Raw genomic sequence first — 45,532 nt, forward strand, 5'->3', positions numbered from 1 at the left:
AGTCAGACCGTCGAGCTATGCCAAAGGAAACGATCGAAACGCTGGTCTCTGAGCTGGTCCACGAAGAAGACTGGCGACGGATGCGGGCGACTGCAGCCTGTCTCTCTGGCGGGCCTCGCGCAGTTCAGGCACTTATTTCCGCGTTGCAGACCGGCTCGTCATCGTTGAAAGCCGAAGCAGCGGCCATGCTGGCACGTGTGAATGATCCTCAGGCCGGCGTGCCCTTGGTCGGGTTACTGTGCGATGAAGATGAGGCGGTTCGTAAGGCAGGCGCATCAGCCTTGGAACACATGGCGGGCGTGCTCGATGAGACGACCGCTTCAGCGCTGACTTCGTTGCTCTATGCCTCGAAGGACGAAGGAGTTCGTATCGCTGCTTCGGGGTTGTTGGGAGTCATCCCGAATGCAATCGCCCCGCTCTGCAAGATGTTGGCCCATCAGGACCCGGAAGCGCAGATCATGGCTGCAAAGATGTTGGAGCATCTGCTCGATCCCCGTTCGGCGGATGCGTTCATCAGTGCGATGGGGCAGCCTGCTGTTTGCGATATTGCTGTTCGGGCGCTGAAGAAGTTGAGCGCCATTCGTGAACGTATCGACGAGATGTTCGATGAGCTTCGCGCAATTGAAGAGTTGAGCGAACGGGAAGAGGCCCGCATGAGCACCGTGATCAATCTTCTGGCCATCGGGCGTCCCAGCGTGGAGATTTTGATCGAGTATCTGGAGGATGACGATTGGCTGGTTCGTGAAGCTGCCGCCGATTTGCTGGGGAAGATCGGCGATGTACGCGCGGTCGAGCCCTTGATGCGCCGGTTGCAAGTCGACAAGGATACGGGTGTGAAGGAATTGGCGATGAAATCACTGGGCTTGATCGGCGATGCCAGGCCTGCCGAACTCTATATCGAGGCTATTCCCATTCGACCGCTGCGGGTCTATGCCATGGAGGCCCTGGCCAAGGTGAAAGACGTAGAGGTGTTGCGGCCGCACAAAGAACTGTTCAATCGGTTGAGGACAGACCGAGACGGTCTGGTTGCCTACAATTCAGGGTTGATCGCCGACAAGCTGGAAGCGCTCGACGGGACACCTGTCGGGGGTCAGGCGGGACAGGATGACGATGAGTGAGGATGGGCAGGCTGAACGGATTGAACAATTGATCGGGGCCCTGCGGGACGACAATGATGCGCTCCGCGACCATGCGATTGCCAGCCTGAGTCAAGTAGGCGAAGGCGCGGTTGGGCCGCTGATCGGGCTGATGGCTGATGAAGATGTACTGATCCGGGAAGCGGCGACCAGTGCGATTGTGCGAATCGGTCCTTCCGTCGTCGATCCGTTGATTGAGGCGTTGAGGGATGATGAATGGGCGATTCGCGAGCAGGCTGCATCGGGATTGGGCAAGCTGAAGGACCCTCGGGGGGTTGATCCCCTTGTGAAGGCGCTCAAGGATAAGGATGGCGCAGTCCGAACGGCCGCCGTCTGGGCGCTTGAGCGAATCGGTGATGCGCGAGCGGTGCCTGGGTTGGTCGAGGCGCTGACTGATCATACGGTGCGTGAGGATGCGGCGCGTGTGCTGAAAAAAATCGGCGACGCGCGGGCCGTTGACGCCTTAATCGAAGGTCTACTGGGTAATAATTGGATGGTGCGGCGTCATGCCGCTGAAGCCTTGGGCAAGATCGGCGATGCCCGTGGAGTCTCCCCGTTGATCGAATCGCTCAAGGATGAAGATTGGCTGGTGCGTCGGAATGCTGCCGAGTCGCTTGCGCGGCTCGGGGCGAAGCAGGCGATCGACCCCCTGCTTTCACTGCTAGAAGATGAAAATACGATGGTGCAGGAAACAGTAGAAGGTGTACTCGCGAGTCTCGGTTGGCGCGCGAAATCGTAATCTTTCGTTCGACGTAAAGGATATAGATCATGGCAGATGAAGTTCCTCCGAAGCTGATTCAGATCGGTCCGAAAGGCGGAGTGAAGAAGGACGGATTCAATCTCGTGACGGAACGAGTCGTCGCGGTGAACCCTGAGGCTAAACAGCTCGAAGTCGAACTGTTGGCATACGACGGGAAGACGGTCGTGCTGGACGTCGACGATGGGGCGTTGGAGGAGCTGAAGCAGATCAAGGTGGGGGATGGTGCGACGATTCGTGTCGTCGAAGAAGGCGGGCGACGGGTCGCCAAGAGTTTTCGGATTCGCGCGAAGGATCCCAATGCGGCACGCGCCGACGCGATGCTTTTGGACCTGAAAGATACCCACTGGCTCAATCGAAAGTATGCGGCTGAAGTGCTGGGTGAGCTCAAAGACATTCGCGCTGTGCATCCATTGGTCGATGCCTTGACGGATGAAGTCGGCGATGTTCGGCAGCGGGCCTATGATTCGTTGATTAAGATCGGCGGGCCTGCTGTACCGTCGCTCGTGCCCCTGTTGGTTTCGGAGGAAGACGAGATCAGACAATCCGTAACCGAAATCATCCGCAAAATCGGAAAGCCGGCGGTTGAGCCGTTGGCCACAGCGCTCGCCGAGGCCGATGACCGTCTGAAGACTAGGGTGATGAAGGTGTTGGACCGGATGGGCTACAAACCGAAAGTCAATGATGGGGCCAAGTCCGTCGAAGTGCCGCGACTCACGTGAGGAGGGGATGGAGGCTGATGACCTTCTGTGCTCGCGCAACGCGCGGCCTCAGAAGGCCCTCGTTGGACGCGCGCAGTAGAAGATCAATCAGCCCCCATCCCAGCAAGCTTGGAGGGACATCGCTATCGCTCGACACCCGCATTAGCATTAGAGGATCGACCAGGTTACCCTTCACATCCCTTGCTGCGAAACGTTCTAAACATCCTGCTAATGCAATTGTTACTTCGGCTAGGAAGGAGTCTTGGTCGGCCTTCCAACCGAAATGTGTCGCAGACCAAAGGCTGCGACTCGGTCAGGTTCATAGACATTGCGTAAATCGAAGAAGATGGGTTGGCGCAGTGCCGTTTTCAGTCTCTCGAAGTCAAGCGTTCGGAACTGGTTCCATTCGGTCATGAGAATCAACGCATCTGCTCCCTCTGCCGCTTCATAGGCATCTTTGCAGGGGACAAGGCCCGGCACTGTTTGGCAGGCCTCCTCAAGTGCGGCGGGGTCGTACACTCGAAGCGTTGCGCCCTGTTTGATGAGTTCTTGCGCGATAGCCAGGGCCGGCGCATCCCGCAGGTCGTTGGTATTGGGTTTGAACGACAGCCCCAACATGGCGAAGGTCTTTCCTTTAAGTTCCCCGACCGTCTTCGTAATCTTTTCAACCATTCGGCCCCGCTGCTGTTCATTGACAAGGGCCGCAGCGCTGGCAATCTGCATGGGGTAGCCGACTCGCTCCCCTGTCTGGACGAGGGCTGCCAGATCTTTCGGGAAACAGGACCCACCGAACCCCGGTCCTGCATGGAGAAACTTCGATCCAATCCGGTTGTCGAGCCCCATGCCTTTCGCCACCATTTGCACGTTGGCGCCCACTCGCTCACAGACTGTCGCGATTTCGTTGATGAATGAAATCTTGGTGGCGAGGAAGGCGTTGGAGGCGTATTTGATCATTTCAGCAGTCGGGATGTCAGTCACGACGAACGGGGTCTCGATGAGGTAGAGCGGGCGATAGAGGTCTTTCATGATGGCAACCGCCTGCTCGCTATCAGCCCCGATGACGACCCGGTTCGGCCGCATGAAGTCTTCGATGGCGGATCCTTCCCGAAGAAATTCAGGGTTGGAGACGATGTCAAACCGAAATTTGCCGGACTGATTCGCATTGATCACTTCACGCAACTTTTCTCCGGTTCCGACGGGGACAGTCGACTTCGTGACAATGACCTTGTACCCGGTCATGGTTCTGGCGATACCTCGGCCGACTTCTTCTACGTAGGAGAGATCTGCTGACCCGTCTGGTTTCGGCGGAGTTCCGACCGCGATGAAGATGACGAGGGCTTTGTCAACGGCTTTGGCGACGTCCGTGGTAAAGCTGATCCGGTTCTCGCGAATACCTTTTGCGACAAGCTCCGTGATCCCTGGCTCATAGAAGGGGACATCACCCTTCTCAAGTCTGGCGATCCGTTTGGCGTCTGTGTCCATGCAGGTCACGTTGACACCGAACTCCGAAAAACAGGCTCCTGTGACCAATCCGACATAGCCGGTTCCAATCACGCTGATATGCATAGGCTCCGTCCTCCATGAACATGAACGATTTTTGTCGAGTATATCAATGGTATATGGGTCGATCAACAAAGTAATGGAAGGCACGATCAACGTGAGGAACCGCGCGTTGACAGGTGCAGAAGGGCTGAGTACTATTTGCTCCCTACGTCGGACGGATCCTATCGTATGACGACTCAGAGCAGACCTCTTCAGCGGCCGCTTGTAATGATGATGTGCCGGACCTTGCGTACGATCAGTCCGGACGCGACATTATTGGAGGCCGCTTGGCTCATGCGTGACGAAAAGGTCGGTGCCCTGCTCGTCCAAGAGGCAGGCCACTATAGTGGCCTCATCAGCGAATCAGACCTGGTCCGCAAGGGAATGGCCGAATCGCGTCCGGCGCACGAGACCCTGGTCCGTGCCGTGATGAGTCGCCCACTGTTGTCGATTGACAGTGCGAGCTCAGCCCATGAAGCGAGTGAGAAAATGGCGGAGCATGGGATCCGCCATCTGGCAGTTTCCGATGAAGGACAGATCGTCGGGATCGTCTCCGTCCGCGACCTGTTACGCTACTTCAAAAACTGGGGCGACGTGTGATCATGTGGGCTCGCAGGGCAGGGCCGTCTTGTTTCCCTACCCTATATGATGTTTCCGCATGAGTGTTGTCATCCGTTCGCCCCATGCCCCCCGATGGTTTCTTCTGATGACGGCGCTGGCCACCGGCGCGGTGGTCATGGCGTTGGAAATTGTGGGAAGCCGTCTTCTCGCTCCCGTCTTCGGAAACTCACTCTTTGTCTGGGGCGCGTTGATCGGAGTGATTCTTGCCGCCATGAGCGGCGGGTATGCTTTCGGCGGGTGGATTTCCGACCGGTACCCCGATGCACGAGCGTTAGCCGGTCTGTTGTTGTGCTCCGGGGCCTGGACCTTTCTGATTGCCTGGCTTGGCCAGCCGGTACTCTTTAAGGTGGCGGCTGCGGTTGAGGATCCTCGGTGGGGGCCCTGTATTGCCGCGGCGTTGCTCCTGGGACCACCGGCTTTTGGTCTGAGCGGCGTGCTGCCGGCTATGTTGCGACTCGCGGTGTTGGATTTTGAGTATCTCGGTCGGCACACCGGTCGGATGATCGCGCTCTCGACCATGGGGAGTTTGGCAGGAACATGGGGGACGGCGTTTTTCTTTCTGTCCTGGATCGGGAGCCAGGCGCTGATCGCCTGGCTCGGCGCCATTCAGGCCCTGCTTGGCCTCTGGTGGTTGATCAGGGGGATGACCGCACGGCCACTAGTGATCGGAACGCTGGCCCTCGGCGTCGCAGGGTTGGGGACTGGTGCCTGGTTCCCGATCCAAGTGTTGCCGGTGCCGGTGTATCAGGAGGACAGCCCATACCAGCAAGTACGGATTCGGGATGACGACCTGTTTCGCTATCTGATCTTGGACCGGACCTACCACGCAGTGATGTGGAAGGCAGATCCGATTGCCCTGTTTCTTCCCTATAGTCAATTGATGGTCGCGTCGTTGGCCTTGGTGCCCGAACCAAAACGAGGTTTGATCCTCGGGCACGGAGGCGGATCGCTGGCGAAATGGCTCGCGTCTCGATGGCCTGAACTTGAACTGGATGTGGTCGAGATCGATCCTGCGGTCGTCCGCATGGCCGAAGAATATTTTTCCTACCATCCCCCTCCCCAACACCATGTGCACGTTCGGGACGCCAGGGTATTTCTCAATTCCACGAAGCGGACGTATGAGCTCATTTGGGTCGATGCATTTGCCAGACAGATGATTCCGTTTCACCTGACCACGGTGGAGTTTTTCGCGGAATTACGCGCCCATCTTGCGCCGAACGGTGTTCTGGCACTTAATTTAGCCTCATCTGGCGAAGGTGGAGATCTGTTGCGGGCCGATGCGGTCATGCAGACGATGAGGCAGTCGTTTCCCAATATCGAATCCTTTGCAGTGAAGGGGCCATGGCAGTCCTCTCAGGCGAGATCGGCTAATCTGGTTTTTTTTGCCGGCGGGCCAATCGGCCAGGAGATGCCTTCAACCATCGTGGCCGATGTAAATCGGCTGGTTGAGAAACAGCTTCTTCCATTTGAAGCCGTTACCTTGCTGGGCACCCATCGTATGGAGCCTTGGAAGACAGGTGTCGTGTTGACCGACGACTATGCGCCGTTTGATCTCTTGATCGGGTCTACAGCTCAAGAAAGCCAGCCGGAGGCGGCTGGCGTAAAGTAAATGATTGAAATAATTCTGACTTGCCTATTGATGCGGGCATTTTTGTCGAAAGGGGAGTCTGGAAAAGAATTCGATCAAGGTCCTTGCTTCCGTTTTTGTCGTGGTGTTATTTATAGGGGGTCTTCTCCAAGTGAGAAATGTGGTAGGGAATGAAAGGGCGATCGATAGAGAAATAGTTTCGGCCACGTGGGATTGGCGGTAGGTTTTCACCGGTTCTAATTTCATCTCTTCTTTTTTAAGGAGGTAGGTCATGGGCAAGGCGATGTTGGGGGTCTTCTTCGGCCTCGTGATGGTCGTGGCTGGGGCATCTGCGGCGTTTGCGCTCCAGGCAGGTGGAGTCGAAGTCGGAGATTTGGAGACCGGCTCCGTCGTAGGTCAGTCGTTCAAAGAGTTGGATGTCGATGCCTCGCTGTTCTCGGTCGAGATTGGAGATATGAAGACGTGGTATCCACCGGTCACGATCATCGACTTCAAAGTCCGGCCTGGTCGTCCTGTCCTACTGAAGGTGACGAACAAAGCCACCGCTGAGCATGGATTTCAGATGACCGATGCCCCGAACGCTGGTTCACCGTTTGTGATGAAAGCCGAAGTGGTGTTGAAGCCGGGCGAAACCAAGTATATCGGTATTCCGACCAGCGACATGTTTTATGCCACTCAGGGGAATACGCTGATCTATCGCTGTCACCTGCACCCTGGGCATGTCGGTGGCAAGCTTCTCATGCTCAAGTAATTACGTCGAATGGTGTGAAGTAGAAAGGCCCTGCTTTTCAGAGAAAAGCAGGGCCTTCTTTGTTGAATCTCGATGAGAAATTAGTTGCGCACTCCGCTCCAGACTTTCGCCGCATCAATTTCCTTATCTGGATTGAGTGTCTTCGCTCTCTCCAGTAGGACTTCCGTCGTCTCTGGATACAGCGGATCAGAAATACAACAATTATCGACTGGACAGACGGCGGCGCACTGTGGTTCGTCGAAGTGTCCGACGCACTCAGTGCAACGGTCGTGTGCAATCACATAGATACTATCGCCGACTCCCTGACCATCGCCCACATGATTGCCCTTCGCTTCCGCATCGCTGCGAGTCTCGAAAATCGCCTCGTTCGGGCATTCTGGCAGGCAGGCTCCACAGGAGATACATTCATCGGTAATCAGCAACGCCATGACCCTCGCCTCCTTCTCACGACAATGAAACACACACGGTTGACAAGATCACCCCGTCACGACCATGATGCGTGGCGCGATGTGGGCGTCATTCTAGTCCGCCGCTCTTTTCCAAGTCAACAGAACGACACTTGCTCAGAAGGCCTAGACCCCCTATATTTGTGGGCCTTTGGGCTCAGGGGAGTTACGGTAGTCGTAAGAAGGAATGTGTATGGCCACTTCACCGCCAAGCGATGGAGGGCAGAAAAAGAAGCGCATCATCACGCTTGGCCTCATGGCGGTTTTCTTGATGAGCGCGTCGTTTTTCCTCATCGATCGGAAAGAAGAGACGATCATTGTCGTGACCTTTCCAAGTGGCCGTGAACTTGAGATGGAAGTGGCGGATACACCGGAGAAACTGCTCGTCGGTCTTGCCTTTCGAGAGACGCTGCCAGCGAATGGTGGAATGCTTTATATCTTCGAGTCGACCGGTCAGAACCACGTCTGGACCAAGGAGTATCGCTTTCCGGTAGATGTGATGTGGGTTGATGAAAGCCATCATATCGTGGGGCTCAAAGAAAATGTCGCCCCCTGCCGGGAATCTGACTGCCCCAGATATAGTTCCTCTCCGGAAGCGGTCCGGTACGCGATTCAGGCAGAAGCGGGTTTTATCAAGCAGGAAGGGATTATCCTGGGCCAGGAGCTGAAATATACGCTTCGAATGTGACAGGCTGTGAGCAGAAGACGCGGCGGACCACAGAAGGAAAGGAGCAAGAGAGCATGCTAGAGGGGTTTCAATCCGTCGCGCTGGCCAACGAGTTACCGCCCGGTCAGGCCAAAGTCGTGATGGTGAACAATCGGGAGATGGCGCTGTTCAATATCGAGGGAACATATTTCGCAATCCATAATCGATGTCCCCATGAAGGTGGACCCTTGTGTGAAGGACGCGTGAAGGGTTTTGTCGTAGCCTGTCCGTGGCACGATTTGGCATTCGACGTTCGAAATGGGCGAGGGACGGACGGCGGTGGATATTGTGTGGGGAGTTATGACGTGCAGGTGGAAGGAGAGGAGATTTTTGTCGGACCTCGGCGGAAACCATGAGCACAATCTCTGGGCACGACCATGGTGGGGCCACCAACAAGGATGGAGCCAAGGTCATTGAGACAACTCTTGAGCAGCCGGTCCAGATTAATCTTTGGGAGGACAGAACCAGAGGAGAACTCTGGGTCCCGACCTATGATCCTACGGGGCTCGAGTTGCTAGCCGATGACTACCTTCGCATCGCGGGGAATAATGCGGTCGATAACGGCCAGCGGACATTCGAGTTTAAAGCGGTCAAGCTGGGGACTCACCGCGTGTTGTTTGAAAAACGCATGGGGTGGAAATTTACCGCTGAAGATCGGCGCGTGTTTGACGTGACGGTCGCTGACCCCTCCTTCCGGAAGAGTGGGTGATCATGCCGGATGTGGCCTTTATCAATGGAGCGTTCATGCCGCTGGCCGAGGCGAAAGTTTCGATCGAAGATCGAGGCTTTCAATTTGGTGATGGCGTCTATGAAGTCGCGCGTACGTATGGCGGGCGGCCCTTCGCGCTTGAAACCCATCTGGCTCGACTCGATCGCAGCGCGAAGGCGCTTGATTTGACGCAACCCTATTCCAGCGTCGAGTGGACAGGCCATGTGTTGGAAGGCATTAGACTGGCTGCCTATCCTGAAGCAAAAATCTACATTCAGGTTACCAGGGGTGTCGCTCCCCGTGATCATGCCTATTCAGCCGAAGCGACGCCCACGGTCGTCATGACGGTACGTGAGTTTCATGCGCTCGATCGGTCGATACAGGCAGCCGGTGTGGAAGCGATGACGGTGGAAGACATCCGATGGGGGCGCTGTGACATCAAGAGTGTCAATCTCTTGGCCAACGTCCTTGCGCGGCAACAGGTGAAGCAGGCTCGAGTCTTCGAAGCTATTCTGGTTCGAGCGGGCCTGGTCACCGAAGGGGCAGTCAGCAACGTGATGATGGTTCAAAGGGGAGCAGTGGTGACGGCTCCCGAAGGCCCGCGCATTCTGTCCGGGGTCACGAGAGCCATGGTGTTGAACCTCGCTCTACGCGAAGGCCTACCGGTTCAGGAACGTTTTGTTGCTCAGGCAGACCTCTATGATGCTGAAGAAGTGTTTCTTACAGGGACCACGGTCGAGGTCTTGGCCGTCGTCCGTATAGACGGGAAAGTCATTGGAAATGGACGGCCTGGTCCGATCACCCAACGGCTTGCTGCTCGCTTCACGAAGCGGGTCGACTAGCCCCTTGCTTTGGCATAGGTAGCGTGCTATGGTCCTCGGACTGGAAGTGGGCTCATGCCCACTTTTTTGTTTGATCTCTTGAATGAGCTATCCAAAAATACGGGGCCGGAGGTGTCGCGGAAGGAGTCCCGACCAGTTGTCGATCGTATCAGTGAGGTGGTGTCGCCCATCCTCTGGGCACTGGGTTTAGAATTGATCGACATTGTGTGTGTGGGGCAAGGCGCGCGGTCAATCGTTCGCGTGTATATCGATAAATCGGGCGGCGTTACGGTAGAGGATTGCGGGCGTGCACACCTTGCGATCGGTCCGGCCCTGGATGTGGCTGATCCGTTCCCCCATGCCTATACATTGGAAGTCTCCTCGCCTGGTCTGGATCGAGCCTTCAAAGGGATTCAGGATTATCGTCGGGCATTGGGGAAGCAAGTGAACGTGAAGCTCAGGCAGCCGATCAACGGGCAGTGGCGTGTGGTCGGAGAGCTGATGGAAGTGAATGAACAGGGCGTGACAGTCGTGGTGCACGATCGGCGTTCGGAGCGGAAGGTTATGCTTGAGTTCGGCTCAATTACTGACGCTCGGCGTGCCGTGACGTTTTAGGCTGTCTCGGGGTAGATCACCGCAGTGTGGAGACCGAAACTGATAGGAACGGTTGCCGGAGAGTGAGCTATGAATCGAGAATTGATTTCAGTCATCGATGAACTTGGTCGGCAAAAGGGTATTGAAAAGAGCCGAGTCATCGGGGCGATCGAAGCCGCCCTTCAAGTAGCTGCCAAGAAGCGGTTTGGACAGGCAGAGAATATTCAAGTTGAGATCGACCCGAAGACAGGTGAGATCTCCGTCGTATCGAAGAAGACCATTGTCGATGCGGTCATCAATCCGAAAACGGAAGTGTCCCTTCAAGAAGCTCGCCAGTTCGACAACGAAGCAGAAGTCGGTGATGAGATTGGATCGCTTATCGAGATGAGCGATTTGGGACGCATCGCCGCGCAAACCGCTAAACAAGTCATCTTCCAAAAGGTCCGTGAGGCGGAGTGGGAGGCAGTCCAAAAAGAATACTCCACGCGGCAAGGAGATCTGGTCAATGGCATCATTCTCGGGGTGGAGCGCCGGAACTACTTGGTGGATTTAGGTAAGACCGAGGCGGTGTTGCCGATTCAGGAGCAGATTCCGCGAGAAACCTATCGCGGTGGTGATCGGGTAAAGGCCATGCTCTTAGAAGTGCGACGGACTCCCAAGGATGTCCAGGTGATCTTGACTCGGAGTCATCCGCAGTTTGTGGCGAAACTCTTCGAGTTGGAAGTGCCGGAAGTGCTCGAGAAAATCGTTGAGATCAAATCCATTGTTCGGGAGCCTGGTGATCGGACCAAGATCGCCGTGACGTCCCGCGAGAAGGCTGTTGATCCGGTCGGGGCCTGCGTCGGGATCAAAGGGTCACGGGTTCAAGCGGTTGTTCGCGAGCTGCGCGGGGAGAAAATCGACATCATCACCTGGACCTCAGATCCGCGGGTGTTCATCGCCGAGGCCTTGAATCCTGCGAGCATCGAGAAGGTCGGCGTCGATGAGGAAAAAAAATCGGCGTTGGTTGTGGTGGCAGATTCACAGCTGTCATTGGCCATCGGAAAGAATGGTCAAAATGTGCGGTTGGCAGCGCGTCTGACCGGCTGGAAGATTGATATCATCAGCGCGACGGAATACGAAAAAGAAAAGGCCGAACGGGATAAAGAGATTAAAGCGGCGTTGGCGGAGGAGACCGAAGCGCTGCATCAGCAGGAAGAGGCCCGTGAACTGGAATTGAAAGCTCGGGCGGAATCGGATGCCGGACAGGGGGAGCCGGACAAAGAGGAGTAGGTGCCAAATTCTTATGCGCGTGTATGCGTTGGCTAAACAGCTAGGGATGGAAAACCGCGACCTTATTCCGGAATTGAAACGGATGGGGATCACGGTCGCGTCGCATAGCAGCGCGTTGGATGATGATGTGGTTCAGAAGGTATTGGAGAAGCTTGGACCAAAACTCAAGGCTCACGGGAAAACGACGGGTGAGACGGCAGAGGCCGATGCGGGGCGGGGTGAGCGGATCAAGATCGGTAGTGCGCCTGAGCACGCGACGGGAACCAGGGCCGGTTCGTTCCCGGCAACTTCGACTGCGGAGGAGCCTGCCAAATCCGACAAGCGCCGCATTCTGATCAAGCGCAAACGACCCGATGAACTTCCAGCGGATGAGGCGCTGTCGGTACCGGCAGTTGAATCAGCAGGCGCAAGCGGATCGCCCGGCGATACTGTGGTGGTGAGCCCGCCGCCTGTCGTGCACCCGCACACGGGAACTCCACCCGTTGCGCCGGTTGACCTGACGGTCACATCAGACCAGCCGCACGTGATCGGAGCGACAACCCCTCCTGCTCCTGCGCCCGTTGTCAAGCCCGCTGTCGTGCCCAGCATCGATATCATCACAGGAAAAAGAAAAACCCTCTCTCTTGATGAGATGCAGGCTGAAGGTCTGAAAGAGAAGGCGAAGAAAGTTCGTAAGCCGGGCCGTACGCGAGAGGAAGAGGAGCTTCGGCTTCGGGAGGATGCAGCTCGCTGGCAGGACCTTCGTGCTATTCCGATGCAGGCGCGTCGCGATGACCGTAGTAAGCACGCGCATCACAGCACCCCCGGGGAGGTCACCAAGCCACGAAGGAAGAGCTTCAAGTTTGTGCCAGGCATGACGGTGAAGGAATTTGCCGAACTGATCGGGCAGCGCCCGGCCGACATCATGCGCAAACTGATGGATATGGGCCAGATGCTCACGTTCAATCAAACCATGAACGTCGACGCAGCCGGGATTATTGCGGAGGAGCATGGAGTCAAGATCGACGTCTCGATAGAGAAGGCCGGAGAAGAGTTGCTGGATTCCATCGTGCAAACGGATGAGAATGTCCAGCTTGAGCCGCGGCCGCCGGTCGTGACGATCATGGGCCATGTCGATCATGGCAAGACCTCGCTGCTTGATGCCATCAGGCAAACGAAGGTGGCGGAAGGAGAGGCGGGGGGGATCACACAGCATATCGGTGCATACACGGTCGGGGTGCGCGGGAAGCAGGTGACGTTCCTGGACACACCAGGCCACGAAGCCTTCACTGCCATGCGAGGTCGTGGCGCCAAGATTACGGATATCGTCATCCTGGTCGTGGCAGCGGATGATGGAGTGATGCCGCAAACGATCGAAGCGATCCATCATGCCAAGGCCGCGTCCGTTCCGATTATCGTGGCCATCAACAAGATCGATAAGCCCGGCGCCAATGCCGACCGTGTCAAAAACGCCTTGTCCGAGCATGGACTCATTTCAGAGTCCTGGGGCGGTGACACGATCATGGTTGAGGTCTCGGCCAAAGAGAAGATCGGCCTGGATACCTTGCTGGAGATGATTCTTCTGCAGTCCGAAGTGCTGGAGCTGAAGGCAGATCCACATCGCATGGCTAAGGGCGTGGTGGTGGAAGCCAAGCTTGAGCGAGGGCGTGGTCCTGTGGCGACGGTGCTGGTACAGGGCGGAACACTGCGCGTAGGCGACGTGTTTGTCGTTGGGACTGTGAGCGGGAAGGTTCGCGCCTTGATTGCACATACGGGGGCAAAAGTCCAAGAGGCCGGTCCTTCTATTCCTGTTGAAGTGGCTGGGCTCCCAGGTGTGCCGTCCGCCGGTGATGTATTTCAAGTCGTCAAAGACGAGCGGATTGCGCGAGAAATTGCGGAGGACCGAGCTCGTAAACAGCGAACGGCTGATCTGTCTGTGTCAGCGAAGGTCACGCTGGACGACCTGTTCTCCAAGATTACGGAAGGATCCGTGAAGGAGCTGGCACTGGTGATTAAGTCTGATGTCCAGGGGTCGGCGGAAGCGCTGACCGCAGGTGTTGAAAAACTTACGACCGATGCTGTCAAGCTGCGCGTCATCCACAGCGGTGTCGGCGGGATCACAGAGTCCGATGTGCTGCTGGCTGCTGCGTCCAACGCCATCATTGTCGGGTTCAATGTCAGGCCTGAGCCGAAGGCCTCCGCGCTGGCCGAACAGCAAGGTGTCGACATCCGTCTGTACACCATTATTTACGACGCCATGGCAGAAATTAAGGCCGCGATGGAGGGATTGCTGGAGCCGACGCTGAAGGAGCGGACGTTGGGGCGGGCCGAAGTGCGACAGGTCTTCACGGTGTCCAAAGCTGGCATTATTGCGGGGTCTTATGTGGTGGATGGCACGATCACCCGCGCGGCTGTCGGAGTCCGAGTGATTCGCGATAACGTAGTGGTCTATGAGGGGAAGCTCGGATCGTTGCGTCGCTTCAAGGACGACGTCCGTGAAGTGCAGCAGGGTTACGAGTGTGGAATCAGCGTCGAGAATTTCAACGACGTCAAGGCAGGGGACATCATCGAAGCCTATGCAATCGACAAGATTGCCGCAAAACTCTAAGGTATAAGTCTGCCCGTGGGTATCATCGTCGGGCTCTGCACGGTCGAGTTGTTCATTCCCGAGAGTCAGTCATTGAAGGACAAGCGGCAAGTGCTCTTGAGTCTCAAAGATCGGTTGCGGGACAAGTTCAACCTCTCGGTTGCCGAAGTCGATGGACAGGACCTGTGGCAGAAAGCCGTCTTGGGCCTTGCCTGTGTGGCCAACGAAGGACGATACGTCAATCAAGTGTGTGAGCAGGCGCTGAATCTGATTCGAAGCGTGCCTGCAGTGGAGATCGTCCAGTCTCGAGTGGAATTGCTGTAACGGCGATATGCCCGTCAGGGTGCTCAAAAAGGCCACGGTTCTCACCCGCCCAAACCCAGCGCGCCAAGACGCGCTGTTCCGCGGGCAAGGCCGCAGCAAGCGATTGGGGACAGCCACCTTTCCGGTTGGTGGCCCTCGAGCCTCTGAGTGGAGCGAGAACGAAGCTTGGGGAAAGGCGCGGCCCTGGGTGAAGAGGCTGTCTTGGCAGACACAGGGTGGGTGGGTGAGATGATCGCCGGGATTGGGCGGGTGAGAAGGACGACTTTTTCAGCATCCTGCTAGGCGGAGTGTGCGGTGGCCAAGACGGGGTACCATCGGGCTGACCGTGTCGCCGATCAAATCCGCATGGAAGTGGCGGATATCCTCATGCGGAGGATCAAGGACCCGCGTGTGCAGTCCGTGACCGTCACCGACGTGAAATTGACCAGCGATCTGCGAATTGCTCGTGTATTCGTGACGGCCATGGGTACGGAAGAAGAAGAACGGAAGGTCTTTGTTGGGTTGGCCCAAGCCAGCGGGTTTGTGCGCGGTGAGCTGGGGCGTCGCCTCTCGCTCAGGTATTTGCCGGAAATCGTATTTGCCAAGGATATCAGCGGACCGAGGGGGGATCACGTGTTGAAGTTATTGGATGATCTGCATGCCAAAGCCAATGGCGAGCCGTCTGAAGAGAATAGGAACTCGTAGGAACGGGGATGCAATAATGGGGCTCGTACAGGGTTGTGCCATCGCCGACGGTGTTCTGACGATCAACAAGGAAGCCGGTTGGACATCCCACGATGTCGTGGCGAAGGTGCGGCATCTTCTCGGCGGAGTCAAGGTCGGTCATGCCGGCACCCTTGATCCTGCTGCAACGGGAGTCTTGCCTCTGCTGATCGGGCGGGGGACCCGCATCGCTGAATACCTTCTCGAATGGGATAAAGAGTATCTCGCGGTACTTCGCCTAGGTGAAACAACTGATACGCAGGATGCGACAGGAACGGTGCTGGTGAGCCGGGACCACGATCAGTTGACCCCGGAGGCGATCCAGGAGGTCGTCGATCGATTTCGCGGGCCGATTGAGCAGGTTCCGCCGATGTATTCGGCGGTCAAGGTCGGAGGTGTCCCTCTATATAAATCCGCTCGGGCGGGTCACACGATTGCGCGGGAGAAACGAACGGTCGTCATTCATACCCTTGAGGTGCTGGCCATTGAAGGGCGGGACGTGACCTTGCGCATTGTCTGCTCGAAGGGGACCTATGTGCGGACGCTCTGTGCCGACATGGGAGAGGCTCTGGGTATCGGAGGCCACATGTTGACGTTGCAGCGGCGACGAGTAGGGCCTTTGACGATCGATCATGCGCTGACGGTCGATGAGGCGGTCAACCGTCACGCGCTCGGTCGATTGGGAGACGATCTCCTGTCACTCGATCAGGCGTTGGACCGACTGGCCATTATGGTGGTAGATGGGCAGACCGCTGACCGCGTGCGGCACGGGGCTCCGGTGCCTGCGGCCAAGATCCTTCGCTGGGATAGGGTGGCCGATCGAATGTACGGGTCACGCAGGCCGGTCCGTATCCACGATATCGACGGATGTCTGGTCGCGATCGCAATATGTCCGGAGACTTCGGATGGTTCATTCAAAGTAGAAAAGGTGTTGACCGGTCAGGAGATCTGACACTTCATTGCTGGTGCAGGAAGGAACAGGAAGGAAAGAGCCCATGGCATTACTCAAGGAAGCGAAGACCGAGTTGATCAAGCAGTACCGGCAGCATGAGACGGATTCCGGCTCACCGGAAGTCCAGATTGCGGTGTTGACCAACCGGATCACGTATATCACGGAGCATTTCAAACTCCATAAGAAAGATCATCACTCACGACGTGGCCTGCTCCTCTTGGTTGGGCGTCGCCGGCGGTTGCTCGACTATCTTCGCGGCGTCAGCGATGCACGCTATCGTGCGGTGATCGAGCGATTGGGCATCAGAAAGTAGCGTCCCGTCTCGCCGTTGCGCCAGGGGGCGCACCGCGGGCAGTCATCAGCCGCACAGGTGAACACTGAGCTGCGCTCACGGCCAATAGTTTTCAGTTGTGAGTGTTGAGTTCTGAGTTATCCGGAATACACTCAAAACTCAGCACTCATGACTCGACACTTTTGGATGAGCGCATCTCTGTGGGCATCTGTGAGGCCTAACCAGAGGAGTCACAGATGGTACACACAGTTGAGTTAGAGGTTGCCGGGCGTATCCTGCGGCTTGAGACAGGTCGTGTGGCACGCCAAGCAGACGGTTCGATTTGGGCCTCGTACGGCGACACCGTCGTACTAGCGACAGCCGTGGCGTCTCAGGTTGCCAAGTCGGGGGTAGATTTTCTTCCCCTCACGGTCGATTATCAGGAAAAATCCTTCGCAGCAGGTAAGATTCCAGGGGGGTATTTCAAGCGAGAAGCGCGTCCATCCGAAAAAGCGGTGCTGACCAGCCGGCTGATCGATCGGCCGCTCCGTCCTCTTTTCCCCGAAGGCTACTACTTCGAAACTCAAGTCATCGCTTCAGTCCTTTCGGCTGATCAGACAGGTTCGTCCGACATCCTCGCCATTATTGCCTCCTCTGCGGCCCTGACCATCTCGAATATTCCGTTCGACAATCCGATCGCAGGTGTGAGGATCGGGCGGCTGAACGGCAACTTCGTGGTCAACCCCGATCTTGAGACCGTGGCGAAAAGCGAGCTGCAACTCGTCGTGGCTGGGACGGCTGATGCGGTCATGATGGTCGAAGCAGGGGCGAACGAATTGTCCGAAGCCATCATGCTCGAGGCAATCGAGCTTGCCCATCTCGAGATCAAGAAGATTGTGGCCAAGATTCGCGAGTTACAGTCCGTTGCCGGGAAGCCCAAGCGGAAAGTGGAAAAGGAGCAGATCGATTCCGCGCTCGCCGCGCAGGTGAAGGCCCTGGTGGCGCAAGGCATTCGCGAGGCCATCATGATCCCGAACAAAGCGGCGAGGCAGGAACGGTTGGATGAAATTAAAAGCGACGCCGTCCAAAAACTCCAAAATGTGGGCGATCCGAATCGGGAGCGGCACGTCAAGTTGGTGTTTCATGAACTGGAGTATACGGAAGTCCGGAACATGATCCTGGAGAAAGGCTCGAGGGCGGATGGACGTGGTCCCGCTGATATTCGCCCGATCACCTGCGAAGTCGGTGCGCTGCCACGGACCCACGGTTCTGCGATCTTCACCAGGGGCGAGACCCAAAGTTTGGCTGTGGTGACGCTCGGAACCACGGACGACGAGCAGCGAATCGATGCGTTGGAAGGGGAATACATGCGGACGTTCATGCTTCATTACAATTTTCCGCCGTTCAGTGTCGGCGAAGCGCGGCCGCTTCGCTCACCGGGGCGCCGGGAAGTGGGTCATGGCGCATTGGCAGAACGGGCATTGGGTTCGGTGGTGCCCAGCAAGGAGGCATTCCCCTATACGCTTCGCATTGTGTCAGACATCCTCGAATCCAACGGATCCTCCTCGATGGCGACCGTCTGTGGGGGGAGTCTTGCCATGATGGATGCAGGGGTACCGATTAGAGAAGCCGTTGCCGGGATCGCCATGGGATTGATCAAGGAAGGTGATCGAGTCATGATCCTCTCAGATATCCTCGGGCTGGAGGATCACTTGGGGGACATGGATTTTAAGGTGTGCGGTACGAGGCAAGGTGTGACGGCATTGCAGATGGATATCAAGATCGGCGGCATTACGTCGGCATTGATGCAAAAGGCTTTGGAACAGGCCAAGGCAGGCCGATTGCACATTCTGAGCTGTATGGAGAAGACGCTCCAAGCGCCACGAACAACCCTGTCGGCCTATGCGCCACGGATTTTCACGATGAAGGTCAAGCAGGACAAGATCCGCGAGATCATCGGTCCCGGCGGCAAAACGATTCGCGGTATCATTGCGGATTGCGGGGTCAAGATCAATGTTGACGACAGCGGGACTGTGACGATCGCATCGGTTGATGGAGCGTCGGCTGAAAAGGCCAAAGACATGATCAGTCGGATCACCGAAGAGGTCGAGATCGGAAAGATTTATATGGGTACGGTTCGGAAGATCATGGACTTCGGCGCGTTTGTCGAAGTCTTGCCGGGAACCGATGGGCTCGTGCACATCTCACAGTTGGCGCACCATCGAGTTCAAGCTGTGTCCGACGAGGTGAAAGAAGGCGATCAAATTCTTGTGAAGGTCCTGGAAGTGGATCGCCAAGGAAAGATTCGTCTCAGCCGCAAGGAAGCCATGCCGGCTCCGACCGGAGCTGGTGCGCCAGATCCGTCTGCCAGGTAACTGCGTTGTACCGCAAGCTTGTCCTGGACAATGGGGTGCGGGTGGTAACCGAACGGCTACCGACGCTCAAGTCGGTCACCGTGGGCATATGGGTCAACTCTGGGTCGCGGGACGAGCAGCTTTCCGAGGCAGGCTATTCTCACTTCATCGAACACATGCTCTTCAAGGGAACGAGCACACGATCCTCCGCCGAAATCTCGCGTGAAATTGACGCGCTCGGCGGAGAGATGAACGCCTTTACGTCGCGTGAGACGACCACCTATTACGTGAAGGTGTTGGATCTGCAACTACCGCGGGCGGTCGAACTCCTTTCCGATCTGTTTTACCATTCACGTTTCGAATCCAAAGAAGTCGAAAAAGAAAAACAAGTCGTGTTGGAAGAAGTTCGCATGGTCCGGGACGATCCCGAGGACCTCGTGCAAGAGCTTCACTCGGGTCAAGTGCTGAAACGCCATCCGCTCGGCCGCCCTATTCTGGGCCGGGAGAAGACAATCGGAGGGCTTCGTCGACAAGACCTCCTGCACTTCATTGACACCCATTATGATCCGGCGCAGACGATCGTTGCCATTGCCGGGAACTTCGATCAGGCTTATCTTGATCCGATGGTCGCGAGGTATTTTGGCAAAGATCGAGGGCCAATGACAAATAGCGTTAACGGGCGTCGTCCTCCCGACCTGCATGGCGGTGTCTTGTTGAAGAAGAAACGGTTAGAGCAGGTGCATTTGTGCCTTGGTCTCAAAGGCATCGCTGCTGGCCATAAGGATCGTTATGCACTCTATGCGCTCAATAGTGTGTTAGGTGGCAGTGTGAGTTCACGTTTATTTCAAGAAATACGAGAAAAGAGGGGCCTTGCCTACTCGATTTACTCCTTTCTGTCAGGCTACTCTGACGGCGGCATGATCACGGTCTATGCAGCGACAAGGCCGAAGGAAGTGGACCGTGTTGTAGACCTCGTTTGCCGAGAAATACGGAGAATCGGGGCCCATGGCGTCGGACGGAAAGAGCTTGAAGGAGCTAAGACCCAAATGAAGGGCAGCCTGATGCTGAGCTTGGAGAGTTCTCACAGCCGTATGAGTAAGCTTGCGAAGGATGAACTGACATATGGGCGGCATATGTCCCTGGAAGACATGTTGGCGCAAATCGATTCTGTCAATGAGGAGCAGGCCCTCAACGTGGCCCGCCAATTGTTCAGGCTGGACTCCCTCGCGATCACAGGGCTCGGGCCCCTCGCTTCGCGTAGTCTTCAAGGTTACACATAAGAATTTTCTAATCCCCCACTTGTCGAGCCCAAGTAGCGTCGGCGATGGTTCAACGAGAATACATCTAACATATTGATTGCATTACTCTAATTTGGCCATAATCGACAAACATAACAGGGCCAATAATTCCTTGACACAGTTTCATGATTTCAGTACCATGACCAAAATTTTACAATAGTTTTCAATCGAAGAAGCACTACACCAAGTAGCACAAAGAGATACAGCAGAGTCAAACATCGCTCTGGTTTTTTTGGATCACCGAATCTGTTTTTCGAGATTTGTCGTTCCTGAAATAGTGTCCATCGGTTATTGTGGCTGTTATTTTTTTATGGAGGAGGGACTAGGTATGTCAAAGGCCATACTTATAGCCGTCGTTGCAGCATTTTCCGCGCTCGGTATGCTGACGGGCGAGTTCGCCGTTGCTGCCGATGCGCCAACTGGGGCTGGCCCGGTCGACAACATCGTCGGCGGTAAGCCCATGAAGGGTGAGGTTACCAAGACTCTCAAGGGTCGGGTATGGTCCCAGTGGGCCGACAACCCGGATGGGGAATTGCTCTTCGGCATTCAATATTGGAACAGCGGCGAGCCTGGGTCGGGAACCCCGGCCGGCCGGTCGTCCTCCAACCTTGATGTGAAACCACCGGATCCCCTGTTTTCCTGCTGTGGTTGGGGGTTTGTGGGTGGCACCGATAAGAACAATCCATATTCTGGTTGGTACCATGCCTCGACAACCGTTCGGTTGGCAGTGAAGGATAAGGCCCTTATGGACCAAATCATCAAGGCCTCTCAGGAACTCGTTGCCATGGAAGTAAGTCTGGATGGTCGGACGATTACCGGCTTTAAAGTTCTTAAGTAATAGGCCTTGACAAGCATTTATTCTTTCATGTTCTGTTAAGGAGGATGCGATTATGACGTTTCATCCGAAAGGCTGGGCCGTGATGGCAGCAGCGGCGCTGGTGGTTTCTGTCGCCTCCACTGCACTGGCGATCGAATCATTTCAGGAACGGTTTGAGTGGGGGGACTTGAGCAAGCCGACAACATTGCAGGGCCGCGTGATCGTGCTGGATCCTTACGATGAAGCGGTCTGGATCAATGTCGCAGTGTTCGGAGGCAACGCCGAGAGTGGCCTTTACTGGCAGAAGATTCACCCAGGTAAGAATCTCAAGTTTTACGCCGACAAGGGGGCGTGGGAAGAGCTAAAAAAAATGGGTCGTCTTCATGCAGGACCGGCAGCGGCCAAGGAAGTGCCGCCGTCCAGTACGACCGATTTGATCGAATTTACCGTGACAGAGCCGGAGCAGAATCACCGTGTCATTTCTTCGGTCAAGAAGCTTCAGGAAGTGGCCGGTTCCATGGGGAAGCCGCTTAGCATCTCCGGTCTTCGATTAAAGGAGTGTGCGGGAAAAAGCGAAGTCGAGGCAGGCTGTGCGGCAGCAAAGCAGCAGCTCAATACCTCACCGATGTCTCCGGATGGGTCCCAGGTCCTCATGCAGTACGATGTATTGCTCCCCGGTGGGCAACCCGTTGCCGGATTGATTCCCTGGACCGCGAAATACAACACTGGCGCCGGCGCTGCTCATCACTAAACTGAGTCAGTCTCTGTCTATGGAGGCGGCATTTCCGAAAGGAGATGCCGCCTTTTTTACTTGTCTCGGTTGTCTGGGCCGGTTGGACCGATCCGTCGCTGGATGTCAGCGAGGCGATTGAGTGCGTCGAGCGGTGTCATGGAGAAGAGGTCAATTTGTTTCATTTCCTCGATAATCGGGTGCGGCTGGGGAAGGGAACCGCATGTTGCTTCCTTCTCCGAAGATAGGGGCCTGTTCTCGGTGGCAGCGTCCGGTTGTTCCAATTGGGCCAGGACTTGTTGCGCCCTGGCGATGACTGTTTGTGGAAGACCCGCCAGCTTGGCGACATGAATACCATAGCTGCGGTCTGCACCCCCCGGCACAATTTTACGGAGGAATACCACGTCGCCGTCGCGTTCTTGGACTGCTACGCAGTAATTCTTGATCCCCTCCCGTAACCCTTCCAATTGCGTCATCTCATGATAGTGAGTCGCGAACAGGGTTCTGGCTCCCAAGTGTCGGCGGTCTTGGATATGCTCCGCGATAGCCCAGGCGATGCTGAGTCCATCATATGTGCTGGTCCCTCGGCCAATCTCATCCAAGAGAATCAAGCTGCGGGAAGTCGCACTGTTCAGGATGTGAGCGGACTCAATCATCTCCACCATGAAGGTGCTCTGCCCTGCAGCCAAGTTGTCCGAGGCTCCGACCCGTGTGAAAATTCTGTCGACCAGTCCGATACGCGCCTCGGCGGCCGGCACGAAGCTTCCGATCTGCGCCAAGAGGACAATCAGGGCGACTTGGCGGAGATAGGTGCTTTTCCCTGCCATGTTGGGTCCAGTGAGGATCACAAGCCGGTTACCTGCACAGTCGAGGTCCGTGTCGTTGGGAACGAACGTCAGGTCGTGACTGAGCTGCTCGACCACAGGGTGGCGGCCTTCTCGAATACAGATCGAACCGCCCCCATCGACCAGGGGCTTGACGTAGCGATGTAATGCGGCAGTCTCGGCTAGCCCGGCGAGGACATCGAGCAAGGCGACGGTGTGGGCCATCGTTTGCAGGCGCGGCATTGCATCTGCCAAGCGCAGGCGCAATTGCTCGAATAGTTCTTGCTCAAGTGCCAACAGTTTAATTTCAGCGCCTGTGACACGCTCTTCCAGCTCTTTCAGCTCCGGCGTCATGAATCGTTCGGCATTGACCAGTGTTTGCTTGCGAGTATAATCAGGCGGGACACGGGCGAGGTGCGTTTTGGTAATTTCGATGTAGTAGCCGAACACCTGATTGTAACGAACCTTGAGTGAGTCGATCCCTGTGCGCGCTCGCTCTTTGGCTTCCAGTGAAGCGATCCATTGCTTGCCTTCCGTGCTCGCCTTGCGCAGCTCATCGACCATGGGATCGTAGCCTTCCCGAATCGTGCCACTGTCGCGGAGCGATATCGGCGCATCAGGCTTGATGGCTTGGTCAACCGCATCATACACATCACGACAATCGTCCCACGACTTGCGAGCGGCGGTCAGCAACGACGCATCGAACGGCTGCAGGTGGGACCGTAGCTCCGGCAGGGCACTCACGGACTGTTTCAAGGCGAGCAGTTCGCGAGGCCCGATGACACCGAGCGTCACACGGCTGCTCAGGCGGGCGATGTCTTGGATGTCACGGAGCGTGGTCCGGAGCGACACCCGTTGTTGAATCCGGTCTTTCAGCTCACCGACCGCATCGAGCCGAGCTTGAATGGCGCTGCAATCGAGGAGTGGTCTGAGGAGCCAATCGCGTAACAAGCGACTGCCCATCGCCGTTGCCGTGCGGTCCAAGATAGACAAGACTGTCGGCCGGCCCTGTCCCGATCGTGGCTCACTGGCTTCCGATGGTTGAACGAGTTCGAGGTTGCGAATCGTTGCGCTGTCCAGATGCATGCTGTCACCGCTCCAGCGCGGCTGCAGGCGCCGGAGGTGTGCGAGAGAGGCGGACGGTTGGGTTTCACGAAAATATCGCAGAACCGCTCCAGCGGATCCGATCCCGACGGTCAGGCCGCGACAACCGAATCCCTCGAGCGAGTGCACCGCAAACTGCGCCTGGAGTAGTCGTGCGGCCTCTTTGGGATTGAAGAAGGCTGAGGGTTTGGCGCAGAGACGTGCTCCTGACAGTCGAGTCAGGCATGATATGGCGTTGGTGTCCGAATCGGGATGAAGCACTTCTCGTGGCTCCAGTCGGGCCAGCTCATCCATCAGTTGAATCCCTGCCCCTTCTCCCTCGAACTCTGTCACCCAAAACTCTCCAGTGGAGACGTCAAGACAGGCCAGCCCCGCGATGGGGCCTCGCTTGAGAGACGGGGCCATGACGTCGGAAAAGGCGACGGCCGCCAGGAAGTACGATTCTCCGGGGGAGAGAAACTCGGTATCGACCAACGTCCCGGGTGTATAGAGACGAACGACTTCACGGCGCACAAGACTCTTGGAGAGTTTTGGATCCTCCACCTGTTCGCAGAGCGCGACAGTTCGCCCGGCCTTGAGGAGCTTTGCAATATAGCCTTGCGCGGCATGGTGAGGCACTCCACAGAGAGGCACTGGGTCGATACTGGACTTATCACGAGAGGTCAGGGTGATGGAGAGGAGCTTGGAGGCAATCTTTGCATCCTCGTAAAACATTTCGTAGAAGTCGCCGACGCGGAACAGCAAAATAGCATCGGAGTAGCTGCGCTTGATTTCGCGGTATTGCCGCATCAACGGTGAGGCGTCCGCGTCACTCATCGTGTAACTCGTCAGTCAGGGTGGGGGCTACTTGACTGGTAGCCTTTTCGAGCGAGTGGCGCAATCGTTCTAGGTCCACCTCAGCTTCCTGCAGTGCCTTGGTCTTTCGGCGAAGTTCGATCCGACCCCGTATCCATGGGGGGAAGAGAAGGATTCCTGAAACCAGCAGACCCATTCCGAATCCGGCGAGGATAGGTTTATAGATCGGAGTGGAGGCTTCGAATAAACCAAAGAAGTACCACAGTGTGACTTCCTGCTCCTGGTTCTGAAGGAAAAATGCCAGGGAGAGGAGCAGCAAAACTCCTACCAGAATCAGTCTAATCATGGCCTAGTTGGTTCTTCCCTGTCATAGCCTGGTTGCTTGCTCGATGCCTCTTGGCGCTCTTGCTGTACTGCCGCCGAGCGAGAGTGAGGACCTCCTGAGACTTCGGACCAGTTACGTTCAACCGAATTGTCCGACTCCGTGCGGCACGGTGGTTCAGCGCAATCTCGATCCGGTCCTGCGGTAGTTCGGCCAAGCCCTTGTCTGCCCATTCGATGGCTGTGACGGTTTGGCCGGAGAAATATTCGATCAGTCCTGTCGATTCAAGCTCGCGCAATGAACGGATACGATACAGATCCACATGCGCGAGCGGCAGGCGCCCTTGGTATTCGTGAATGACGACGAAGGTCGGGCTGGTTACGGCTGTCGGCGATGCGTTCAGGCCCACAGCGATTCCGCGGACGAGCGCCGTCTTGCCGGCTCCGAGCGGTCCGTAGAGCGCAATCGTTTCCCCTCCGCGAAGCACACGGCCAATCGCTTGCCCCAGCCGAGTCGTATGCTGGTGCGATGTAGAGACCAGTTCCCACGGGAGGTCCGATGCAGATGCACGGAGAGCGGAATGCCGTCCTGCTCTCGTTGGCCTGGTCGCCTTAGATTGTTGTGGTTCGCTGGAGTGCATAAGGAATCTGAGCGATGAGGTCACTGGCAAGCATCCCTGGTTGTCCGAGCTGTCGGGCAGCCAAGTCGCCGGCCAAGCCATGAAAATAGGTTGCGGTACAGGCGGCCTCCCATGCCGAGACCCCTTGTCCCAGCAAACCGACGACCATGCCGGTGAGTACATCACCGGTCCCTGCTGTGGCCATGCCGGGATTGCCGGTTGGGCAAATGGCAACGAGGCCATCGGGGCGGGCAATAACGGTGCGGGCGCCTTTTAAGACGACGAACACGCCACGTTCCTGGGCAAACCGTTTGGCCGTACCTATTCGGTCTGCATTGACGCTTTGGGTCGTGGCATCGGTTCCGAGTCGAGCCATCTCACCAGGGTGCGGGGTCAGAATGGGGGGTATTTTACATTCTGTCAGCAACAAGGCGCGACCGGCCAAGGCGTTGAGCGCATCGGCATCGAGGACGCAGGGCCGATCCAGATGTTTCATGATCGACTGGACGAGTTCGACGGTTTCGTGATGTGTGGAGAGCCCGGGACCAATGGCGATTGCCTTGCGTGCCTGGATAAAGGCCAAGATTCGGTCGAGGCCTGAACGGGCCAGGGTACGAGCTTTCGTTTCGGGAAGAGGCATCGTCATCGCTTCCAATAGCTTTGCTTCCAGGACATCGTTGACGCTGCTTGGGGTAGCGACAGTCACCAGGCCGGCTCCGATGCGGAGGGCCGCCTGGGCCGCCAACGCTGCCGCGCCGGTCTTCCCTACAGACCCTGCAATAATTCCCACATGGCCAAAGGTTCCCTTATGCGCGGAGACTATGCGTTCCGGTAATGACTGAAAAGCACCGTCCTGTGTCAGGAGGAAGGTCCGGCTCTCAATCGCATCCACATAGGCTGGTGGAATGCCGATATCTGCGACGCGAATTGCGCCGGCCTGGTCGATCCCAGCGCCAACATAGAGGCCGAGTTTCGGGAGACCACATGCGACAGTCAACGTGGCGCGGATCGACCGACCTAGGATCGTGCCGGTATCGGCATGGAGGCCGGAGGGGATATCAACCGCAATGACCGGTTTCCCCGCGCTGTTGATGAGATCAATGGCCTCGCGATAGGTTCCGGTCACGACTGACGATAAGCCAGTACCAAGGAGCGCATCAATGAGGATATCACTGGAGGCGAAGAGGGATTGCATCTGGTCGGCAGACCGGAATCGAACGATCGCTGCTTGTCCCGCGACCTTGGTGAAGCGACGGTACATGATCGCGGCATCGCGATTCAGGTCGGTAATCGGTGTGAGGAGCATCACGTGAATTCGAGCATGTCGGCGATGCAGCAGTCGAGCCACAACCAATCCGTCTCCTCCATTATTTCCTTTTCCACAGATGATGGTAATGGTCTTGCCTCGTGCCGGCCCATAGTATTCCTCCAGATATTTGACAATTCCCTCGCCGGCTCGTTCCATCAAAACGGCGCTGGGAACATGGGCTTCGATGATCGTGCGGCGATCGAGTGTCTGCATCTCGGTTCCGGTAACGATCTTCATCGGAGGCCTTGCGTGCGGGAGCGATACCGCATGGGGAACCGGGCGGACAGGGAGAGAAAAGAAATCTGTTGCCTACATCGCAATGTCATGACAAGGGCAACATTGTTCAGAGCGAAGTGCGGATGTCACGGTGGCTCAACGGTTCAATTCAGCAAGGCTTTCATTTCTCTCACAGCCTGGTCGAGGCCCACCAGAACCGCCCGGGCAATAATGCTGTGGCCGATGTTGTATTCGGCGATTTCTGGAATGTGCGTCAATCGCGTCACGTTACGATAGTCTAAGCCGTGTCCGGCATTAACACCCATTCCGAGTTTGTGTGAGAGCTTCGCAGCCTGCGTAATGGCTTCAACTTCTTCGTCTGCTTCTTTCGAGCGCCGGGCATTGGCATAGCGACCTGTATGGAGCTCGACGAAATCTGCTGAGACTCTGTGAGAGGCTTTGACTTGTGCCAAATCCGGTTCAATGAAGAGACTGACGGGGATGCCGCCTTCCTGGAGCAGGTTCACGATCTGCCGGATACGATCTCTATGACCGGCCACGTCGAGGCCCCCCTCGGTTGTGAGTTCCTGACGCCGTTCCGGGACGAGTGTGACCAGGTCTGGTTTGATGGCCAGGGCAACTTTGGCCATTGTCTCATCGGCGGCCATCTCCAGGTCGAGCTTGGTGTGTAAGATTTCTCGCAAGAGACGAAGATCGCGGTCTTGAATATGGCGCCGATCTTCCCTGAGGTGGACGACAATACCATCGGCGCCAGCTAATTCTACTAACAGGGCAGCGGCGAGGGGGTCCGGGTCCGTTCCCCCGCGGGCCTGTCGCAAGGTAGCCACATGGTCGATGTTTACCCCGAGTCGTGGCACCGGTCCCCCGTTCTGCTAGGTGGAGCAAGGAGAAACTGAGTTGCATGATGCGTGCGAAAGGTGTTGCAGTTGTAACAGAAATTGACTGGGAGGGGCAAGGACTGGGAAGGGCAATGAGCGGCCTGTCGTCCTGATCGGTCTAGGGGGTCGGCATACAGAACCCCACAGAATCACGAGATAATTTGACTCGATATGCCCCACGCCATTAGAATAAGCCTCCGTGGTACACAGAGGTGGCAATCCCTCAGCGCCTCCTCGTATGCAGAGATTACAGACAGGGGATTCGGTGGGATTAGGCGACGGGTTTTATCGCATCAATCGGTTACCGCCTTACGTTTTTGCCCAGGTCCAGAGCCTCAAGCTGGCGGCTCGTCAACAGGGCGAAGACATTATCGATTTCGGAATGGGAAATCCTGACCAGCCGACGCCGAGTCATATCGTTGAAAAGATGATCGAAGCGGCGCGCAAGGGGAAAAATCATCGGTACTCCGCCTCTCGAGGAATTACGAAACTGCGGCATGCGATCGCAGGATGGTACAAGCGGAATTACGATGTCGATCTGGACCCTGAAACCGAGACCATCGTTACGATCGGTTCCAAAGAAGGGTTAGCACACCTGGCGTTGGCCTTGATCGGGCCAGGCGATGTCGTGCTGACACCGACGCCAACCTATCCCATTCATATGTACAGTTTCATCATTGCAGGAGGAGAAGTCAGAGGAATTGAGTTGCGCCCAGACAGCGACTTCTTCAGCGAGTTACAGAAGGTCTATCGCCAGACCTTTCCACGGCCCAAGATCTTGGTCATCAATTTTCCACATAATCCCACCACAGCCGTGGCTGACCTCGAGTTCTTTAAGAAAATCGTCGTCTTCGCCAAAGAACATAACGTCATTGTCATCCATGACCTGGCCTACGCGGATCTCGTGTTCGACGGATACAGGGCGCCGAGTTTTTTACAAGTTGACGGGGCCAAGGATGTCGGTGTCGAATTCTATACTCTCTCCAAGGCCTACAATATGCCTGGCTGGCGCGTAGGATTTTGCTGTGGTAATCGCGAGGTGGTCGGGGCCTTAGCCAAGATCAAGAGCTACCTGGATTACGGTATTTTCCAGCCTTTGCAAATTGCCAGCGTCATTGCCCTGAATGGACCACAGGATTGTGTCAAGGAGACCGTGTTGCGTTACCAGAAGCGGCGTGATGTGTTGGTGAGCGGGCTCAATCGCATTGGTTGGCAGGTGAATAAGCCTGTGGCGACCATGTTCGTTTGGGCCAGAATCCCCCTGCCCTATCGACATCTAGGTTCGTTAGAGTTCTCAAAGCTCCTGCTCCGGGAGGCGAAAGTAGCCGTGTCGCCCGGGATTGGGTTCGGTGAAGGCGGAGACGAGTATGTGCGGTTCGGTCTTGTTGAAAATGAACATCGCACAAAACAGGCTATTCGAGGCATTCGCAAAGCCCTGAAGCTTGAGGGTGCAGAAGAATGATTTCACGCGTGGGCGTCGGTATCATCGGGTTCGGAACGGTTGGGACAGGCGTCGTGAAGATTCTCATGGAGAATGCCGCCTTGATCAGCCGCCGAATTGGTGTGCCCATCGAGATCGTTCGGATTGCCGACCTCGACGTAGTACGCGACCGAGGGCTGGCTCTGCCGCCTGGCCTGCTCACGACCGATGCGAAGCAGGTTCTCACCGACCCCTCGATCGACATCGTGATCGAGTTGATCGGAGGCTGCGATGTTGCCAAACGCGTTATCCTCGAAGCCATTGCGGCAGGCAAACACGTCGTGACAGCCAATAAGGCCTTGCTTGCGTTACACGGAGAAGAAATATTTGCGGCGGCTTCCCGTTCTGGTGTCGACCTAGGCTTCGAAGCGAGTGTGGGTGGGGGGATTCCGGTCATTCAGGCGCTGAGGGAAGGGCTTGCAGCGAATACGATCCAATCCATTTATGGGATCATCAACGGGACTGCCAATTACATTCTCTCGCGCATGACCCGTGCCGGCCAGAGCTTTGAGCTGGTGCTCGACGAAGCCAAACAGGCCGGATATGCTGAGGCGGATCCGACATTCGATGTGGCCGGTATCGATTCGGCCCACAAGCTAGCGATCCTGGCGTCGTTGGCCTATGGAACGCCAGTGAATGTGAAAGATATCTATACCGAGGGGATCACCCACATTACGCCGCTCGATATTGCCTATGCTAAAGAGTTCGACTGTACGATCAAGTTGCTGGGTATTGCCAAGCTGGTCGGCAATGAAGTCGAAGCCAGAGTGCATCCCACGATGCTGCCTTCCTCGTCTCCGATAGCTCAAGTTGAGGGAGTGTACAACGCCATTCAACTTGTCGGCGATGCCGTGGGCGATGTGGTCCTCTATGGCCGGGGTGCTGGGTCCATGCCGACCGGCAGTGCGGTGGTCGGCGATCTCATGGCCATTGCGCGCAATCTGTTGAAGGGAGCGGTTGGTCGAGTGCCGCCCGCCTCGTTCCAGCCGGACCAGCGTCGTCCACTTCGGATGCGGCCGATGGAAGAAATCAACTCACTGTATTACCTCCGCTTCATGGTGTTGGACCGCCCCGGTGTCTTATCCCAAATTGCAGGGGAACTGGGACAGTGCGAGATCAGTATTTCGTCTGTACTTCAACAAGGGCGGCGCGAAGGGCAGACGGTCCCGGTCGTCATCAAGACCCATACCGCCAGGGAGCGCGATGTGCAAACGGCACTGCGAGCGATCGATCGCATGGCCTTTATCTCAGAGCCGACAACCTTGATCAGGGTCGAGGGCAAGGACGAGTAATGCGATGAAGCGCTGGCGTGGTGTCATCGAAGAGTATCGGAAGTTTCTGCCAGTAACGGATCGCACCCCGGTCGTGACGCTCGGTGAAGGCAACACTCCTCTCATCAGGGCGACAAGGTTGGCGAGACAGATCGCTCCCGGCATTGACCTCTATCTTAAATTCGAAGGCATGAATCCGACAGGGTCCTTCAAGGATCGCGGAATGACGATGGCGATCTCAAAGGCCGTCGAGTCCGGAGCCAAGGCGGTAATCTGTGCCTCCACGGGAAATACATCTGCTTCCGCTGCAGCCTATGGAGCACGGGCTGGACTGGAGGTTTACGTGTTGATTCCTGCCGGGAAGATTGCGATGGGAAAACTGTCCCAGGCCATGATGCACCAAGCCACTGTGATTCAGATTGAAGGGAATTTCGATCAGGCTTTGACTATCGTGAAGGAATTGTCGGCGACTCATCACATCGAACTGGTCAACTCGCTCAACCCCTATCGGATCGAGGGACAGAAAACCGCCGCGATGGAGGTCTGCGATCAACTTGGAGATGCCCCAGCCATTCATGTGCTGCCGGTGGGGAATGCCGGTAACATTACTGCCTATTGGAAGGGGTATCAGGAATACTGTTCTGCCAATCAATCCACGCGGTTGCCTCGTATGATCGGATTTCAGGCAGCCGGTGCAGCGCCTATCGTACTCGGTCGCATCGTGGAAAATCCACAGACCGTGGCCACGGCTATCCGGATCGGTAATCCCGCCAGCTGGAGTGCGGCTTCGATTGCTGTGAAGGAATCGATGGGAGCCATCGACTCGGTGACGGATGAAGAAATCTTGCGGGCCTATGCGGTGGTTGCCGCGACGGAGGGCGTCTTTTGCGAGCCGGCGTCTGCGGCATCGGTTGCCGGGGTGATGAAGTTGAGCAAACAAGGAAGTTTGGGTGAAGGTGAGACGGTGGTCTGTACATTGACCGGCCATGGATTGAAAGATGCCGACACAGCGATCAGCGTATCGCCCCAACCGAAAACCGTTAGAGCGACGCGGGAGGATGTCGCTCGTCTTTTACAGGTGCACACATCATGAGCGCAGGGTTCCGATGAAGCATGTCATTCTCCATGTCGATGGGATGGCAGACCGCCCTCGGCAGGAATTGGATGGGCGGACTCCTTTTCAAGCTGCTTCAACCCCTCACCTGGATCGCCTCGTGCAAGGTGGAGAGATCGGGCTTCTGGCCGCAGCGCCCGAGGGTGTGCGGCAGGGGAGCGGTCTGGTGGGGACTACCATTCTTGGATACGATCCCAAGAAATACTACCAGGGACCAGGCCCGTTCGAAGCGGCCAGCCTGGGGGTTGCCATTGGCGAGCATGATGTCGTCTATCGTTGTACGATGGTTACATTGCGGGCAGATGCCCAGGCAGGGAGTAAAGGAGGGTTGAACGAGATCAAGAAGCTTGGACCGCATGTGGCAATGGAAGATGCGACTGCAGGCCTGATTTCGACGGAAGAGGCCCGTGAATTGGTCGAGGCGATCAATGAACAGCTCGGATCCGAGATGATCCAATTCTATCCCGGATTAGGCCACCGTCATCTCATGGTGTGGGTCGATGGGAAATCGCGAGCAGCCTGCACAGATCCACAGCTGTTGGTCGGCCGGTCCATTGCCGATGCGTTGCCGACGGGAGACGGGTCCGATATTCTTCGGAAGCTCATGGACGCCTCGTTTCAGATCTTGCGCGATCATCCCCTCAACGAGGAACGTCATGCGGCAGGGCAGAAGCCGGCCAATTGTCTCTGGCTCTGGGGGCAAGGCAAGGCCGTTCTTTGGCCTAGCCTCCCTGAGCGGTTCAAGGTGTCCGGCGTGGTGATTTCGCAGAGCGATGTCCATCGCGGACTCGGCATCATGGCCGGGCTCGAAGCGGTGGACGGTGCAAGATTGGCAGGGGCGGATCTTTGTATCCACGCGGCGGTCGCTCTGGATGAGCTGAAGAAAAAGGACTTTGCTTATGTCTACGTAGGGTTGCCGGACGCGGTTGTCTATGGGCTGGATGTTGTTGCCAAGGTGAAGGGTATCGAAGCGGTCGATCGCGAATTGATAGGGCCGCTCCTCGAGGGGCTGGCCAAATTGGGATCCCATCGTATCGTGGTTTGCTGCGATGGGGGCAATGCACATCTTAGGCAGGCAGCGGAAAGTCCCTGCTTCTTCGCCTATCGGGACAGTGCGGCAACTCCCTCTAGCGGGGCTGGGCGGAGATTTACCGAGACGGATGCTCGGGCCTCGACCCTGCCTCCTCGCGATGCGACGAAGTTCGTGGTGCGGCTGTTTGCAAAAGGATCCTGACGGTCGTGTCGCTCATTGTCCAGAAATATGGAGGGACGTCAGTAGGCACGATCGAGCGGATTCACCGCGTGGCTGATCGCGTCGAGAAAGCTCATAAGAATGGTCATCGCCTTGTGATTGTTCTGTCTGCAATGAGCGGCGAAACGGATCGGTTGCTCCGGTTAGCGCATGAAGTCACATCGTTGCCTGATGATCGAGAACTCGACATGCTCCTGTCTACTGGAGAACGGGTGACCATTGCCTTGTTGGCGATGGCGTTACGGGCCCGGGGGCTTGATGCCCAATCCTTTACGGGACGCCAAGTCGGGATCATGACCGACAGCGCCCATACGAAAGCGCGTATCACCAGGGTCAGTGCCGATCGAATCCGCGAGGCATTGGGCAACGGAGTCATCCCAGTGGTTGCCGGTTTTCAAGGGATCAATGAACAGTCGGATGTGACGACGTTGGGACGTGGCGGCTCCGACCTGACGGCAGTTGCCCTCGCGGCGGCTCTGAAGGCCGATCGATGCATCATCTTTACCGACGTCGACGGTGTCTACACTTCAGATCCCAACATTGTGCCGGCGGCGCGACGAATTGAGAAGATTTCCTATGAAGAAATGCTGGAGATGGCCAGTTTGGGCGCCAAAGTCCTACAGAGCCGTTCCGTCGAATTCGCCGCAAAGTTCAATGTGCCGGTGGAGGTGAATTCCAGCTTTAAGGAAGGAAGGGGGACGCTTGTGACGCGTGAAGATGAGGATATGGAAGCGGTTGCAGTATCTGGAGTCACCGGCGATCGGAATCAGGCCAAGATCACGATTGTGGGTGTGCCGGACAAACCGGGTATCGCCTCTCAACTGTTCGGGCCAGTAGCCAAGGCGAACATCAATGTTGACATGATCATCCAGAACATGAGTCAGTCCGGCATGACGGATATTTCCTTCACGATTCCACGGGTGGACGTCAAGAAGGCCCTGCCATTGATTCAGGACGTAGCGAAAGGGATCGATGCCAAATCCGTTGCCGTGACAGAGGCGATCGCGAAAGTCTCGCTGGTCGGTGTCGGGATGCGGTCCCATTCAGGGGTTGCCGCCAAGATGTTCGAAGTCTTGTCCCATGAAGGTGTGAACATCCTCATGATCAGCACTTCGGAGATCAAGATCTCCTGTGTCATTGATGAAAAGTATGCGGAGCTCGCAATGCGTTCGCTCCATACCGCGTTCGGGTTGGATCAGTCACCGGCAGAGGATCAGGCTGCAAAGTAGCGGATTTCTGCGATGTGGGTCTCGACAGGTTTGTCCTGCTCCTGGTATCGTTCTCCGTATGGCTCGAAAATCTTCACCACCACGGTCTTCACAAGGCAGCTCGGCCGGCTCCACGTTGTCCGGCACTCCTCGTCCTTCCGCCCGCCCACCGGCCCTGGAAATCTATGACACAACCTTACGGGACGGGGCTCAAGCCGAGGATGTCGCCTTTTCAGCCGAAGACAAGGTTCGGGTGGCCCAACAGCTAGATGGGCTGGGCGTGCAGTTCATTGAAGGTGGATGGCCGGGAGCGAATCCCAAAGACATCGAGTTTTTTCGGATGATCAAGACTGTCCCCTTGCAGACAGCGGCGGTGGTGGCATTCGGGTCGACCAGAAAAGCCAGCAACGCCGTCCAGAAGGATCCGAATATCAAGGCGTTGTTAGAAGCGGAAACGAAGATCATCACGGTATTTGGAAAAACCTGGTCCCTGCACGTGACCGATGCGCTCGGCATTTCACTGGTAACGAATCTTGAACTCATCAGCGATTCTGTGGCCCATCTTCGATCGAAAGGTCGAAGGGTGTTCTACGATGCGGAGCATTTCTTCGACGGATACAAAACCAATCCGGACTACGCGTTAGAGACCATTCGCCAAGCCGTAGCCTCCGGGGCTGAGCGGGTGATTCTTTGCGATACCAACGGCGGAGCGATGCCGTGGGAAATCAAAGAGATTTGCCAGGTCGTTCGGCGTGAGTGTGTTGTGCCCTTGGGGATTCACGCCCACAACGATTGCGAAATGGCCGTGGCGAATTCGCTGGTGGCGATCGAAGCCGGTGTGGTACAGGTGCAGGGGACGATTAATGGAATTGGTGAACGATGCGGCAACGCCAATCTCTGTTCGATCATTCCCAATCTCGAACTGAAGATGAAACGTCCGGTTTTGAAAGACCGGTTAAGCCATCTAAAGCGAGTTTCGGGATTCGTCACCGAGATCGCGAACCTTATGCCCAATACACACCAACCCTATGTGGGGGATTCAGCGTTTGCCCACAAGGGAGGGGTCCATATCCATGCGGTGCTGAAGAATCCTGCGACCTATGAGCATGTGATCCCAAAGTCGGTCGGCAACCGTCAACGTATGTTGGTATCGGACGCGGCAGGTCGGAGCGGTTTGCTGGAGAAAGTCGAGGCCTATGGGATCAAATTGGACAAGGACCATGCCAAAGTGCAGGAACTGATCGATACCATGAAGGAGCGTGAAAGTGAGGGTTACCAGTTTGAAGCGGCGGAAGGTTCCTTCGAATTACTCATGCGGAAAGCAATGGGGACGCATAGGCCCTCTTTCCAACTTCTGGGATTTCGAGTAATTGTTGAGAAAAAACAGGACCACGGTGCCTCTTCATCGGAGGCTACCGTGATGGTGAAAGTCGGCGAGGTAGTGGAACATGCGGCAGCAGTCGGCGCAGGTCCAGTCAACGCGCTCGACCATGCATTGCGGAAAGCATTGGAAAAGTTCTATCCCCAGCTTCGAGAAGTCAAGCTGCTGGACTATAAAGTGCGAGTCCTGTCAGCTAATCGAGGAACAGAATCCAAAGTGAGGGTGTTGATCGAATCGGGTGATCACAAAGATAAATGGGGCACTGTCGGCGTGTCTGAGAACATTATGGAAGCGAGTTGGCAAGCGCTGGCCGACAGCATCGAATATAAGTTGCTTGCCCAGGATGAATGAGTGAGTGAGTGAGTGAGACCTCTAGCTCGCTATCTTTCTGCTTGACAGGCCGTATAACCTCACGTAACTTATAGCGAAACCGCCGATATTTCATAAGACGTTCACTGGCGATCGTTCGAAAGGTTTGTGTCGGTGTCGGAGGGGAGAGCATGAGGAAGGCAGATATTGCGAACGAAATCTACAAGCAGGTCGGTATTTCAAAAAATGAAGCAGCGGATATCGTCGAACTTGTGCTGAATATGTTGAAAGCCGTGTTACATAAGGGGGAGTCGGTCAAGATTGCCGGATTCGGAAACTTTGTGGTACGGAGTAAAGGAGCACGGAAAGGCCGGAATCCAAGGACCGGTGAAGAAATAGGAATTACGCCCCGTCGTGTCGTGACATTTCGTCCCAGTCAAGTATTTAAGAAATACGTCAATTCATAGCCTCATTCAATCACCTTAACTCATCCCGCCACGAGGACCGGTCATGGGGAACGAGCCCAGGCTGGGCAGCAAGGTCTTTTATAAAATCGGCGAAGTCAGCCAGATTACCAAGCTACCGGCTTACGTGTTGCGATTCTGGGAGTCAGAGTTCCCATTTCTCAAGCCGAAGAAGAGTCGTGGGAATCAGCGGCTCTATGTCCGGCGAGAAGTCGAAACAGTCTTGGAAATCAAGCGGTTGCTCTATGAAGAAGGGTATACACTCGCGGGTGTCAAACGTTACTGGACCAGACGAGGCAGGGTGTCGAACCAACAAGTCGGGCCTAAAGAACTCGCGCAGAAACTACGAGGAAATCTCAAAGCAATTCTCAAAATCTTGGAGTCGCATTCCGACTGACGATGCTCCGGCTTCGACTCTTCCGAGCCGGTTGCATTCCGACTGCCTCCAAGGAGACAATACGGGACGATGGTGAAACTGAATAGAACCTGTCGGGGCGTGGCGCAGCCCGGTAGCGTACTCGCTTGGGGTGCGAGTGGTCGGCCGTTCAAATCGGCTCGCCCCGACCAATTAATCACAGTGCTGAGCGATGAGTTCTGAGTGCTGAGAGGCAGAGGACATTCAGTTCATCGCTTCTCCGCGCTCAGTCCGTAACCATCAAAAAGGAAGCTGCCTCGCGCAGCTTTTTTTATGCCTGGTCCTCCGAAACGCTTTCTGGTCACCAATGATGACGGAGTTCACTCGCCTGGTTTGACGGCGCTTGCGAAGGCCTTGTCGAAGATGGGTGAAGTGTGGGTCGTTGCGCCGGATCGAGAAAGGACTGCTGTGGCGCATGCCGTGACACTCCATAAACCATTACGAGTGCAGCAGCTTGGAGCAAGGACCTATGCGGTGAATGGAACGCCGGTCGATTGTGTGAATCTGGCGCTCTTAAAGGTGATGCCGTCACCGCCAGACCTTCTTGTGTCAGGTATCAATAAAGGTGTGAATCTCGGTGATGACGTGCTGTATTCCGGGACAGTCTCGGCGGCGATGGAAGGGACGATCCTCGGTGTCCCCTCCATGGCTGTGTCCCAGGAGGGCAAAGAGCATTTTTACTTTAGTGCAGGAGCCCTATATGCCATGCGTATTGCTCGCTTGATTCTGAAAGAGGGTTTGCCGGATGAAACGCTCGTCAATCTCAATATTCCCAATCGGGCTTTCGAGTCGATCACTGGAGTCCGAGTCACCTGCCTCAGCCGGAGGCGTTTCGACAACCCGATCACTGAAAAAGTCGATCCCCACGGCAGGACCTACTACTGGATTGCCGGCACCCGTGTGTCCTGGAGCAGGAGCAAGGATGCCGACCATGAGGCGCTTGAGCAAGGGGCGGTTTCCCTCACCCCGATTCATCTCGATACGACGAATCATGGGGTGTTGGATCGATTCCGGAAGTGGGAAACGCTGTGCCGGCCAGATGAGGGCCGGGCGGCTACATCGAAAAAGATGAAGGGCACACAGAAGGGTTAGGTCTGTGGGGAATCTGATCGAAGCGATCATTACAGAGCTCAGCCGGTTTGTTGTGTCGACGATCTCGACATTCGGTTACACCGGTATCTTTATCACCATGGCTATCGAGAGCGCCTGCATTCCATTGCCCAGCGAAATCATCATGCCCTTTTCCGGGTATCTTGTGACGACGGGGCAGTTCACGATGCTGGGTGTGACATTGGCCGGCGCTCTCGGGAATGTTGCCGGGTCGGTTGTGGCCTACTACGCCGGTGTGTGGGGTGGTCGGCCCTTCGTTGAGCGATATGGACCCTATCTGTTGGTGTCGAGAAAAGACATCGAGATGGCCGATCGGTGGTTTGCCAAATATGGCGATGCGGCCGTATTTTTCAGCAGAATGCTTCCGGTCGTCCGGACCTTCATCTCGTTGCCGGCCGGTATCGCCCGCGTGAGTATTTATCGGTTCATGCTCTACACATTTCTCGGCGCATTACCCTGGTGCTATCTGTTGGCCTATATCGGCGTGAAGATGGGAGAGCAATGGGAGCATCTGAGAGACTACTTCCATCAGTTCGACATCGTGATAGGCCTCTGCCTGGCGATCGCAGTGGGTTATTTTCTCTGGTCCCATTGGCCGAAACGCCGCGTCACTCCGGAGTTGTAACCGGCCCATGCTTTCGATCCACAACACGCTCACCGGGAAAAAGGAGCCGTTTGAATCACTCGTGCCGAAGTTCGTTCGAATGTATGTCTGCGGCATGACCGTCTACGATTATTGCCACATTGGCCATGCGCGCAGCGCACTGGTGTTCGATGTGATCCGGCGATATCTCGAGTTCACCGGTTACCATGTTGAATTCGTCAAGAACTTCACAGACGTTGACGACAAGATCATCAAGCGAGCGAACGAGCAAGGCGTCTCCTGCGAAACGATTACGACCAGGTTCATCGAGGCCTACGACGCCGACATGGGCAAGCTCGGGATCAAACGGGCAACGGCGGAGCCGAAAGCGACCGAGCATATGGCCGAGATCATTGAGTTGGTCAGCCGGCTGATTCAGAAAGGTCTCGCCTATGACGTGGCAGGCGATGTCTATTTCCAGGTCGACAGATACCTGACCTATGGCCGCCTCTCTAAACGTAGGCTGGAAGACTTGCAAGCCGGTGCACGAGTGGAGGTGGATGAACGGAAACGCCATGCGATGGATTTTGCCCTCTGGAAAAGGAGCAAGCCAGGTGAGCCATCATGGGAGAGTCCCTGGGGCCTTGGGCGTCCGGGTTGGCACATCGAATGCTCCGCCATGTCCATGCGGCATTTGGGTGAGACGTTCGATATTCATGGCGGGGGGATGGATCTGATTTTTCCGCACCATGAAAACGAGATCGCGCAGTCCTGTGGCGCGACGGGGAAAGAATTCGCGCGCTACTGGATTCACAACGGCTTCGTGCAAATCAACAAGGAGAAGATGTCAAAGTCTCTTGGAAATTTCTTCACGATTCGAGAGATCTTTGAGAAGTCAGAATGGTCGGAGGATGTCACGGGCGAAATCTTACGCTATTTCCTCCTCTCGACTCATTATCGCGGGCCACTGGATTTTTCAGAGCAAAGTTTGAAAGAAGCGAAGAATGCGTTGAACGGGTTTTACGATCTCTTCACTCGATTGGCCGAAACAGGGCAAGGTTCGACAGAGACCGACCATGATCTCCAGTTTGCAGTTGGTTTCACCAGCGAGATGTTCAACAGAGGCATGGACGACGATTTCAATACGCCAGTGGCGATCGCAGTACTACAGAGATTGCGAAGCGACGTGAATAAACTGTTAGACAAGGGCCTCTCGACTGAGGCACGAAAGATCGCCAGAGAGGAATTTCGTTCGCTGGGCAATGTGTTGGGGTTGTTCCAATCGGACAAGTGGCAGTTTGTAGGAGGCAAAGTTGTGACGCCAGGCGTCGCGCACCTGAAACTGACGCCCTTTCCACCAACCGTCAAGGTTGATCAAGTATCACCCGAGACTGAACTCTCGGAAGCGCAGATCGAACAACAGATCGCGGAGCGTCTCGATGCAAAAAAGAAGAAGAACTTTCCGAAAGCCGATGAGATTAGGAAGTTCCTCGCCTCCCACGGTATCGTCATCGAAGATAAGCCTGACGGCACCAGCCGGTGGAAGCGATAGTCAGCCAGAACTGATCTATGGTCTGCACACCGTGCGTGAGGCTTTGCGCGCCGGCTCTCGGCCGCTTCAGAGGCTGCTCATGCTGCGAACTGATCGACAGTTTGCGGACCTTCTCCATCTTGCCAAGGCAAAGCGGATCCCCGTCCACATTGAACCTCCGCCTGTCTTCGATCGATTGGTGCCGAGCGGACACCACCAGGGAGTGATCGCGCTCATCGCGGCGAAATTCTACGACACGACTGAGCAGATTCTTGAGCAGGCGAAGACGAGAGGGGAGCCACCATTTCTCGTCCTCCTTGACGGAGTTGAAGATCCCCACAACTTGGGCGCGGTCTTGCGGACGGCCGAAGCAGCTGGTGTCCACGGGGTGTTCATTCCGGAACGCCGTGCAGTCGGCCTGACATCAGTGGTGGCAAAGGTATCAGCTGGGGCGCTCGATCACATCTCCGTCGGACGCGTGGGCAACCTGATTCGTTTGATTCAGAGCCTCAAAGAGACAGGCCTGTGGGTCTACGGATTGGATCCACAGGCGAAAAAGCTCCATACCGATATCGACCTGACCGGGCCGATTGCGTTAGTGCTTGGTGGCGAAGGGGAAGGGATTCGTTCTAGTGTGTTGGGGGAATGCGACGACCGTATCAGGATCCGGATGCAGGGCCGCGTCCAGTCGCTGAATGTCTCAGCTGCAGCGGCCGTCGCGTTATTCGAAGTGGTCCGTCAGCGACGCGGCGGCGCCGTTTAAGCGGTGAGGCCTACCGAACTTTGATCGTCCCGTCTTGAATCGCGGATTTGAGCAGTTGAGCGGTGTTCGACACGCGCATCTTTTTCATCATGTTGGCCCGATGCGCCTCGACGGTCTTGACGCTGATCTTGAGTCGTTGACCGATTTCCTTGTTTTTGAACCCGGCCCATATCAATTCCAGGATCTCCTGTTCCCGGCTTGTGAGCGACTCAGGCCTCTTCTTGCGAGGTGGTGGGGTGAGATTGGCCAAGGAAGTTCTGGTTTTCGACTTTGCGGTCCGTGCCATTATCTTGTTCTCCTTTGACGAAAAAAATAGTACGGTATAATTCACTCTGACGAGTATGGGTGCAAGAATATACCCTCGCCGAGCAGGCAGCGATTATAAAGAACTCTCTCACCATAAGTAAACTATGGGATCCTGGCCCCAGTGAAGCTACCTAATTTGTTTCATTTGGCATGCGAAGGGGCCAGCATGGTCCAATCCTGGGCCTGTTTCTGAGTCGCCTATGTATGAAGGGGCTCTCTATCTCGTAGTCGGAACCCTCGGCGCCCTGATCGGCAGTTTTCTCAATGTCTGCATCTTCAGGCTGCCTCGAGGCGAATCGATCGTCTGGCCAGGTTCCCATTGCCCCTCTTGCGCTCATGCAATCAACTTCTATGACAATATTCCTCTATTGAGCTACCTGTGGCTTGCTGGACGCTGTCGGGCATGCCGCGCGCCGATTTCGATACGATACCCGCTCGTTGAAGCGACTAATGCCCTTGGGTATCTTACAATTTTATGGTTCTTCGGCCCAAGCTGGACGTCTGTCCTCTATGCCCTGTTGTTTTCTGGGTTGGTCGTGGTCACTGGAACGGATCTCACTCATAAAATAATCCCCAATGTCATTACCTTTCCAGGGATGGTGGTTGGACTTCTTGGCGCAGTGACCGTCTTGCCGGTTGGTGTGATCAATTCGGTGCTTGGTCTCACTGTGGGAGGCGGTATCCTTTGGCTCCTGGCCTGGCTGAGTCCCTATCTCTTCGGCAAAGAGGGAATGGGAGGCGGCGATATCAAATTGCTGGCTATGGTCGGTGCGTTTCTTGGCTGGAAACCAGCGCTTCTCACCATCATGATCGGTTCGCTCACCGGTTCTATCATCGGCATCAGCTTGATCGCTCTGCATATCATCAAGCGTGATGACTATATTCCCTTTGGTCCCTTCCTTGTGTTGGGCGCTCTCCTCTCCATGTTTTTTGCCCAGCCTCTCCTCGATTGGTATCAAGGTCTGCTTGGTGGGGCAGACTGACATCCTTCCTGTATCTCTTCGGACGAATCCCTGTATCTAAATAGTGAAGTGCTTTACTCGTTTCCCGCTTATTTTCTGTTCAGGTCAGTGACCCGATCATTTTTGATAATTCCTCGGGACGACGCGAGACTGCGCGATCTTGCAGAGAATTGTGGCCGCGTTCGCTCAATACATTCCGTCGTCTGGGAATGGATCAAGATGGGCATGGGTCTTGGAGGCCAGGTTCATCATGATAGGAAGAATGTTTCTGTGAGGGAGGGACATGTCGGCAGAACTACACATTCGTGAACAAGGCTGGAGTCTGACAGAGGTTCTCACCGTGCTGGCAATCACGGGCCTCTTGGCAGCGTTAGCTTGGCCGAGTTATCAGACAATGACCGCAAGAGTTCAGGCACGCAGCGCCACTTCGGAGATCGCCTCTGAGCTTCGGCTGGCCAGGCAATTGGCGATGGCCAGGCGGGAGCGCCTTCGCGTCATATTCGATCGGGAGGGCCGCACGATCACGCTTCGACGTGGAGATGTCGAGGAGATCCTCGACATCTATCATTATGCGGACAAGGGAGTGGTCGTGGAGGAGCCAACCTCCGGTCCCGAGCTGTTCTTTTATCCCAGCGGTCGATCGGCAACCCCCACAACCATTCGTGTGCGAGACAGTCAGGGCCGGGAAACCACGTTCACAGTGAGCATCACCGGAAAAGTGTCCATCTCATGACGCAAGATCGATTATGCCGTGCAGAAGGCGGAGCCAGTTTTGCCGAAGTGTTCGTGGCCATGGCGTTGACGATGATCGGGTTGGCCGGTGCTATGGGGGCCTTTCTGGCAGCAGAACGGGGTCTTCGGACTGGTATGGTGGCGACGCGGGCCCTCGCGATGGCGGAATCTCGGATTGAAGCGAAACGATCTGTGCGATGGGATCGTCTCTTACTGGATGATTTGAATCACGATGGTGTCCCTGACGTTGTGATGCATGATGACGGAGCAGATGGCGATGTGATGGCCGGTGATGGAGTGTACTCCGGTCGTTGGGACCAGGATGGCGTCCACCTCATCTGGACCGTGACGCCGAGCCGTTCCGGTTCGTTTTCTGCCTCAGGGCATGTCCTCATGGAAGCTCGCGCAGTCTACACAGCCGATGATGGCCAGCATGAAGTACGAGTCGGTACCCTGCGGGCTAATCCTGTGTTCGTCGGAAGTCAATAACGTGGCGCTGACGGGAATAGGCAGGATGCAGGCAGGAAACCGCACAGCAAGCACCTACGATGGAATTCGGAGGGAGGCTGGGATCAGCTTGACCGAGCTGCTCTTTGCCACCGCAGCCGGCCTGGTTGTTCTTGGCGCCACGCTTCAGTCCCTGTCCTATTTCCAACAACGGTTTATGAAGCAACAATATGAGATCGCGCAGGAGCAGGATCTTCGCCTTGGCTTAGAAGTCCTTGAGCAAGAATTACGGCTTGCAGGATCCGGCTCTCTCACCACTGCCGCTCAGGACACAGTGGAGTTTTCGGCGAATCTGCAGGGCCTCTCAACCAGAGTCACGGCAGGGGCGTCCCTTGGTCAAACGGCCCTGTCGGTCGAGGACGGGCGAGGGTGGGATGATCGGAATACCATCATGGCCTGTTGGGTCGAAGGTTGCGAGACGCTCACCTTGGCTCGTAATGGCCAACGGTATCTGCTCACGGTAACTCAGCCGCTGACTAGGGCAATTCCAAACGGGGCTTTTGTTGTCCTCCTGAATCATGTCCGATACTACAGCCGTCGCGATGGCCAGGGGATTCTTAGGCTGCTTCGGCAGGTCGATGGCGGCGCGAGTGTTTTAGTAAAAGATGTGAAGGAGGTGCGGTTTTCCTACTGGGATGAAAACGGCCAGGCGGTGACGCAGCCAGCGCTCGTCAAGCTCGTTGTCATTGAGGCGATGTTGTCCGATCGAGTAATTCGCGCAGTCCGGGAAATTAGTCTCAGGACATAAGATCGGGAGTGAGGATATGGGGACGAGAGAGAACTGCAGATCGACACTCATGAATCCATGCGACAGAGGCCATGTGCTTCTTGGGGCGCTCATGTTGATCTTGCTCCTGGGCATCGTCGGCATGACGTCTTTGTATCTAGCTGGTCAGGATGGACCGGGCGTCAGTGCCATGAAAGAAGACAATCTCGCGCAACAGCTGGCCGAAGGTGCAGCGGATGTCGTAATGAGTTGGTTTCACGATTCCTCAGGTACTCCAACAGTCATTGCCGGATTGCTCGCCAAGCGTCAAGGTGACCCAGCGAGCGGGCCCTCTTTCTTCGATGCAGCCGGGCGTTCGCAGTTTGTCGGGACCGCGGATCACCCCGATCTCTTACTTGATGCAGCCAACCAGATGGATGATCAGCTATTAAATGGTTCGCCCAACGGCTTCCACAATTCCCTCGGAGGGCTTGGTCGAATCAGTATGGTGAGAATGTATGGCCCCTTACAGCCAGGCTTGCTGAGCACAGTCGAGGTCACAGCCACGACGGTCGATCACCGGCCGGTTGCGCGAACGGTTCAGCTTCAGCTTGGCGCCCTGTCGATCCCTGCGATTCGTGCAGCGGTGCAAGTTGGGCAGGCTCTCGGTTCTCCACAGCCAGGCAGTGAATCTCCTGTCATGGTCCATTGGGGCGATCTGCGGGTATTGGGCGATCTCGTGGTGCAGCAAGTCGAGGACCTGGCGCTCAAAAATCTTGCAGCCCCTGTCACCAATCAATCATATGACCAGATGCCATTTGCCCAGGATCGTTGGACGGAATATTGGATCGGAGGGGCGGTTTCCGTCATCGCCCCTCCCGCAGGCCAAGGCGCGAATCCCCCGCTGCCTGATAATGTTCACCAGCAACAATATCCGACGCCAGGGGTGAGGCTCGACCGGTGGGAGTATGACCAGCTCAAGAAGATCGCGCTACGCTGGGGAACCTATTATCACCTTGATCATGCGGGGCAACTCCATCCATATGGAGATTCGGACTCTGACCAGGGAATCACGCCTGCAGAGGCGCTGGAATCCCAAGCTACAGGGGACCAACGGGGACTAGTCTTCATCGATACGGTCGATGGACAACCGCCCAATGCCGATAATATGGGAACGCTGGTGCTGAATGCGGATTACGTCGAAGCGCTTCTAGCCGTGCAAGGCCACGTGGTGCTCAGGCCTCCTGCGGGGGGGAAGTCAATTTCCGTCCTCAGTCCATCTACGGCAGGGACAGAGTCGCTGGGTGCAAGGCTGCCGGTTCAATTGTCCGGTATCCACGTCAATGGCCTGCTGTATGCGGCTGGCGCGGTCAGGATTGAACGATCTGCTCGCCTGTACGGGGCCCTGCTGGCAGGACAAGGAGTGACGTCGATAAGCAGCGGGACTGTGATAGAGGTTTGGTACAACGCTGATTTGGCGCAGGGACTTTTTCGGGGGCTTCCGGTTGTGTATCGCGCTCCGGGAACCTGGCTGGCGAAATATTAGCAGGGTGCTTATATGGACTCCCCCTCCGGTGCAAGGTCACGGGTCATGGCGATAGGGTCTGACTGCACGCATATATTCGGCCTCGTGGTGAACCCCTGTTCGGGTTCGGGCCCTGATGGACATTCGCGCACCGGGTCCTCATCAGA

General features: G+C 56.1%; 46 protein-coding genes and 1 tRNA gene. 39 read left to right on the plus strand and 8 right to left on the minus strand.

Going from position 1 to position 45,532, the window contains the following annotated elements; genetic code table 11:
• The first annotated feature begins 17 nt into the window (after positions 1–17).
• The 3 genes from HZB34_08165 to HZB34_08175 are packed head-to-tail and all read left to right on the plus strand — an operon-like array spanning position 18 to position 2,615.
• On the plus strand, positions 18–1,118 hold the full coding sequence (locus tag HZB34_08165) for a HEAT repeat domain-containing protein (GenBank protein ID MBI5315930.1): 1,101 nt from the start codon (positions 18–20) through the stop codon (positions 1,116–1,118).
• A complete protein-coding gene (locus tag HZB34_08170) occupies positions 1,111–1,875 on the plus strand; it encodes a HEAT repeat domain-containing protein (GenBank protein MBI5315931.1) in 765 nt (254 codons plus the stop codon). Before HZB34_08165 ends, HZB34_08170 begins: the two co-directional genes overlap by 8 nt.
• 29 nt (positions 1,876–1,904) lie before the next feature.
• A complete protein-coding gene (locus HZB34_08175) occupies positions 1,905–2,615 on the plus strand; it encodes a HEAT repeat domain-containing protein (GenBank protein MBI5315932.1) in 711 nt (236 codons plus the stop codon).
• Positions 2,616–2,843: 228 nt separating this feature from the next.
• Here HZB34_08175 and HZB34_08180 read toward each other — a convergent pair whose 3' ends face one another.
• Positions 2,844–4,160 carry a UDP-glucose/GDP-mannose dehydrogenase family protein gene (locus HZB34_08180; protein MBI5315933.1) on the minus strand — a complete coding sequence of 439 codons (1,317 nt, stop codon included), beginning with the start codon at positions 4,158–4,160 and terminating at the stop codon, positions 2,844–2,846.
• Between the two features lie 165 nt (positions 4,161–4,325).
• On the opposite strand from HZB34_08180, the gene HZB34_08185 reads away from it, so the two are divergent.
• The 3 genes from HZB34_08185 (at position 4,326) to HZB34_08195 (ending at position 7,096) form a co-directional block, all read left to right on the plus strand.
• A complete protein-coding gene (locus tag HZB34_08185) occupies positions 4,326–4,736 on the plus strand; it encodes a CBS domain-containing protein (protein MBI5315934.1) in 411 nt (136 codons plus the stop codon).
• A 58-nt stretch (positions 4,737–4,794) separates the two neighbouring features.
• The gene (locus HZB34_08190) at positions 4,795–6,366 is read left to right on the plus strand and encodes a fused MFS/spermidine synthase (protein MBI5315935.1); all 1,572 of its coding nucleotides are present in this window, start codon (positions 4,795–4,797) and stop codon (positions 6,364–6,366) included.
• A gap of 250 nt (positions 6,367–6,616) precedes the next feature.
• Positions 6,617–7,096, plus strand: a complete 480-nt coding sequence (locus HZB34_08195; GenBank protein ID MBI5315936.1) for a hypothetical protein — start codon at positions 6,617–6,619, stop codon at positions 7,094–7,096.
• A gap of 80 nt (positions 7,097–7,176) precedes the next feature.
• On the opposite strand, the gene HZB34_08200 is transcribed toward HZB34_08195, so the two are convergent.
• A complete protein-coding gene (locus tag HZB34_08200) occupies positions 7,177–7,524 on the minus strand; it encodes a 4Fe-4S dicluster domain-containing protein (GenBank protein MBI5315937.1) in 348 nt (115 codons plus the stop codon).
• Between the two features lie 211 nt (positions 7,525–7,735).
• On the opposite strand from HZB34_08200, the gene HZB34_08205 reads away from it, so the two are divergent.
• From HZB34_08205 to HZB34_08275, 15 genes are all read left to right on the plus strand, one after another.
• On the plus strand, positions 7,736–8,230 hold the full coding sequence (locus tag HZB34_08205) for a DUF192 domain-containing protein (GenBank protein MBI5315938.1): 495 nt from the start codon (positions 7,736–7,738) through the stop codon (positions 8,228–8,230).
• 53 nt (positions 8,231–8,283) lie between these two features.
• Positions 8,284–8,604 carry a Rieske 2Fe-2S domain-containing protein gene (locus tag HZB34_08210; GenBank protein ID MBI5315939.1) on the plus strand — a complete coding sequence of 107 codons (321 nt, stop codon included), beginning with the start codon at positions 8,284–8,286 and terminating at the stop codon, positions 8,602–8,604.
• Positions 8,601–8,957 carry a protease inhibitor I42 family protein gene (locus HZB34_08215; protein ID MBI5315940.1) on the plus strand — a complete coding sequence of 119 codons (357 nt, stop codon included), beginning with the start codon at positions 8,601–8,603 and terminating at the stop codon, positions 8,955–8,957. The genes HZB34_08210 and HZB34_08215 overlap by 4 nt, the downstream gene beginning before the upstream one ends.
• A 2-nt stretch (positions 8,958–8,959) precedes the next feature.
• On the plus strand, positions 8,960–9,799 hold the full coding sequence (gene dat, locus HZB34_08220; protein ID MBI5315941.1) for a D-amino-acid transaminase: 840 nt from the start codon (positions 8,960–8,962) through the stop codon (positions 9,797–9,799).
• A 54-nt stretch (positions 9,800–9,853) separates the two neighbouring features.
• Positions 9,854–10,393, plus strand: a complete 540-nt coding sequence (locus HZB34_08225; protein MBI5315942.1) for a ribosome maturation factor RimP — start codon at positions 9,854–9,856, stop codon at positions 10,391–10,393.
• 69 nt (positions 10,394–10,462) lie between these two features.
• Complete coding sequence (gene nusA, locus HZB34_08230) at positions 10,463–11,644, plus strand: transcription termination/antitermination protein NusA (protein MBI5315943.1); 1,182 nt, start codon at positions 10,463–10,465, stop codon at positions 11,642–11,644.
• 13 nt (positions 11,645–11,657) lie between these two features.
• Complete coding sequence (infB, locus tag HZB34_08235; GenBank protein ID MBI5315944.1) at positions 11,658–14,231, plus strand: translation initiation factor IF-2; 2,574 nt, start codon at positions 11,658–11,660, stop codon at positions 14,229–14,231.
• Between the two features lie 21 nt (positions 14,232–14,252).
• Positions 14,253–14,534 (plus strand): DUF503 domain-containing protein, encoded by a 282-nt coding sequence (locus HZB34_08240; GenBank protein ID MBI5315945.1) that lies wholly within the window; start codon positions 14,253–14,255, stop codon positions 14,532–14,534.
• A 345-nt stretch (positions 14,535–14,879) separates the two neighbouring features.
• Complete coding sequence (gene rbfA / locus HZB34_08245; GenBank protein MBI5315946.1) at positions 14,880–15,218, plus strand: 30S ribosome-binding factor RbfA; 339 nt, start codon at positions 14,880–14,882, stop codon at positions 15,216–15,218.
• A gap of 16 nt (positions 15,219–15,234) precedes the next feature.
• The gene (gene truB, locus HZB34_08250) at positions 15,235–16,188 is read left to right on the plus strand and encodes a tRNA pseudouridine(55) synthase TruB (protein MBI5315947.1); all 954 of its coding nucleotides are present in this window, start codon (positions 15,235–15,237) and stop codon (positions 16,186–16,188) included.
• Positions 16,189–16,231: 43 nt separating this feature from the next.
• Positions 16,232–16,501: a 30S ribosomal protein S15 gene (gene rpsO, locus HZB34_08255; protein MBI5315948.1), complete on the plus strand. Its 270-nt coding sequence runs from the start codon at positions 16,232–16,234 to the stop codon at positions 16,499–16,501.
• A gap of 215 nt (positions 16,502–16,716) precedes the next feature.
• Positions 16,717–18,834 carry a polyribonucleotide nucleotidyltransferase gene (gene pnp / locus HZB34_08260; protein MBI5315949.1) on the plus strand — a complete coding sequence of 706 codons (2,118 nt, stop codon included), beginning with the start codon at positions 16,717–16,719 and terminating at the stop codon, positions 18,832–18,834.
• 5 nt (positions 18,835–18,839) lie between these two features.
• Complete coding sequence (locus HZB34_08265) at positions 18,840–20,093, plus strand: insulinase family protein (protein MBI5315950.1); 1,254 nt, start codon at positions 18,840–18,842, stop codon at positions 20,091–20,093.
• A 346-nt stretch (positions 20,094–20,439) separates the two neighbouring features.
• Positions 20,440–20,949: a hypothetical protein gene (locus HZB34_08270; protein MBI5315951.1), complete on the plus strand. Its 510-nt coding sequence runs from the start codon at positions 20,440–20,442 to the stop codon at positions 20,947–20,949.
• Positions 20,950–21,001: 52 nt separating this feature from the next.
• On the plus strand, positions 21,002–21,679 hold the full coding sequence (locus tag HZB34_08275) for a hypothetical protein (protein ID MBI5315952.1): 678 nt from the start codon (positions 21,002–21,004) through the stop codon (positions 21,677–21,679).
• A gap of 56 nt (positions 21,680–21,735) precedes the next feature.
• Here HZB34_08275 and mutS read toward each other — a convergent pair whose 3' ends face one another.
• From mutS to HZB34_08300, 5 genes are all read right to left on the minus strand, one after another.
• Positions 21,736–24,402, minus strand: a complete 2,667-nt coding sequence (gene mutS / locus HZB34_08280; protein ID MBI5315953.1) for a DNA mismatch repair protein MutS — start codon at positions 24,400–24,402, stop codon at positions 21,736–21,738.
• The gene (locus tag HZB34_08285; protein MBI5315954.1) at positions 24,395–24,727 is read right to left on the minus strand and encodes a LapA family protein; all 333 of its coding nucleotides are present in this window, start codon (positions 24,725–24,727) and stop codon (positions 24,395–24,397) included. The genes mutS and HZB34_08285 overlap by 8 nt, the downstream gene beginning before the upstream one ends.
• Entirely contained in the window at positions 24,720–25,343 is a 624-nt protein-coding gene (gene tsaE, locus HZB34_08290) for a tRNA (adenosine(37)-N6)-threonylcarbamoyltransferase complex ATPase subunit type 1 TsaE (protein ID MBI5315955.1), read from the minus strand. Before tsaE ends, HZB34_08285 begins: the two co-directional genes overlap by 8 nt.
• On the minus strand, positions 25,315–26,868 hold the full coding sequence (locus HZB34_08295) for an NAD(P)H-hydrate dehydratase (protein ID MBI5315956.1): 1,554 nt from the start codon (positions 26,866–26,868) through the stop codon (positions 25,315–25,317). Before HZB34_08295 ends, tsaE begins: the two co-directional genes overlap by 29 nt.
• A 143-nt stretch (positions 26,869–27,011) precedes the next feature.
• Positions 27,012–27,725: a pyridoxine 5'-phosphate synthase gene (locus HZB34_08300; GenBank protein ID MBI5315957.1), complete on the minus strand. Its 714-nt coding sequence runs from the start codon at positions 27,723–27,725 to the stop codon at positions 27,012–27,014.
• 259 nt (positions 27,726–27,984) lie between these two features.
• Here HZB34_08300 and alaC point away from each other — a divergent pair, with 259 nt between their 5' ends.
• The 13 genes from alaC (at position 27,985) to rlmB (ending at position 40,627) form a co-directional block, all read left to right on the plus strand.
• Positions 27,985–29,208, plus strand: a complete 1,224-nt coding sequence (gene alaC / locus HZB34_08305; GenBank protein MBI5315958.1) for an alanine transaminase — start codon at positions 27,985–27,987, stop codon at positions 29,206–29,208.
• A complete protein-coding gene (locus HZB34_08310) occupies positions 29,205–30,518 on the plus strand; it encodes a homoserine dehydrogenase (protein ID MBI5315959.1) in 1,314 nt (437 codons plus the stop codon). Before alaC ends, HZB34_08310 begins: the two co-directional genes overlap by 4 nt.
• A 4-nt stretch (positions 30,519–30,522) precedes the next feature.
• On the plus strand, positions 30,523–31,590 hold the full coding sequence (locus HZB34_08315; GenBank protein MBI5315960.1) for a threonine synthase: 1,068 nt from the start codon (positions 30,523–30,525) through the stop codon (positions 31,588–31,590).
• A gap of 13 nt (positions 31,591–31,603) precedes the next feature.
• On the plus strand, positions 31,604–32,845 hold the full coding sequence (locus HZB34_08320; GenBank protein MBI5315961.1) for a phosphoglycerate mutase: 1,242 nt from the start codon (positions 31,604–31,606) through the stop codon (positions 32,843–32,845).
• A 5-nt stretch (positions 32,846–32,850) separates the two neighbouring features.
• Positions 32,851–34,092: an aspartate kinase gene (locus HZB34_08325; protein ID MBI5315962.1), complete on the plus strand. Its 1,242-nt coding sequence runs from the start codon at positions 32,851–32,853 to the stop codon at positions 34,090–34,092.
• A 58-nt stretch (positions 34,093–34,150) separates the two neighbouring features.
• Complete coding sequence (locus HZB34_08330; GenBank protein MBI5315963.1) at positions 34,151–35,803, plus strand: citramalate synthase; 1,653 nt, start codon at positions 34,151–34,153, stop codon at positions 35,801–35,803.
• A gap of 149 nt (positions 35,804–35,952) precedes the next feature.
• Positions 35,953–36,228, plus strand: coding sequence for an integration host factor subunit alpha (locus tag HZB34_08335; protein ID MBI5315964.1), 276 nt, complete (start codon positions 35,953–35,955; stop codon positions 36,226–36,228).
• Between the two features lie 43 nt (positions 36,229–36,271).
• Positions 36,272–36,622, plus strand: a complete 351-nt coding sequence (locus HZB34_08340; protein MBI5315965.1) for a MerR family transcriptional regulator — start codon at positions 36,272–36,274, stop codon at positions 36,620–36,622.
• Between the two features lie 93 nt (positions 36,623–36,715).
• Positions 36,716–36,792, plus strand: a tRNA-Pro gene (locus HZB34_08345).
• A gap of 121 nt (positions 36,793–36,913) precedes the next feature.
• Entirely contained in the window at positions 36,914–37,732 is an 819-nt protein-coding gene (gene surE, locus HZB34_08350; protein MBI5315966.1) for a 5'/3'-nucleotidase SurE, read from the plus strand.
• A 97-nt stretch (positions 37,733–37,829) separates the two neighbouring features.
• The gene (locus HZB34_08355) at positions 37,830–38,375 is read left to right on the plus strand and encodes a DedA family protein (protein ID MBI5315967.1); all 546 of its coding nucleotides are present in this window, start codon (positions 37,830–37,832) and stop codon (positions 38,373–38,375) included.
• Between the two features lie 7 nt (positions 38,376–38,382).
• Entirely contained in the window at positions 38,383–39,885 is a 1,503-nt protein-coding gene (locus tag HZB34_08360) for a cysteine--tRNA ligase (GenBank protein ID MBI5315968.1), read from the plus strand.
• A gap of 10 nt (positions 39,886–39,895) precedes the next feature.
• On the plus strand, positions 39,896–40,627 hold the full coding sequence (gene rlmB, locus HZB34_08365) for a 23S rRNA (guanosine(2251)-2'-O)-methyltransferase RlmB (protein ID MBI5315969.1): 732 nt from the start codon (positions 39,896–39,898) through the stop codon (positions 40,625–40,627).
• A gap of 10 nt (positions 40,628–40,637) precedes the next feature.
• Here the strand turns inward: rlmB and HZB34_08370 are convergent, their stop codons facing one another.
• Complete coding sequence (locus tag HZB34_08370) at positions 40,638–40,913, minus strand: response regulator transcription factor (protein ID MBI5315970.1); 276 nt, start codon at positions 40,911–40,913, stop codon at positions 40,638–40,640.
• A 220-nt stretch (positions 40,914–41,133) separates the two neighbouring features.
• Between HZB34_08370 and HZB34_08375 the strand changes: the two genes are divergently transcribed.
• The 5 genes from HZB34_08375 to HZB34_08395 all read left to right on the plus strand — a co-directional run bounded on the left by HZB34_08375 (position 41,134) and on the right by HZB34_08395 (position 45,386).
• Positions 41,134–41,916, plus strand: coding sequence for a prepilin peptidase (locus HZB34_08375; protein ID MBI5315971.1), 783 nt, complete (start codon positions 41,134–41,136; stop codon positions 41,914–41,916).
• 262 nt (positions 41,917–42,178) lie between these two features.
• Positions 42,179–42,628 (plus strand): GspH/FimT family pseudopilin, encoded by a 450-nt coding sequence (locus HZB34_08380; protein MBI5315972.1) that lies wholly within the window; start codon positions 42,179–42,181, stop codon positions 42,626–42,628.
• Positions 42,625–43,116 (plus strand): hypothetical protein, encoded by a 492-nt coding sequence (locus HZB34_08385; protein ID MBI5315973.1) that lies wholly within the window; start codon positions 42,625–42,627, stop codon positions 43,114–43,116. The genes HZB34_08380 and HZB34_08385 overlap by 4 nt, the downstream gene beginning before the upstream one ends.
• The gene (locus HZB34_08390; protein ID MBI5315974.1) at positions 43,061–43,882 is read left to right on the plus strand and encodes a hypothetical protein; all 822 of its coding nucleotides are present in this window, start codon (positions 43,061–43,063) and stop codon (positions 43,880–43,882) included. The genes HZB34_08385 and HZB34_08390 overlap by 56 nt, the downstream gene beginning before the upstream one ends.
• Positions 43,883–43,973: 91 nt before the next feature.
• Positions 43,974–45,386, plus strand: coding sequence for a hypothetical protein (locus tag HZB34_08395; GenBank protein ID MBI5315975.1), 1,413 nt, complete (start codon positions 43,974–43,976; stop codon positions 45,384–45,386).
• Positions 45,387–45,532 lie beyond the last annotated feature (146 nt).

This window comes from Nitrospirota bacterium (assembly GCA_016219645.1).
Lineage (GTDB): Bacteria > Nitrospirota > Nitrospiria > Nitrospirales > Nitrospiraceae > Palsa-1315.

Coding starts and splice junctions, on each gene's coding strand:
- pnp (MBI5315949.1), top strand. CDS start 16,717: ATGGTACACACAGTTGAGTTAGAGGTTGCCGGGCGTATCCTGCGGCTT.
- rbfA (MBI5315946.1), top strand. CDS start 14,880: ATGGAAGTGGCGGATATCCTCATGCGGAGGATCAAGGACCCGCGTGTG.
- HZB34_08355 (MBI5315967.1), top strand. CDS start 37,830: ATGGCTATCGAGAGCGCCTGCATTCCATTGCCCAGCGAAATCATCATG.
- HZB34_08175 (MBI5315932.1), top strand. CDS start 1,905: ATGGCAGATGAAGTTCCTCCGAAGCTGATTCAGATCGGTCCGAAAGGC.
- nusA (MBI5315943.1), top strand. CDS start 10,463: ATGAATCGAGAATTGATTTCAGTCATCGATGAACTTGGTCGGCAAAAG.
- HZB34_08310 (MBI5315959.1), top strand. CDS start 29,205: ATGATTTCACGCGTGGGCGTCGGTATCATCGGGTTCGGAACGGTTGGG.
- HZB34_08315 (MBI5315960.1), top strand. CDS start 30,523: ATGAAGCGCTGGCGTGGTGTCATCGAAGAGTATCGGAAGTTTCTGCCA.
- dat (MBI5315941.1), top strand. CDS start 8,960: ATGCCGGATGTGGCCTTTATCAATGGAGCGTTCATGCCGCTGGCCGAG.
- HZB34_08190 (MBI5315935.1), top strand. CDS start 4,795: ATGAGTGTTGTCATCCGTTCGCCCCATGCCCCCCGATGGTTTCTTCTG.
- truB (MBI5315947.1), top strand. CDS start 15,235: ATGGGGCTCGTACAGGGTTGTGCCATCGCCGACGGTGTTCTGACGATC.
- HZB34_08360 (MBI5315968.1), top strand. CDS start 38,383: ATGCTTTCGATCCACAACACGCTCACCGGGAAAAAGGAGCCGTTTGAA.
- HZB34_08375 (MBI5315971.1), top strand. CDS start 41,134: ATGTATGAAGGGGCTCTCTATCTCGTAGTCGGAACCCTCGGCGCCCTG.
- HZB34_08165 (MBI5315930.1), top strand. CDS start 18: ATGCCAAAGGAAACGATCGAAACGCTGGTCTCTGAGCTGGTCCACGAA.
- rpsO (MBI5315948.1), top strand. CDS start 16,232: ATGGCATTACTCAAGGAAGCGAAGACCGAGTTGATCAAGCAGTACCGG.
- HZB34_08385 (MBI5315973.1), top strand. CDS start 42,625: ATGACGCAAGATCGATTATGCCGTGCAGAAGGCGGAGCCAGTTTTGCC.
- HZB34_08185 (MBI5315934.1), top strand. CDS start 4,326: ATGACGACTCAGAGCAGACCTCTTCAGCGGCCGCTTGTAATGATGATG.
- HZB34_08330 (MBI5315963.1), top strand. CDS start 34,151: ATGGCTCGAAAATCTTCACCACCACGGTCTTCACAAGGCAGCTCGGCC.
- mutS (MBI5315953.1), bottom strand. CDS start 24,402: ATGAGTGACGCGGACGCCTCACCGTTGATGCGGCAATACCGCGAAATC.
- HZB34_08275 (MBI5315952.1), top strand. CDS start 21,002: ATGACGTTTCATCCGAAAGGCTGGGCCGTGATGGCAGCAGCGGCGCTG.
- HZB34_08210 (MBI5315939.1), top strand. CDS start 8,284: ATGCTAGAGGGGTTTCAATCCGTCGCGCTGGCCAACGAGTTACCGCCC.
- HZB34_08370 (MBI5315970.1), bottom strand. CDS start 40,913: ATGGCACGGACCGCAAAGTCGAAAACCAGAACTTCCTTGGCCAATCTC.
- HZB34_08340 (MBI5315965.1), top strand. CDS start 36,272: ATGGGGAACGAGCCCAGGCTGGGCAGCAAGGTCTTTTATAAAATCGGC.
- HZB34_08215 (MBI5315940.1), top strand. CDS start 8,601: ATGAGCACAATCTCTGGGCACGACCATGGTGGGGCCACCAACAAGGAT.
- HZB34_08205 (MBI5315938.1), top strand. CDS start 7,736: ATGGCCACTTCACCGCCAAGCGATGGAGGGCAGAAAAAGAAGCGCATC.
- HZB34_08395 (MBI5315975.1), top strand. CDS start 43,974: ATGTTGATCTTGCTCCTGGGCATCGTCGGCATGACGTCTTTGTATCTA.
- HZB34_08225 (MBI5315942.1), top strand. CDS start 9,854: ATGCCCACTTTTTTGTTTGATCTCTTGAATGAGCTATCCAAAAATACG.
- HZB34_08180 (MBI5315933.1), bottom strand. CDS start 4,160: ATGCATATCAGCGTGATTGGAACCGGCTATGTCGGATTGGTCACAGGA.
- HZB34_08295 (MBI5315956.1), bottom strand. CDS start 26,868: ATGAAGATCGTTACCGGAACCGAGATGCAGACACTCGATCGCCGCACG.
- surE (MBI5315966.1), top strand. CDS start 36,914: ATGCCTGGTCCTCCGAAACGCTTTCTGGTCACCAATGATGACGGAGTT.
- HZB34_08380 (MBI5315972.1), top strand. CDS start 42,179: ATGTCGGCAGAACTACACATTCGTGAACAAGGCTGGAGTCTGACAGAG.
- HZB34_08335 (MBI5315964.1), top strand. CDS start 35,953: ATGAGGAAGGCAGATATTGCGAACGAAATCTACAAGCAGGTCGGTATT.
- HZB34_08200 (MBI5315937.1), bottom strand. CDS start 7,524: ATGGCGTTGCTGATTACCGATGAATGTATCTCCTGTGGAGCCTGCCTG.
- HZB34_08270 (MBI5315951.1), top strand. CDS start 20,440: ATGTCAAAGGCCATACTTATAGCCGTCGTTGCAGCATTTTCCGCGCTC.
- infB (MBI5315944.1), top strand. CDS start 11,658: ATGCGCGTGTATGCGTTGGCTAAACAGCTAGGGATGGAAAACCGCGAC.
- tsaE (MBI5315955.1), bottom strand. CDS start 25,343: ATGCACTCCAGCGAACCACAACAATCTAAGGCGACCAGGCCAACGAGA.
- HZB34_08320 (MBI5315961.1), top strand. CDS start 31,604: ATGAAGCATGTCATTCTCCATGTCGATGGGATGGCAGACCGCCCTCGG.
- HZB34_08285 (MBI5315954.1), bottom strand. CDS start 24,727: ATGATTAGACTGATTCTGGTAGGAGTTTTGCTGCTCCTCTCCCTGGCA.
- alaC (MBI5315958.1), top strand. CDS start 27,985: ATGCAGAGATTACAGACAGGGGATTCGGTGGGATTAGGCGACGGGTTT.
- HZB34_08170 (MBI5315931.1), top strand. CDS start 1,111: ATGAGTGAGGATGGGCAGGCTGAACGGATTGAACAATTGATCGGGGCC.
- HZB34_08390 (MBI5315974.1), top strand. CDS start 43,061: ATGAAGTACGAGTCGGTACCCTGCGGGCTAATCCTGTGTTCGTCGGAA.
- HZB34_08195 (MBI5315936.1), top strand. CDS start 6,617: ATGGGCAAGGCGATGTTGGGGGTCTTCTTCGGCCTCGTGATGGTCGTG.